The organism is Mycobacterium sp. Root135 (assembly GCF_001426545.1).
Classification (GTDB): Bacteria; Actinomycetota; Actinomycetes; order Mycobacteriales; family Mycobacteriaceae; genus Mycobacterium.
Genome location: NZ_LMEZ01000006.1, coordinates 1 through 56,819, shown reverse-complemented (window position 1 = coordinate 56,819; position 56,819 = coordinate 1). Strand labels below are relative to the sequence as shown.

The following is a 56,819-nucleotide window of genomic DNA, read 5'->3' as shown; positions in this document are numbered from 1 at the left end:
ACGAGATCGCACTCGACGTCGGCCGCGAGGATCAACTGGCGCGCGACGTCGCCAGCTGCGGTGCGGACGCCGTCGTCCTGGACCCGGTGTCGCTGCGGGAGAACGTCGTCGAGCGGCTTCGCGCCAGTGCGGGGGTGGGGGCATGAGTAGCGTCTCGACGCGGCTGGTTCGGCTGCTGAACATGGTCCCGTACTTCCAGGCCAACCCGAGGATCACGCGGTCCGAGGCGGCCGCCGAACTCGGGGTCACCGAATCGCAGCTGACGCAGGACCTCGACCAGCTGTGGATGTGTGGCCTTCCCGGTTACGGCCCTGGCGATCTCATCGACTTCGAGTTCTCGGGTGACACGATCGACGTCACGTTCTCGGCGGGGATGGATCACCCGCTGCGGCTGACTTCGCCCGAGGCGACCGGCATCCTGGTGGCGCTGCGCGCTCTGCTCGAGGTGCCCGGCATCGTCGACCCGGAGGCTGCGCGCAGCGCGATCGCGAAGATCGAGTCCGCGGCCGGGACCGCCACCGGTGCCCGTGAGGGAGCCGCGGTCGACGAGCCCGCCCCCATCGAGAGTGGGATCGCAGCGGCAGTGCGCGGTGCGGTGCGGGACGGCCGTGCCCTGTCGATCGACTACTACTCGGCAAGCCACGACGCGCTGTCGAGCCGTGTCGTCGACCCGATTCGCGTGGTGCTGGTCGCCGACCACACCTACCTCGAGGCGTGGTGCCGCACCGCCGAAGGCGTCCGGCTCTTCCGGTTCGACCGCATCGTCGACGCACGGGTGCTCGACGAGAAGTCCGCTCCACCGGAGCCCGCCGTGGCCGCCCGCCCCGACACCTCGCTCTTCGACGCGGATCCGTCTCTGCCTGCGGCAACGCTGCTGATCGACCGGTCGGCCGCCTGGATGTTCGACTACTACCCGCTGCGGGTGGTGCGGGAGCACGCCGACGGAGCGGCGGAAGCGGCGATGACGTACGCCTCCGAGGGATGGATGGTGCGCTTCGTCCTCGGCTTCGGCTCGGCGGTGCGCATACTGGAACCGCAGGCGTTGGCCGACCGCGTTCGCGAAGCCGCCGTCGCCGCACTCGAGGCCTACGGATCCGTGGGCGTCGCAGAGGACGGGTAGACTCGTCCACAACACTTGGAGGTGTCCAAATTGGGTGGTCTACAGCCGTGGCACTGGTTGATCGTCATCGCGGTGTTCGTCTTGCTGTTCGGAGCCAAGAAGCTTCCCGACGCTGCCCGCTCGCTGGGCAAGTCGATGCGAATCTTCAAGTCCGAGATCAAGGAAATGCAGTCCGACGGGAAGGACGAGACGCCGCATCCGGCGCCGTCGCCCATCACCTCGGAGCGGGTCCAGCCGGAGCAGGCACCCGTGCAGTCTCCCGAGCAACGACCGGCCTGATCGCAACCTTCCCACCAGCGCGCCGTGAGGCTGCGCGGCTGATTGGCGTCTAGACAACCCGTGCGCATCCCTGAAATCTTCAAGCGGCTCGATCCGCGACGTCGGCGATCGCAGGCCAATCCCGACGGCACCATGTCGCTGGTCGACCATCTGCACGAGCTTCGCAACCGCGTCCTCATCGCGGTGGCGGCGATTCTGCTGACGACGATCTTCGGCTTCGTCTGGTACAGCCACGGCTTCTTCGGGTTGCCGAGTCTCGGTGACTGGCTCCGCGCGCCCTACTGCTCACTCCCGGCGTCGTCGCGGGCCGACATCGCCCCCGACGGGGAGTGCCGGTTGCTCGCCACCGCGCCCTTCGACCAGTTCATGCTGCGCTTCAAGGTCGCGCTGACCGCGGGCGTCGTCTTGGCGTGTCCGGTGTGGCTCCAACAGTTGTGGGCCTTCATCACCCCTGGGCTGTACCAGAAGGAACGCCGGTTCGCCTCGGTGTTCGTCGGGTTTGGGGCGCTGCTGTTCATCGGCGGCGCGGTGCTCGCCTACGTGGTCCTGTCCCAGGCGTTGAGCTTCCTGTTGACCGTCGGCAGCGACGTGCAGATCACCGCCCTCTCGGGTGACCAGTACTTCAGTTTCCTGATCAACCTGCTGTTGGTGTTCGGCATCAGCTTCGAATTCCCCCTGCTGATCATCATGCTGAACCTGGTCGGGATGCTGCCCTACGAGCGGCTGAAGGCCTGGCGCCGCGGGCTGATCTTCGGCATGTTCGTCTTCGCCGCGTTCGCGACGCCGGGCTCGGATCCGTTCTCGATGCTGGCGTTGGCCTGCGCGCTGTCGCTGCTGCTCGAAGTGGCCATCCAGGTGGCCCGCTTCAACGACGGCCGCAAGGCTCGCCGGGCGGCGCTCGAGGACGTCCCCGACGACCAGGCGGCTCCGATCGGCAGCGTCGAACCCGTCGAGGTTCCCAGCGCCGTGCCGACCCCGTCCCGGCTGGGCATCGATGACCAAGCCACCTGAGCTGTCCCAGCTCGACGACTTCACCGCGGGGCTGCCGTTCACCCTCGACGACTTCCAGATCCGCGCGTGCAAGGCCCTAGAGAACGGCCACGGCGTCCTGGTGTGCGCACCGACCGGCGCCGGCAAGACCGTGGTCGGTGAGTTCGCGGTGCACCTTGCGCTCGCCGCGGGCCGAAAGTGCTTCTACACCACCCCGATCAAGGCGCTGAGCAACCAGAAGCACAACGATTTGGTGCAGCGTTACGGCGCCGAGCGCATCGGGCTGCTGACCGGTGACCAGAACCTCAACGGGGACGCCCCGGTGGTCGTCATGACCACCGAAGTCCTTCGGAACATGCTGTACGCGAACTCCGATGCGCTGCACGGTCTTTCCCACGTCGTGATGGACGAGGTGCACTTTCTGGCCGACCGGATGCGCGGCGCCGTCTGGGAGGAGGTCATCCTGCACCTCTCCGAGGACGTGCGGCTGGTCAGCCTTTCGGCGACGGTGAGCAACGCCGAGGAGTTCGGCGGCTGGATCCAGACCGTCCGCGGCGACACCACCGTCGTCGTCGACGAGCACCGCCCCGTTCCGCTGTGGCAGCACATGATGGTCGGCAAACGGGTGTTCGACCTGTTCGAGGGCTCCGAGGCCACCGGCGATCGAAGCCTGGTAGACCCCGAATTGATCCGCCACATCTCGCACCGGCGCGAGGCCGACCGGTTGTCGGATTGGCAACCGCGCGGCCGAGGCCGACCGGGGAACCGGGGCGGCCGCCCCACCATCTATCGGCCGCCGTCGCGGCCCGACGTGATCGGCGTCCTCGACCAAGAGGGCCTGCTGCCCGCCATCACGTTCGTGTTCTCCCGGGCCGGCTGCGACGCCGCGGTGAAGCAGTGTCTGCGGTCGTCGCTGCGGCTGACCGACGAGAAGGAACGGGCCCGCATCGCCGAGGTGATCGACCGACGATGCGCCGATCTGGACGACGCCGACCTGGTGGTGCTCGGCTACTACGAATGGCGTGAGGGCCTGCTGCGCGGCATCGCCGCCCACCACGCCGGGCTGCTGCCGGTCTTCCGCCATACGGTCGAGGAGCTGTTCACCGCCGGGCTGGTGAAGGCCGTCTTCGCCACCGAGACATTGGCTTTGGGGATCAACATGCCCGCGCGGACCGTCGTGCTCGAGCGGCTGGTCAAGTTCAACGGCGAGCAGCACGCGCCGTTGACGCCGGGGGAGTACACCCAGCTGACGGGCCGAGCCGGGCGCCGAGGCATCGACGTCGAGGGTCACGCGGTGGTGCTGTGGCATCCCGACGTCGAACCCGCCGACGTCGCGGGACTCGCGTCGACTCGTACGTTCCCCCTTCGCAGTTCGTTCGCGCCGTCGTACAACATGACGATCAACCTGACCAACCAGATGGGCCCCGAACAGGCGCATCAACTGCTGGAGCGATCGTTCGCGCAATTCCAAGCCGACCGCTCCGTCGTCGGTCTGGTCCGCGGGGTGACCCGCGGCGAGAAGATGATGGACGAGATCGCCTCGGAGTTCGGCGGTCGGGACGCACCGATTCTCGACTACGCGCGGTTGCGCGCGACGATCGCCGAACGCGAACGCACGCAGTCTCGGGCGTCCCGGTTACAGCGCAGGCAGGCGGCCAACGACGCGCTGGTCGCGCTGCGCCGCGGTGACATCATCACCATCGGGCAGGGCCGGCGAGGCGGGCTCGCGGTGGTCCTCGAGCCGGCAGGGGACAGTGACGATCCCAGGCCGCTGGTGCTCACCGAAGATCGTTGGGCAGGCCGCATTTCGTCGACGGACTTCTCCGGGTCGTCGCTGCGGGTGGGATCGATGACACTGCCCAAACGGGTGGAACACCGGCAACCGCGGGTCCGCCGTGACGTCGCGTCGGCGTTGCGGTCGGCGGCTGCCGGTCTGAAGGTGCCTGCCGGGCGGCCCAAACGTGGTCAGCCGGGCCAGGATCGGGAGCACGACGTGGATCCCGAACTCGCGGGTCTGCGCGATCAGATGCGAGCCCATCCCGCGCACCACCTCGCCGACCGCGACGAGCGCGTCAGGCAAGCCGAACGCTTTCTGCGCATCGAGAGGGACAACGCCGACATCCAGAAGAAGGTCAACGCCGCGACCAATTCGTTGGCCCGCACCTTCGATCGAATCGTGTTGCTGCTCACCGGCCGTGGCTTCGTCGAGAAGACGGCGGACGGCGATCTGGTGGTGACCGACGACGGGCGTCTGTTGGCGCGCATCTACAGCGAGAGCGATCTGCTGGTCGCCGAGTGCCTGCGCAGCGGCACCTGGAACGGTCTCGACGCCGCCGAGTTGGCCGGGGTGGTGTCGGCGGTGTTGTTCGAGTCGAGGGGCGACACACCTGGTTCGTCGTCGGTCGTGGAGGGCGCGACGCCCGGTATGCGCCGGGCGCTGTCGCAGACCCGGCGGTCGTGGGCGGAGATTCACGCCGAGGAGCAGCAGCACCGGCTCCCGGCGAGTCGCGAGCCGGACGTCGGTTTCGTGGCCGCGATCCACCGCTGGGCGACCACGGGCGACCTGTCGGCGTCCCTGGCCGCATCCGATGCCTCGGGCAACGGATCCCCTTTGTCGGCAGGCGATTTCGTGCGGTGGTGTCGGCAGGTCCTCGATCTGCTCGACCAGGTGCGAAATGCCGCCCCCACGCCGGCGTTGCGGACGTCTGCGAAACGCGCAATCGACGCGATTCGGCGCGGCGTCGTGGCTGTTGATGCGGGGTAGGGTGTGGCCAACGTTTCGATTTTGACGGTAGACGGAACCAAGGAGAGACGATGAGCGGACCGCAGGGATCCGATCCCACCCAGCCGTGGGCGGGTCAGCAGCCGGCCGATCCCGCGTGGCAGCCGCAGGCTCCAGAGCAGCCGCAGCCGGAGCAATCGCCTTGGGGGCAGCAACCTCCCGCGTACGGCCAGCAGCCGCCGGCATACGGCGGGCAGCCGCAGTATCAGCAGCCCCCCTATGGGCAGCCGCAGTATCAGCAGCCCGATCAGTACGGACAGCAGCCCACCGCGTACGGCCCGTCGTCCTACCCGCAGCAGCCGCAGTACGGGCAGCCGCCCCAGTACGGCCAGCCGCAGCAGCCCCAGTACGGTCAGCCGCCGCAGTACGGGCAGTACGGCCAGCAGCCGGGACAGTTCGATCCCAATCAGCAGTTCTCGCCGTACTCGTCGACCGACGAGGGCTCCAAGAAGTCGCGGGGCCTCATCCTCGGTGTGGTCGGTGGGCTGGTGGCCGTGATCGTCGTCGTGATGGGCATCCTCGGCTTTTGGAAGCCGGGTTTCTTCATGACGACCAACCTCGACGTGAAGGCCGCCCAGTCGGGTGTGCAGCAGATCCTCAGTGACGGGACGAACGGCTATGGCGCTAAGAACGTCCAGGATGTGACGTGCAACGACGGGGCCAACCCGAAGGTCGTCAAGGGCGGGACCTTCGACTGTGAGGTCAGCATCGACGGCACCAAGCGCCAGGTGACCGTGACGTTCCAGGACAACAGCGGAACCTACGAAGTCGGCAGGCCCCGGTAGCTAGCTGGAGGGAAGTCCGTCGAGCGCCTTCTGCAGGCGTCCGACGGACGAGGTGACGCCGAACTCGCCGGCGAGCTCCGCCACCCGGCGTGGATCGCGCGCGGTTAGGGGCAACAGGTCCGATTCCGGCGAGAGGCTGACTCCGGCGTCCGTCGCGACGCGGACCACCTTCTCCGCCGCCGGCACGTAGTCGACCGCAGCGGTCAGCTTCTTGCGTTGTGCGGCAGGCATTTTCGACGATGGGTCGCCGGCGGCCGCCATGATCCGCTCCAGTGAGCCGTACTGGGCGAGCAGGGCGGACGCCGTCTTGTCGCCGATGCCCCCGACGCCGGGCAGACCGTCGGACGGGTCGCCGCGCAACAGTGCCAGTTCCGCGTAGGCGGTGCCTGCCCGTTCCAGTGGCACCCCGTACTGCTCGGCGACTTCACCGGGGCCAAACAGCGTCGCCTTGGCCAAGCCGCGCCCGATGTAGAGCACCCTGACCTGAACGGGGTCGTCGGCGACGAGTTGGAGCAGGTCCCGATCACCGCTGACGACGACGACGGGGTCGACGCGCTCTCGGGCCGCCAGCGTGCCGAGTACGTCGTCGGCTTCGTATCCGGGTGCGCCGGCGGTGGCGATGCCGAACGCGTCGAGCATCGCCATGATCATGTCGACCTGTGGTGTGAGGTCGTCGGGCACCTGCTCGACGTCGGGCTCGCCGGGGGCGCGTTCCTCCTCCACCCGATGCGCCTTGTACGACGGGATCAGGTCGACCCGCCACTGCGGGCGCCAGTCGAGGTCGAGGCACACGACCAACCGCGAGGGCTGGTGGTTGGTGACCAGCGTTGCGACGGCGTCGAGGAAGCCGCGGAGCGCGTTCACCGGGCGGCCGTCGGGCGCGGTGATGGACGACGGGATCCCGAAGAACGAGCGGAACCACATGCTGGCGCCGTCGAGGAGCAGGACGGGTGCGGTCATCGACTGACAGTAGCGTGCGGTATTGATGGAGCCATGGGCTTGTCCGTGGACCGCATCGATCACGTCGTCGTCAACACAGTCGACGCCGACCGCACCGTCGACTGGTACGTCCGGGTGCTCGGGATGGCGCGGGAAGTCTTCGGCGACGGCCGTATCGCGCTGCGGTTCGGCGACCAGAAGCTCAACGTCCGACCCACCGGCGCGCCGAACTGGGTCACCGCGGCCGTCGATGCTCCCGGCACCCTGGACCTGTGCTTCGTCGTCGATGCGGAGGCCGACGCCGTCGGGGAGCATCTGCAGTCCTGTGGCGTGGAGATCACCGAGGGGCCGGTTGCCAAGACGGGTGCGCTCGGTCCGATGACGTCGCACTACTGCCGCGACCCCGACGGCAACCTGATCGAGGTCGCCACCTATCGGCGGGCCGATTAGCCTCGACGGCATGGACAACGGCAGATTCGGCACCGACGTGTACGCGGGACGCTTGCGGGCGGCGACGGCTGCGGCCGCAGATGCCGGGCTGGCGGGTTTGGTCATCACGCCCGGGTACGACCTGCGCTACCTCGTCGGGTCCCGCGCCCAGACCTTCGAGCGGCTGACGGCGTTGGTGCTGCCAGTCGACGGTGAGCCGACCGTGGTGGTTCCGCGGATGGAGTTGGCGGCGCTGAAGGACTCTGCGGTGGTGGAACTGGGCCTGCGCGTGCGGGATTGGGTGGACGGTGACGACCCGTACGCCCTCGTCGCCGATGTGTTCGGAGGTGGCCCGGTCGCCAGCGCAGTCACCGACGCGATGCCTGCGCTGCACCTGCTTCCCCTGGCCACGGTGCTCGGGACGGTGCCGGTGCTGGCCACCGACGTGTTGCGCCGGCTGCGGATGATCAAGGACGACGCGGAGGTCGACGCGCTCCGCAAGGCGGGAGCCGCAATAGACCGGGTGCACGCGCGCGTTCCCGAGTTCCTGGTGCCCGGCCGCACCGAGGCCGACGTGGCTGCCGACATCGCCGAAGCGATTGTCGCCGAGGGGCATTCGGAGGTGGCCTTCATCATCGTCGGGTCGGGGCCCAACGGCGCCGATCCCCATCACGAGTGCTCCGACCGCGTGCTGCAGGAGGGCGACGTGGTCGTCGTCGACATCGGCGGGCCGTACGAGCCCGGGTACAACTCGGATTCGACGCGGACGTACAGCATCGGGCAGCCTGCCGACGACGTGGCGGCCCGGTACTCGGTTCTTCAGCGGGCGCAGGAGGCGGCCGTGGCGGCGGTTCGGCCTGGCGTCACCGCCGAGCAGATCGACGCCGCAGCACGCGACGTGCTGGCCGCTGAGGGCTTGGCGGAGGCATTTGTGCACCGCACCGGACATGGGATAGGCCTCTCCGTGCACGAGGAGCCCTACATCGTGGCCGGCAACGATCTGCCGCTCGAGGAGGGAATGGCCTTCAGCATCGAGCCGGGTATCTACTTTCCCGGCGCGTGGGGTGCCCGCATCGAGGACATCGTGATCGTCACCAGTGACGGCGCCCAGTCGGTCAACGATCAGCCCCGCGACCTCGTGGTGGTTCCCGTTTAGTCGGGTGGCCCGTGTGGTTTCTCGAGCCCGTTGAGTTCGCGTTCCCGTTGGACGCGTCTGGCGCGGTCTTGGGCGCGGGTGGTCTTGCGCCGCGGCATGGTCAGCCCTGCGGTGTGCGCCCTTGGGACTTTCGAGGCGACCACTGTTGCGGTGCGCTCGCTGAGTTCGGGGAACAGCAGGCGGCTGCCCGGTGTGGTGATGTATTGCCGGCCGTCGGGTGCGGTCCACACGACGGTGCCGTCGTCGAGTTGCTCTTCGTGCCAACCACTTTGGCCGCCCCAGAACGTTTTCAGCAAGTGATGTCTTCGGCATAGGCATTTCAGGTTGGATGCGGCCGTGGGTCCGTAGGGCCACGGGATCGTGTGGTCGACGTCGGTATGGGTGGCGGGTACTTTGCAGCCGGGGAAGCGGCAGGTCATGTCGCGGCAACGGACGAAGTCGGCCAGCTTCTTGGAGGGTCGGTAGCGGGGTTCGGGCGGTGCTTGTCCGGGGTGCACGATCGCGGTGATGGTGGCCCCGATGGTGGCGCGGCAGGCGATCGCGCCGGGGAGGAACTGTCCACCCATCAGGGCGGCGGGCCGCAGCTGGGCGAGGCGTCCCGGGGTGGGGGTGAGGGCTTCGGTGAGGGTCAGTTCGCGCAGCGGCTTGGTGAACATGGCTGGGGGTCCGCCGTCGAGGGCGGTGCGCTCGTTGGCGGGGTCGGTGTGGATGTCCTCGCGCGACTCAGCTTGTGGCGCAGCGTCACTCGGGCGGTCGGCGCTGCCCGGCACGACTNAGGGCGGTGCGCTCGTTGGCGGGGTCGGTGTGGATGTCCTCGCGCGACTCAGCTTGTGGCGCAGCGTCACTCGGGCGGTCGGCGCTGCCCGGCACGACGTCTTCTGCGCCTTCGGGAGCATCGTCAGGCCCTTGACTGGCTGGCCCACCAGGCGGCGGCGGTTGGGCGGGTGCTTCGGGTTCGCGGACGGTGTCCGCGCTCGCGATCACGTAGACCACCACCCCGGTGGAGTGCGGGTTCTCGCCGGCCGGGCAGTCGTCCGTGTCGCAGAGGCAGGCCAGGCGGTCGTTGCCGTGGGACATGGCTCCGATGGCGTCGGCGCGACGTTGGTCCTTGGTCCGGGGATCGGCCGGGCACGCGGTGTCGGCGACCGCACTCAACCGGGCGTCGAAGGCCTTGGCATCNTCCGATGGCGTCGGCGCGACGTTGGTCCTTGGTCCGGGGATCGGCCGGGCACGCGGTGTCGGCGACCGCACTCAACCGGGCGTCGAAGGCCTTGGCATCGGTGGCGAACAAGGTCGCGTAGACGGTGGCCATCCCGCTGCCGTCGTCCTCCCCGACGTCGACGCTGCGGCCACGCGCGCGGGTTTCTGTCCGGTGCACAGCCTGCGGGTCGACCTGGGCGACGAACGCGTCCACTGTCTTCTCAAGAGTGCCCACCGACATTGGCTCCCGGGTGCTCAGCGCCTCGGCCAGCATTCGGTCGAGTTCGTGCAGGGCTGAGGGGTCGACGACCAGGGCGCCGCGCTGCACGACCGTCCGGACCAGTTGGTAGGTGATCAGCCCTTCGGCGAACACCGCGGCCACCAGCGGGAACCGTTCGTGCAGCGCAACGGCGATGAGCAGCTGATTGGACGCGGCGCCATGGGTGATGCGCTGGGCGGCGCCGATGTGGGCGGCGACGGCGTCCCAGGTGTCGGTGCACCACAGGTCCCGCTCATCGGATCCGTTTACCGCGCGGGCCGCCTCGAACATGGCGGCCATCGCCGCGACGCGGCGAGCGCAGGCAGCGGACTCCACCCGCTGCCACGACTCCACCGCACTGGCACCCGAGGTACCGGCCGTGGAAGCCACCAATGAGTCGAAACGAGAGCGGCAGAAACTAGCCGACCACCTCAAGAATGTGGATGAACTGCCGACTGTGCACTACGTCCGACCATGGGCACCGAAATGTCAGTGCCGCATGCTTATCCGCGAGGATCAGCCGTCTTGGCTGCGATCCAGGAGGTCCGACGACCCGAGCACTCGCTCGATCCGCACTTCGATCACCACGCGCCGGGGATTGACCCTCGGCGTGCGGTAGCGCTGGGCGTATCGCAGTTCGGCGTCCCGAACGGCCTCGGGTTCGGCGCTGACCGTCGAACTGCCCTCCAGCGACAGCCACCGCGCGCCGTCCACCTGGCTGAGCACGGCGACCCCGCGCTGGTCGGCGTTCACGGCCTTTTGCGAGCCGCCGGTGGTGATCACTCGAGCGACGTGTGTCTTGGGGTCGAACGTGAATCCGACGGCGACCACGTGCGGCGAATTGTCCCCTCGCAGTGTGGTCAGCATGGCGAGGTGTCGTTCGGTGAGGAACGCCAACGCGTCGTTGGTCAGCCGTGTAGTTGCCTTCGCCATCGGTGTCCAACCTAGCGCAGGACATAATCGCAACCATGGAAGACACGGCGGACAACCGCCTGGTAGTCGTTTTTGGTGGACGCAGCGAGATCGGGATCGAACTCGCGACGCGGTTGGCCGACGGTGCGACGGTTGTGCTGGCGGCACGCAACGCCGATCGGCTGACCGACGAAGTCGCGGCCGTTACGGCGGCGGGAGCCGCCGCGGTCCACGTCAGGGAGTTCGACGCCGATGAACTCGCCTCGCACGCGCCGCTGGTCGACTCGATCGTCGCCGACTTCGGACCCATCGCCACCGCTGTCGTGGCATTCGGGATTCTCGGTGACCAAGCCCGCGCCGAAGCGGACCCCGCCCACGCCGCCGCGATCGTGCACACCGACTACACCGCCCAGGTGAGCCTGTTGACGGTGCTGGCGACGACCATGCGGACGGCGGGTAGCGGTGCGCTCGTGGTCTTCTCGTCGGTCGCAGGGGCCCGCCCCCGGCGTGCCAACTACGTCTACGGCTCCGCCAAGTCGGGCCTCGACGCGTTCGCCCGCGGACTCACCGACGCTCTGCACGGCTCGGGCGTTCGGCTGTTGCTCGTCCGGCCCGGCTTCGTCATCGGCCGCATGACCGAGGGCATGTCGCCCGCCCCGCTTTCCAGCACCCCGACGCAGGTGGCCGACGCGGTGGCGGGCGCGCTCGCCAAGGGGCGCACCGAGATTTGGGTGCCGCGGTCGCTGGGGGTTCTGGTCCTCGCCCTGAAGCTGATGCCACGGGCGATGTGGCGTAGGTTGCCCCGATGATCGTCGTCGTGGGTATCGGGGCGGACGGGATGTCGGGGTTGCCCACCGCGTCCAGGGTTGAATTGACAAGAGCAACAATTGTTTACGGCTCACCGAGGCAGTTGGATCTGCTCGACGACACCGTGTCGGCGCTGCGGCGGGCATGGCCGTCTCCGCTGCTGCCCGCGCTGCGTGCCCTCGTCGACGACCAAGAAGTGCACGACATCCATGTCATCGCCAGTGGGGACCCGCTGCTGCACGGGATCGGCAACACGCTGATCAAGATGTTCGGGCCGGACCGGGTCGCCGTCCTGCCGCACGTGTCCTCGGTGACGCTGGCATGCGCCAGGGTCGGCTGGGCCGTGCAGGACACCGAGATCATCAGCCTCGTCACCGCGCAGGTGCATACCGCCGTGCGCCGCGGCGGTCAGGCGGTGGTGTTGTCGCGCGACGCCGACAGCCCGGCGACGCTGGCTCGACTGCTCGCCGAAACCGGTCGCGGCGACTCCGAACTGACCATTCTCGAGCAGCTCGGCGGTCCTCTGGAACGCCGCCGGTCGGCCACCGCGCGGGAGTGGGCGGGCCGCCCGCCGCACGACGTCGACAAGCTCAACGTGATGGCGGTGCGGTATCTGCCCGACGAGCGGGTTGCCCATGCGCTGCCCGACCACGTCTTCGCCCACGACGGTCAGATGACCAAGCAGTCGGTCCGGGCGGTCACGCTCGCTGCGCTCGGCCCGCGTCCCGGCGAGTTGCTGTGGGACGTCGGGTCCGGTTCCGGGAGCATTGCCGTCGAGTGGTGCCGCAGCGCATCCGGTTGTACCGCAGTGGCATTCGAACGCGACGCCGTCCGACGGGCCAGGATCGAGACCAACGCGATCGCGTTCGGTGCCGCCGTGGACGTCCGTGGGCCGGCTCCTGAGCACTTCGACGGGGCACCTGAGCCCGCAGCCGTCTTCGTCGGCGGCGGCATCACCCAGCCCGGCGTGCTCGAGGGCTGCTTCGACCACCTCCCCGTCGGCGGCCGGCTGGTCGCCAACGTTGTCACGATAGAGTCCGAAGCCATTGTCGCCCAGTGGTACTCGCGAATGGGCGGCACGTTGCGGCGGTATCAGCACTATCACGGTGAGCCCGTCGGCGGCTTCACCGGATGGCGCGGCGCGATGCCCGTCACCCAGTGGATGGTGACCAAGCGATGACCGTCTACTTCATCGGCGCCGGGCCTGGCGCGGCCGACCTGATCACCGTCCGCGGGGAACGCCTGCTGAAGCGGTGCCCGGTGTGCCTGTACGCGGGCTCGATCATGCCCGACGATCTCTTGGCGCTGTGCCCGCCGGACGCCAGGGTCGTCGACACCGGACCGCTGACGCTCGACCAGATCGTCGGCGAGCTCACCGACGCGCACGCCGCCGGATTGGACGTCGCGCGCCTGCACTCCGGCGACCCGTCCATCTACAGCGCGCTGGCCGAGCAGTGCCGCAGGCTGGATGCGGCTGGCGTCGACTACGAGGTCGTGCCAGGGGTGCCTGCCTTCGCCGCTGCGGCCGCCGCGTTGGGTCGCGAGCTGACCGTGCCTGGCGTCGCGCAGACCGTGACGCTGACCCGGGTCGCAACCCTGTCGACGGCGATGCCGCCGGGGGAGGACCTGCGGACGCTGTCGCAACCCGGTGCCACGTTGGTCCTGCACCTGGCGGCTGCGCAGGTCGACGCCATCGTCCCCGAGCTGATCGCCGGTGGGTATACCGACGAAACCCCATGTGCGGTGGTCGCATTCGCGTCGTGGCCGCAGGAAACGGTGCTGCGGTGCAGCCTGGGCGAGCTGGCCGAACGGGTCCATGCCGCCGGCGTCACGCGTACCGCCGTCATCGTGGTCGGCGACGTGCTGGCGGCGGACGGCTTCTCCGACAGCTACCTCTACTCGTCGGGGCGGCGCCGCGGAAGTCGACACTGATGCGTCTGCTGCTTCTCGGTGGGACGAGCGAGGCGCGGGCGCTGGCCGCCGAGTTGAATTCCGAACTGACGGTGATCAGTTCGCTCGCCGGCCGCGTGCCAGACCCCGCCTTGCCGGTCGGCGAGGTCCGCATCGGTGGGTTCGGGGGAGTCGACGGGTTGCGCCGCTGGTTGCGCGACGAACACGTCGACGCCGTCGTCGACGCCACTCACCCGTTCGCCGCCCGCATCACCGCCAACGCGGCTCGGGCATGTCGCGAGGAACGCGTGCCGCACGTCGTCCTGGCCCGCCCCGCGTGGCCACCCGGTGACGCCATCGTCGTCGGCTCGGACGTCGAGGCCGCAAACGTCGTCGCCCGCAACCACTATCAGCGGGTCTTTCTCACCACGGGCCGTTCTGGCAGTGCCGCATTCGCCGGCGTCGACGCGTGGTTCCTCATTCGGGCGGTCACCGCCCCGGACGACGTGGAGTTGCCGCCGCGCCACCACCTGCTGCTCTCCCGTGGTCCGTACCGCTACGCCGCCGAGCGAAAGCTTTTGGAGGAGCACCGGATCGACGCGTTGGTGACGAAGAACAGCGGTGGTGACATGACTCGCGACAAGGTCACCGCCGCCGACGATCTCGGCATCCCCGTGATCATGGTGCAGCGGCCGGGATTGCCCGACGACGTGACGGCGGTGCCCACCGTGGCCGACGCCGCGGCGTGGGTCAGAGCCCTCTGACCAAATCCAGACTGCCGAGATCGCGAATCGCCTGGCAGCCGCGTTCCATCATGACCAGCATCATGTCGTCGCCGCGCTCGGTCGAGATCGAGAACGCGCAGCCGAGCACGGACAGGAACGGCACCTGCAGCATGCCGACGCGGTAGTCGCGCCAGCAGGTGTCGAAGTCGTAATCGGCCATCCCGTAAGCGGACAACTCTTTGAAGTACGCCGCGACGAGGTCCCGGTCGACGGCCGAACGGGTCTGGGGCGTCAGGCTGGTGCCGGTGAAGTAGGCCAGGTCGCGGGCGGGTAGTCCGACTCCCAACGTCTGCCAGTCGACGACGGTGACGTGACTGCGGTCGGGTGTGAACAGCAGGTTGTCGAGGCGGTAGTCGCCGTGCATCAGGGCGAAGCGATCACGGTCTGCCATCAGCCACGGCGTCACGACCGACATGGCCTCGGTGATCAGGTCGCGATCCTCGGCCGTCATCCGCGAACCCAGTCGCTCGAGGCTCATCTGGGAGGCCATCACGGCGACGTCGCCGAGGCCCTTCATGGCGTCCTCGGTGGCCGTTGACATGACCAGGCCCTGAAACTCGGACCACTTGGGGTCACACCACGTGGGGCCGTGCAGGCCTGCCAGCGCGCGGACGGCCAGCTCCGCCTCCTCAGCCGTGCAGCCGGCGATCTGGTCGCCCTGGACCGCGGGTGCCATGTCGGCCAGCAGGAGCACGAAATCCCCGCCGTCGTCGGAGATTTCGCAGTGAAAGTGCCGGGGGATGGGCACCCGCACCACGTCGGCGACGTCGGCGTAGAAGGCGTGTTCGGAGCGGTAGCCGAGGGCCACCCGCTCGCGCACGGCGTCGTCTTGGGAGGAGAGCTTGAGCGCGAATGTGGCTGGCAATCCCGACTGGTCAGCCGCGTACTCCACCGCAAGGCGGTAGGTGGCGCCGGTCTGGCCGGTCCCGATGGGTGTGACCTCTACCGATCGGACCTCGGTCGCGAGCACGGATTCGACCCACTGTGGCGTCACGTCCGTCGGTCCGCGCGGGATCGAGGAGGCCGGCGGGTAGCGCACAGTCATGGGGCCGGACCCTAATCGGCCCGCTGGACACTTGTCTACTCTCGCTCCGTCGCGACGGCGTTGACTGCCGCCGCGGCCATTGCGCTGCCGCCTCGCCGCCCGGTGACGACGAGGTAGTCCATCCCGCGGGGCCGGTCGATCAGCTCGTCCTTGGACTGTGCCGACCCGACAAAGCCGACGGGACCACCGAGCACAGCGGCGGGCACGGGCGCGCCCTCGTCGATCAGTTCGAGCAGGCGGAACAACGCGGTGGGCGCGTTGCCGATGGCCACCACCGCGCCGCCGAGCCGGTCGGCCCACAGGTCGACGCCCGCTGCGGAGCGCGTGTTGCCCATCGTCGCGGCCAGTCCTGCCGCTCGTGGATCGGCGACCAACGAGACGACCTCGTTGTCGGCGGGCAATCGGGATCGGGTGATGCCTGCGGCCACCATCGAGGAGTCGCACAGCACCGGCGCTCCCGCCGCCAGGGCCCGATGTGCGGCGTCGGCGACGCCCGGCGTGAAGGCCACGTGTTCGGCGACGTCGACCTGACCGCAGGTGTGGATCAGCCGGACCACCACGCGTGAGACGTCGTCGGGGAACCGTGTCAGATCAGCTTCGTCGCGGATCATCGCGAACGATTGGCGGTAGATGTCGGCGGCGTCGCGGGTGTAGTCCAGCACCCGATCACCCTACGGGTGGCGTGGCTCGTACCCACCCGCGGTGGCGACGAGAACCTCCCCGGTCGGGGGGCTGCCACAGGCGCGTTCGCACCCCACGAAGTGCCGGTGCGACCCGCTGGCGCCGTCGTGCACGGCCGCCGCGGCGTCGCGACGGACGTCGGCCGCGGAGTGCGCACAGCCCGGGCTCCCGGTGCACGCGCTGACGTCGAGCCATGGTGACGCGTCGTCGAAGACGAGCCCCAGCGGGGGGAGGACGCGCAGGGCGGTGTCGGCGATCTCCTCGTCGAGGTCGAAGACGAGCACCGACCGCCAGGGTGTGATCACCATCGGGGACCCGACCGCCGCCAGGTACTCGGCGACCCTGGTCTTCAGCACCCCGAGGGGAACGGCGGCGCCGAGCGTGACCAGTCCGTCGTCCTGCGGAATCCAGCCGACCGTCGGACGGGCGACCGGCGGCCACACCGCCCCGGGTTCCGCGGTCGGCGTCAGCCCCTCGAGAAGTGGCGCCGCGTCGTCGAGTTCGGTTGTGCGCCAGGCGGTCCCGCGGATGTCCGTGAACCGTTCGGCCACCTGAAGAAGCAGTGCGACGCCGTCGCCGGTGCGCACTCCGGTGTCGACGCCCGCCACCAGCAGCGCGGCGGTGTCCTCGTCGAGGAAGTGCAGGCCGACGTCTGCTCCGAGCCCGGACACGTCGCCGCGGCCGTCGTCGACGGCGAACATGAACCGACCGGGCAGGCGCGCCAGTCGAGGGTTGGCCTGGATCGCGGCGTCGAGACCACGGACCAGACCGCGGACGTCGGCGTTGCCGCCCACTCGGCCCGTCAGCGGAGAGGCGAGGACGTTGCGGACGCGTTCGTGGGTCGGCGAGGGCAACAGGCCCGCGTCGGCGATCGCGTCGGCCAGTGCGTCGGCGTCGGTGATGCCGCGGATCTGCAGGTTGCCCCGGGAGGTCAGTTCCATTGCCGGGGAGCCGAACCGGGCGGCGGCCAGCGCCAGCGCCTCGAGTTGGGGCGCCTCGATCATGCCGCCGGGCAGGCGAACCCTGGCCAGTGCGCCGTCGGCCGCTTGATGCACGGCAAGCGCGCCCGGGCACGCGTCGTCGTCGCGGGTTCTGGCCATCCTCCTACGGTACGGCGACCAGACGTGCCGGCGCCACGACGTCCGAGTAGTGCGACGCGTCGCCGGCGACGACGCGACTCGGCGTGCCGTGCACGTCGACCGGGACGTCGCCGGCCAGGGTGACCCGGCTGAGGCGACGGTATTGGTCGTCGTAGTCGGACACCGCGTAGTGCTGGGTCGCCCGGTTGTCCCAGATGGCCAGGTCGCCGGGGCTCCAGTTCCACCGAATGGTGTTCTCCAGCCTGGTCACCCGGGCCTGGAACAGCTGCAGCAGCGTGGTCGACTCGACCGTGCCGAGGCCGACGAACCTCTTGACGAAGTGGCCGAGCAGCAGCACCCGACGTCCCGTCTCGGGGTGGACGCGGACCACCGGGTGTTCGGTCTCGAAGTGCTCGGAGACGAACTCGTCGCGGTACTGCCGGACGGTGTCGCGGTGGGCCTCGTCCGCGGCGAAGTCCTCCGCGACGTCCTTGACGTAGTCGTAGTCGTTGGTGTGGCTCGCCCACAGGTTCTCGGCGAGGGCGGCCAGAGGTGCGGGCAGCTGGTCGTAGGCGGCCTCGGTGGACGCCCACGAGGTGGTGCCGCCGTACTCCGGCAGGGCGATCGCCCGCAGCAGCGACGCCTTCGGAATGCGGTCGACGAAGGTGACGTCGGTGTGCCAGGAGTTCGCTTTGTCGTACCGGGAGTCGATGGGCAGCACGTCGGCGCCTCGCGACGTCACCGTGGGGTGCGCGATGGTGGGCGTACCGAGGGTCCTGGCGAAGTCGAGCTGGCTTTCGTCGTCGAGGTGCTGCTGATCGCGAAAGAAGATCACCTTGTGCTCGAGGAGTGCGTCGTTGATCGCGTCGACGGTCGACGCCGGGAGATCACCGCCGAGCCGCACGCCGGCGATCCGGGCGCCGATGTTCGCGCCGAGTTTCACGATCACGGGAGAATTCGCCATGAGTCCATTGCCGCACGGCGCGTCGGTGCTGCCCAGCGTTAGGCCGTCGACGATTCGAATTGCCACCATGAGTGATCCCCGTCACGTTCGCGCGCGCCCTGTTCCGTCCCGCACCAAACCCACTTAACCGGTACCGCCGGTACTAACTTCAACTCAACTGATCGGCACGACGCAGGAGGAACGGCAATGGTGGGACTCGTCGCATTCGGGGCATTGGTGCTCGTATTGCTGGTGTTACTAGGCCTTCCCTACAACCAATCGTGGTACGGCCGTTGGGGCAACTCCGACCGGTAACCCCGATGCGGTACGAATGGTAGGTGCACCAGCCCACCGTTCTCCTGCTGTCCACGTCGGATACCGACCTGATGACGGCTCGCGCCAGCGGTGCGCGGTACCGGTGGATGAACCCCAGCCGCCTCGTCGACGACGAGCTCGACTCGCTCCTCGATGGCGTCGACGTCGCGGTCGTACGAATCCTGGGTGGCTACCGCAGCTGGCAGGACGGCATCGACGCCGTCGTCGCCAAGGGCATTCCCACGGTCGTCATCAGTGGTGAGCAGGCGCCCGACGCCGACCTGATGAGCCATTCCACGGTGCCCGCGGGCGTCGCCCTGCAGACCCACGTTTACCTGGCCCAGGGTGGCGTCGCGAATCTCGAACAGCTGCACGCCTTCTTGAGTGACACGCTGCTGATGACGGGCTTCGGATTCTCGCCCCCGGAGGCCACCCCGACCTGGGGCGTGCTGGAGTGCCCCGCGGGCAACGTCACCACCAACGACGGACCGCGTGTTGCGGTCCTCTTCTATCGAGCCCAGCACCTGGCTGGCAATACGGCCTACGTCGGCGCGCTGTGCCACGCGATCGACGCCGCGGGCGGGCAACCCGTGCCGATCTACGCCGCGTCGCTGCGGACGCCGGAACCCGACCTGCTGGAACTCCTCGGCACCGTCGACGCGTTGGTGACGACGGTGCTGGCCGCGGGCGGCGCCGTACCGGCCACGGTGACCGCCGGCGGGGCCGACGACACCTGGAACGTGGCGCACCTGGCCGCGCTGAACATCCCCATCCTGCAAGGTCTGTGCCTGACGTCGTCGCGGAAGCAGTGGAGCGAGAACGACGACGGCATGAGCCCGCTCGACGTGGCGACTCAGGTGGCGGTGCCCGAATTCGACGGTCGCATCATCACGGTTCCGTTCTCGTTCAAGGAGATCGACGACGAGGGACTGATCTCCTACGTCGCCGACCCCGAGCGCTGCGCGCGGGTTGCGGGTCTTGCGGTGCGTCAAGCGCGGCTTCGACGCATCGCGCCTGCCGACAAGCGGGTGGCGCTGGTGTTCTCCGCCTACCCGACCAAGCACGCGCGCATCGGCAACGCCGTGGGTCTCGACACCCCGGCGAGCGCCGTCGGACTGCTCCACGCGATGCGCGACGCCGGCTATCAGATCGGGGAGATACCCGGCGTCGAGGCCAACGACGGCGACGCGCTGATCCACGCGCTGATCGAACGCGGTGGCCAGGATCCCGACTGGCTGACCGAAGAACAGTTGGCGCGCAACCCGATCCGAGTGTCGGCCAAGGACTACCGGGCGTGGTTCGCCACCCTGCCAAGCGGGCTGGCCGACGCCGTCGTCGAACACTGGGGACCGCCGCCCGGCGACCTGTTCGTCGACCGAACGCATGACCCCGATGGTGAAATCGTCATTGCCGCAATGCAATCCGACAACATCGTGATCATGGTGCAGCCGCCCCGCGGGTTCGGTGCCAACCCGGTCGCGATCTATCACGACCCCGACCTGCCGCCGAGTCACCACTACCTGGCCGCCTACCGGTGGCTCGACGCGGAGTTCGACAACGGGTTTCGGGCCGACGCCGTCGTCCACCTCGGCAAGCACGGCAACCTGGAATGGTTGCCCGGCAAGACACTTGGCATGTCGTCGACGTGTGGCACCGACGCGGCGCTCGGCGACCTTCCGCTGATCTACCCGTTCCTGGTCAACGATCCGGGCGAGGGCACCCAGGCCAAGCGCCGAGCCCACGCCGTCCTGGTCGACCACCTGATCCCGCCCATGGCGCGTGCGGAGAGCTACGGCGACATCGCCCGGCTCGAGCAGTTGCTCGACGAACACTCCAACATTGCGACGCTCGACCCCGGCAAGCTGCCCGCCATCCGTCAGCAGATCTGGACGCTGATGCGGGCGGCCAAGATGGACCACGACCTTGGGCTCGAGGACCGTCCCGACGAGGACGTCTTCGACGACATGCTGCTGCACGTCGACGGTTGGCTGTGCGAGATCAAGGACGTCCAGATTCGCGACGGACTGCACATCCTCGGCCAGGCTCCCGTCGGGGAGGCCGAGCTGGACCTGGTGCTCGCCATCCTGCGGGCGCGGCAACTCTTTGGCGGCGAACACACCGTGCCGGGCCTTCGGCAGGCGCTCGGCCTTGCCGAGGACGGTACCGACGTCAGAGGGGCGGTCGACGCCGCGGAGGAACGCGCGCGTGAGCTGGTCGCCGCACTGGCCGCCACCGACTGGGACGTCGCCGCGGTCGACGGGATCACCGACAACCCGGAGGTGGCCAGCGTCTTGCGCTTCGCTGCCACCGAGGTGGTGCCGCGGCTGCGCGAGACCGACAACGAGGTCGCCCAGATCCTGCGTGCGCTCGACGGGGGCTTCATCTCGGCGGGCCCGTCGGGTTCGCCGCTGCGCGGTCTCGTCAACGTGCTGCCGACGGGCCGCAACTTCTACTCGGTCGACCCGAAGGCCGTGCCGTCTCGACTGGCGTGGGAAACCGGTGTCGCCCTTGCCGATTCGCTGCTGGAGCGCTATCACGCCGACCACGGTGAGTGGCCCAGATCGGTCGGCCTCTCGGTGTGGGGCACCTCGGCCATGCGCACCTCGGGTGACGACATCGCCGAAGTGCTCGCCCTGATAGGCGTCCAGCCGATTTGGGACGACGCGTCACGCCGGGTCGTCGACCTGGAGCCCATCGACCTGGCCGAGCTCGGGCGCCCGCGCATCGACGTCACCGTCCGGATCTCGGGCTTCTTCCGCGACGCCTTCCCTCACGTGGTGACCATGATCGACGACGCGGTCAGCATGGTCGCCGAACTCGACGAGACCGACGAGCAGAACTACGTCAGGGCCCACGCCAGGGTCGACTTCGCCGACCACGGCGATCAACGCCGCTCCACGACGCGAATCTTCGGGTCGAAGCCGGGGACCTACGGGGCCGGTCTGCTGCAGCTGATGGACAGCAAGAACTGGCGTGACGACGCCGACCTCGCGGAGGTCTACACCGCGTGGGGCGGCTTCGCGTACGGCCGCGGCCTCGACGGCGCCGCCGCCAGCGACGACATGAACAGGCAGTACCGCCGAATCGCGGTCGCCGCGAAGAACATCGACACCCGCGAACACGACATCGCCGACTCCGACGACTACTTCCAGTACCACGGCGGGATGGTCGCGACCGTGCGCGCGCTGACGGGCAAGGACCCCGAGGCCTACATCGGAGACAACACCCGGCCGGAGGCGGTGCGCACCCGCACGCTGTCCGAGGAGACCACGCGGGTGTTCCGCGCGCGGGTGGTCAACCCGCGCTGGATGTCGGCGATGCGCAGGCACGGCTACAAGGGCGCCTTCGAAATGGCCGCCACCGTCGACTACCTGTTCGGGTACGACGCGACGGCGGGCGTGATGGCCGACTGGATGTACGAGCGGCTGGCGGGGGAGTACGTCCTCGACGAGGAGAACCGCAAGTTCATGAACGAGTCCAACCCGTGGGCGCTGCACGGGATGGCCGAGCGGCTGTTGGAGGCCGCGGGACGGGGCATGTGGGCCGAGCCGGAGTCGGACACCCTCGCCGGGCTGCGGCAGGTGCTGCTCGAGACCGAAGGCGACCTGGAGGGTTAGATTCAGCACATGGCTCCCACGTTCGCCGAGGTCGCGAAGTCCGAGTACGTGCTGTTGACGACGTTCACAAAGGACGGCGGTCCCAAGCCGACCGCCATCTGGGTGGCACCGGACGGCAACCGCGTGGTGGCGATCACCCAGGAGAAGTCCTGGAAGGTCAAGCGGATTCGCAACACGCCCCGGGTGACCATCGCCGAGTGCGACCGCGGCGGCAAGCCGAAGGGTGAGGCGGTCGAGGCGGTGGCGGTAATCCTGGACAAGTCGCAGACGCAGGCCGTGTACGACGCGATCAGCAAGCGCTACGGCATCATCGGCAAGTTGTTCAACCTCTTCAGCAAGCTCAAGGGCGGCATGAAGAACAACGTCGGCATCGAGCTGAAGGCTTCTAGCTAGTGCCCAACTTCGAGGACGTCTACCGCGAGAAGTACCTGTTGCTGACGACGTTCACCAAGGACGGCAGGCCCAAGCCGACGCCGATCTGGGGCGTCCCCGACGGCGACAAGCTGGTGATCAGCACCGACAAGGGGTCGTGGAAGACCAAGCGCATCAACAACACTCCGCGCGTGACGATCCAGAAGTGCGGCGTGCTCGGCAAGGTGAAGGGCGAGCCGGTGGAAGCCGTCGCGCGGATGCTGCCCGAATCCGACACCCGGCGCGTGTTCGACATGGCGACCAAGCGCTTCTGGTATCACGCCTGGTGGTGGATTCCTCAGGCGCTCATCCGCGGTGGCGTCGACGAGGTGCACGCCGCGATCGAGATCCGCGCGGTCGACGCACCCGCGGCGGGTTAGGAACCCCGGCGGCCTGCGGAACGTTGTCACGGTATGGCAATGCGGCTCTTCCTGGTCTACGTCCTCGTCGAATTGGCGGTCGTGGTCGCCCTGGTGTCCACGATCGGTTTCGGGTGGACGTTCCTCCTGGTGGTCGGCACCTTCGCGCTGGGCCTCGTGCTGGCCGGCTCGCAGGTGAAGCGCCAGGTGCAACGGCTGCGGACCGGTTTGGCCTCCCCGCAGGGCGCGGTGTCCGACGGAGCGTTGGTGGCTCTCGGTGGTGTGCTCACCGTCGTGCCCGGCCTCGTCACCTCGGTGCTGGGTGTCCTACTCCTGCTGCCTCCCACCCGCGCCGCCGCCCGCCCGGTGGTGGCCGCCATCGCCGCCCGTAGCCTCGGTCGAATGCCAGTCATCGTCACCACCGCCGGTGGTGCGCCGTTCCGCGCCACCCGCAGCACCGAATACGTCGACGGCGAAGTCGTCGACGTAACCGACGTCGAGCAGCCTCGGCTGCCCCGACATCCCGACGTCGCTTGACGACGCTTCTGCTCGGCGGCCGCGTCTACAGCGCGGCCATGCCGGACGCGACGGCGATCGCCATCAGCGACGGGCCGGACGGCGTCGTCTCGTGGTTGGGCACCGACGACGTCGGCCGCAGGCAGTTTCCCGACGCCCGCGTCGTCGACCTCGACGGTGGCTTCGTGACGCCCGCGTTCGTCGACGGTCACGTCCACGTCACCGCCACCGGGCTCGCACTGGTGGGCCTCGACCTTCGGCCCGCGACGTCGCACGATGACGTGCTGCGGCGCGTCGGCGACTACGCCCGCCGCCATCCCGACGGGCCCATCTGGGGTCACGGGTGGGACGAATCGGGGTGGCAGGACCGGGCCGCTCCCACCACCGCCGACCTCGACGGCCTGCTCGGCGACCGGCCGGCGTACCTGGCGCGGGTGGACGTGCACTCCGCGGCGGCGTCGACCGCGCTGCGCTCGACCGTGCCCGGGCTGACGGCCGCTGCCGGGTACCACGACCAGTTGCCGCTGACGGCGCACGCCCATCACCTGGTGCGCGCCGCGGCCAGAGCGTCGCTGACCCCCGACCAACGCCGCGAGGCCCGGGTCGCGGCCCTCGACCTCGCGGCCCGGTCCGGAATTGCGGCCGTGCACGAGTGCGCCGGACCCGACATCGGGGGACTCGACGACTGGCGCGAGCTTCGCGCGCTGCAACACGGCGTCGAGGTGGTCGGCTACTGGGGCGAGGCGGTCACGACGGCCGCCCAGGCCCGAGACCTGGTGGACGACCTCGGAGTCAACGGATTGGCCGGTGACCTCTTCGTCGACGGCGCGCTCGGCTCCCACACGGCGGCGCTGCTCGAGGCCTACGCCGACGCGCCGGGCTGCTTCGGCAACACCTACCTCGACGGCGCGGCCGTCGAGGCGCATCTGGACGCGTGCACCGAGGCGAGGATCGCCGCGGGCTTTCACGTCATCGGCGACGCGGCCGTCACCGCGGTGGTGGACGCCCTGGCGCGCGTGGTGGACCGTCACGGCGCCCCCGCCGTCGCCCGCTGCGGGCACCGGCTCGAGCACCTCGAGATGGTGTCCGAGCAGCAGGCGGCCCTGTTGGGAAGCTGGGGTGTGATCGCCAGCATGCAACCGAACTTCGACGCCCTGTGGGGCGGTCCCGACGGCATGTACGCCCGGCGATTGGGGCCGGAGCGGGCCGGTCGGCTCAACCCGTTGGCGCTGTTAGCATCCCAAGGCGTGCCACTCTGCTTCGGTTCCGATACGCCGGTCACCGGCATGAATCCGTGGGAGACGGTGCGGGCCGCGACCGCCCATCACACCCCGGGCAGCGCGTTGTCGGCGCGTGCCGCGTTCGCCGCCGCCACCCGTGGGGCGTGGCGAGCCGGCGGCATCCGCGACGGCGTCGCGGGCACGCTGGCCCCCGGTGCACCGGCGACCTACGCGGTGTGGGACGTGCCCGATGGCCTCGAGGCGCTTGAAGTGGCCACCCCCGCCGACACCGTCGCCCGGTGGTCCACCGATCCGCGATCGCGAATCCCCGCCTTGCCCCGGCTCACTCCGGGCGCACCCCTGCCGGTCTGTCGTCAGACGGTGCACCGGGGTGTCACCATTCATGGCTGACCGCCCGTTCGTGGCGCGGCTGCGGGGCGCCCTACTGCCGCGCGCCGTCCGCATCGCCGCCTCGATCGCGGCAGGCATCCTGGTCTGCGTCAGCTTCCCGCCGTTCGGTTGGTGGTTCGCCAGCTTCGTCGCCTTCGGCCTCCTGGCGTGGGTCCTGAGCCATCCGTCGACTACGAAGGCGGGCGGGTCCGGGTACGGCTTCCTGTTCGGGCTGGCGTTCTACGTTCCATTGCTGCCGTGGATCAGCGGATTCGTCGGAGCCATGCCCTGGTTGGCGCTCTCGGCGATGGAGGCACTCTTCCCCGCCGTCTTCGGCCTCCTCGCCGTCGTGGTGCGGAAGCTGCCCGGCTGGCCGGTGTGGTTCGCCTGTCTGTGGGTGCTGTCCGAGTGGCTGAAGTCGACCGTCCCGTTCGGCGGATTCCCATGGGGCGTCGTCGGATACGGGCAGGACGACGGTCCGCTGCTGGTCGTCGCGCACTTCGGTGGCGTCCCGCTGGTGTCGTTCGCGGTCGCACTGGTCGGATTCGGCCTCGGCGGGATCGCCATTGAGGTGGCGAGGTGGTGGCGCACCGACCACCACACCGGGCGACTGGACCTCCCCGCGATCCTCGTGCCCGGTGCGAGCGTGGCGCTGGTGCTCGTCATCGTCGCCGGCGGCACGCCGTTCGTCAGGCGGTCCGGCGTTGGCGCGGGGGACGACCCGACCACGACCGTGGCGGCGGTACAGGGCAACGTGCCGCGCCTGGGTCTCGACTTCAACTCCCAGCGGCGGGCGGTGCTCGACAACCACGTCGCCGAGACGTTGCGCCTCGCCGAGGACGTCCGCGCCGGTCACTCACCGCAGCCCGACGTCGTCATCTGGCCAGAGAACTCGTCGGACATCGATCCGATCGTCAACAAGGACGCCGCCGACCAGATCGGCGCCGCCGCCGACGCCATCGACGCTCCCATTCTCGTCGGAGCCGTCGTGGCGGCGCCGGGCTACACCCCGGAGGACCCGCAGGCGACCAACACGGTGATCGTGTGGGACGGGGCCAACGGACCCGGCGAACGCCACGACAAGAAGATCGTCCAGCCGTTCGGCGAGTACCTGCCGTGGCGGAGCTTCTTCCGTAAGTTGTCGTCTTTCGCCGACCGCGCGGGGTACTTCGTGCCCGGCGACGGCAACGGTGTCGTCCACGCCGCAGGCATCCCGATCGGGGTGACGACGTGCTGGGAGGTCATCTTCGACCGCGCCGCCCGAGAATCGGTGCTCAACGGGGCGCAGTTCCTCGCCGTACCCACCAACAACGCGACGTTCGACGAGTCGATGAGCGCCCAGCTGCTCTCCTTCGCGAGGCTGCGGGCCGTCGAACACGACCGGTTCGTCGTCGTCGCGGGAACCGTCGGAATCAGCGCCGTGATCGGGCCGGACGGGCAGGAACTGTCCCGCACCGGGTTCTTCGAGCCCGCCTACCTGGACGCCCAGATCCGGCTCAAGACCAGCCTGACGCCCGCCACGCGCTGGGGCCCGGCCATCCAGGGGTTGATCGTGATCGCTGGTGTTGCGGCTCTCGCATGGGCGATGCTGCACAATGGATCGCTGGCGGATAAGTTCGCGCGTCGCCGCCGCAAGGTGGCGACCGCGGAGAAGTCCAAGACGAAGGAGTGACATGACCGACGAGCGTGATCGCGCATGATTCAGGGTGGCGACCGCCCCAGTCAGCGCACGCTGGTCATCATTCCGACCTACAACGAGCGGGAAAACCTGCCGTTGATCGTCGGGCGGGTGCACGCGGCGCGACCGGACGTGCACGTCCTCGTGGTCGACGACGGTAGCCCCGACGGCACCGGCGAGCTGGCCAACGAGCTGTCGTTGGCCGACCCCGACCGGATCCACGTGATGCACCGCACCGCGAAGGCCGGTCTCGGCGCCGCGTACCTGGCGGGCTTCGCGTGGGGGCTCGGCAGGGCCTACACGGTGCTGGTGGAGATGGACGCCGACGGCTCGCACGCGCCGGAGGAGCTGTACCGACTGCTCGACGCGGTCGACGCCGGCGCCGACTTGGCGATCGGATCGCGATACGTCGACGGCGGCACGGTGCGCAATTGGCCGCGGCGGCGAATGGTGTTGTCGCGCACGGCAAACGGATACTCCCGCATATCGCTGGGAGTGGACGTCAACGACATCACCGCGGGCTACCGCGCCTACCGTCGCGAAGTGCTCGAGAAGATCGACCTCGCGGCCGTCGACTCAAAGGGATATTGCTTCCAGGTGGACCTGACGTGGCGCACCATCAGCGCGGGATTCGTCGTCAAGGAGGTGCCCATCACCTTCACCGAACGCGAACTGGGCAAGTCCAAGATGAGCGGGTCGAACATCCGCGAAGCGATCTTCAAGATCGCCGAGTGGGGCATCCGCGGGCGCTTGGATCGCGCCCGCGGAGTCGTGCGCTAGCTGCTGCTTCCGCGGCGGCGGGTCTTGATGATGTCGAGCCGCTCCTTGAGCAGCTCGTCGAGCTCCTCCACCGAACGGCGCTCCAGCAGCATGTCCCAGTGGGTACGCGGGGGCTTCACCTTCTTGGGCTCGGGCACGTCACCGTCGATCAGCGTGCCCTCGAGGCCGTTGCGGCACGGCCATGTGCCCGGGATCTCAGCCTCGTCGGCGAAGGGGACTTCGAACTCCTCGCCGTTGTCGGTCCGGTACTTGGCCATCTGACGCGGCGCCAGGTCATGGTTTCGATCGGTCTCGTAGCTCACGGCTCCGAGTCGACTACCTCTCAGGACACGATCAGCCATAGTCACTACTCCTCATCAGACAAACGTTCCGCGGGTAACAACGCTGCCGTGTGGCATGAAGTTCCCGACGCGACTGTCCATGATACCGGGATGGACGGGGTGAGCCGTTTACAGTCGAGTGCCGTGGCCCCTGAAACCCGACGGCGAACGAAAATCCAACCGTGCCGTTGGTGTGGTCGCGAGGTTCCCGACGCCGGGATGGGCCGACGTCGGCAGTACTGCAGGCAGTCCTGCCGCCAACGTGCGTACGAGCAGCGCGCCATGGTCAAGGGCACGTCGGTGGCCCCCGATTCGGTGGTGCTGTCCGCCGAGGAGGCAGCGCAGCTCTCCGATCGCGTGTACCAGGTGAGGTGCGCCGCCGAGGACATGGCGACGGCCATCGACGAAGGTGCCGACGGTTCGGAGCTCCGCGACCTGTGCGACGCCCTGATGCGTGCCGCCAAGGCGGCCGACGGCTGGCGATAAGGCCTGGTAGACGACGCGGAGAAATTTCTTTCGAACCGACTGAACCATTCCGCGGGGTCGCCCGTCGTTCCTCCTGACAGCGCCTCAAGGGGGCGCAACGCCAGAAGGGAAACACCGTGACCGTGCTATCGCCGCTTCCATGGGCCGCCTCCGATCTCGAGCCCGCTTCCGATCTCGAGCCCGCCGTGTGGTTCTTCGGTGACTTCGTCCTTGACCTTCCGCGCTACGAGCTGCGGCGGAACGGGGTTTCCGTCCCGGTCGAGCCCCAGGTGTTCGACGTTCTGATCCAACTCGTGAAGCACCACCACAGGGTCGTCACGAAGATCGAGCTGTTCGACGCCGTGTGGGGCGGCCGGTTCGTGGGGGAGGCCGCACTGTCCAGCCGGATCAAGGCGGTGCGGCGCGCGCTCGGTGACGACGGAGTGTCGCAGCATGTCATTCGCACCGTTCGCGGACGGGGATACCAGTTCGTCGGAGCACTGCGCACCACCGACGAACCCACCGACGACGGGGCCGATCTCGACGAGGTGGGCACCGAAGTCGTGCTGAACGTCCGGCGCCCGCATGCTCGGCGCGTGCGGACGCACGGCAACCGCTACCGCGTCGCACCGTCGACGCGCCGCCGGGAGTTCCACGGTCCGCCCAGGTGAAGCGCGCGCCGCGGGACTTGTCGTCGAACCGGGAATGAATCGGAGGATTGGGTATGTTTCAAGTTCGGGCGTCACCGCGATGTGCAGTGCTAGCCGTCAGCCGCGTCAACCACGGACCGATGAAGGAACTAGCGCACGATGCCGGACGATCCAGCGAACGCCGAGCTGTTGCGGGTCATCCACGACGAGCACGGGCCTTCGTTGAATCGCTTCGTCCTGCGTCTGACGCGGGGCGACCGGGAATTCGCCGAGGACGTCGTCCAGGAGTCGCTTCTGCGGCTGTGGCAGAACGGCACCATCCTCACCACCTACTCCGAGGACTCGACGCGGGCGTGGCTCTACACGGTGGCCAGGAACTTGGTCATCGACGACCGGCGCAGTTCCCGCTACAAACGCGAGTTCCAGACCGACACCGTCCCCGAGCGGAGTTCACCGGACCTGTTCGGGCCGGCGGTCGACAAGTTCGTCGTCTCCGAAGCCCTTCGATCCCTGAGTCCTGAGCACCGGACCGTGTTGGTACGAGCGCACTATCTTGGACAAACCGCCGTTGAGATCGCGCGGCACGAGGGTATCCCTCCGGGAACCGTCAAATCGCGGCTGCACTACGCACTACGCGCGCTCCGCGTGGCCTTGGAGGAAAGGGGGGTCGTCCAATGACCTCCGAACGCGACATGGCCGAGTGGGACGCCGCCTATCTCCTCGGCGCCCTCTCTGCGGACGAGGCCGCCGATTACGAGCGGTACCTGGCCGACTCGCCTGAGTCCGCCGACCCATGGGACCCGACCGACCTACCCGCCATCCTGGACGTGCTGTCTCCCGAGGAGGCACTGGCCCTGCTCGACGACGGACCGGCGACCGAGAAGCTGGAGGACGTCGGCTCTGCGCCTGCGCCTGCGTCGTTCGCCGCGGCGGCAGAACGGCGACGGACCCGCTCCCGCGGTGCTCGGGTGGCGACGGCGCTCGCGTCGGCCGCGGCCTTCCTGCTCATAGGTGGTCTCGTCGGATATGCCGTCATCCCACACCAATCGTCGACCGGGGTGTCGCTGCAGGCGATGGCTCCCGGTGAGCGACAGGGCGTCACGGCGTCGCTGGCGCTCTCCGACGAACCGTGGGGAACCCGCCTGGATTGGGAATGCCAGTACACCAAGGACTGGGCGGTGAAGGCCACCGGCTACGACATGGTCGTCACGACCAAGAACGGCGCCGAGACCACCGTCGCTTCGTGGCGCCCGTCGGGCACCGAGAAGCAGGCGTCGAATCTTGCTGCGGCAACGGTGATTCCGAAGTCGGATATCCGTACCGTCACCATCCGGGAGTCCGGATCCGCCACGCCGCTTGCGGTCACCGCCCTGGCCTGAGGGCGGCGGTGACTGGGGATCTCCATGCGATCTCCTGACAATCTCCATGTAACGACGTTCGGCCGGGAGAAGCATGGCCGACATGAAAACTCTCCTTCGCACACTGCTCGTCATGGTGGCCGGACTCGTGGTCCTTGGCGCCCTGTCCGCTTGCTCCGGCGGGTCGCCGGGGCCCTCGTCGAGTGCCGCCGCCCCCGCTCCGCCGCCGAAAGCCGCCACCTACGTGGCGGACATGGAGGCCGACGGGAAGAAGATGACCATCGGCATCTCGGTCGACGGTGACCGGATCGCCGCGTACGCCTGCAACGGCGTCGACGACGAGGCGTGGTTCTTCGGCACCCGGACCGACGGCAAGGTCGACGTCACCAACAAGTTCCGCGACACCCTCGCGGCGTCCTTCGTCGGCTCCGATCTGACGGGCTCCGATCTGACGGGCAACGTCGTCATGAACGGCACGAACTACACGTTCACCGCCGCCGCGGTGGCCGACCCCGCCGGGGTGTACACGGTGGACCTGGACGGGATTCGGTCCTCCTGGATCGTGCGCCCCGACGGTTCGGTGACCGGCGTTCAGTTCAACGGCGGCATCACCGGACGCGACTTCGAACAGGCCGAGTTGCAACAGCTCAACACCGCGCAGTTCCAGGCGCAGGTGCGCAACAAACGGGTTCTGCAGCAGGCGGATCAGGCGGTCAGCCTTCAGAACCGCACCCTCAGCTCGAAGATCAACGGTCGCAGCGTGACTGCACGGACCGTCACCGGCAGCACGCGGTTCGGCTAGCGCGCCTTTGCGTCAGGGCGAGTCGAAACCTTCCCAGGTTTCGGCTCGCTCCGTAGCGTCGGCTCATCGTGACTACCTCCGTCGTGCCTCCCTCCGTGACCACGGTGGGTTCGGCGACCGCGAAAGGCCTTTTGCGCCAGCGCAAGTGGGGGCTGATCCGGCTGGCTTCGCCGATCGTCCTGCTGGCGCTGTGGCAACTGGGGAGCGCGCTCGGCCTCATCCCCCAGGACGTCCTGCCCGCACCGTCGTTGATCCTCGAGGCGGGTGTCGACCTGATCAAGAGCGGTGAACTGGCCGACGCGCTCGGCGTGTCGGGGGTACGCGTCGTCGAGGGCTTGCTCCTCGGCGGCATGATCGGCGTCGCGCTCGGTACCGCCGTCGGTCTCTCGCCGTGGTTCGAGGCAACCGTCGACCCACCGATGCAGATGCTCCGGGCGCTACCGCATCTCGGTCTGATCCCGCTCTTCATCCTGTGGTTCGGCATCGGCGAGCTGCCGAAGGTGCTCCTGGTCGCGCTCGGCGTCAGCTTCCCGCTCTACCTCAACACGTTCTCCGCGATCAGGCAGGTCGATCCCAAGCTCTTCGAAACCGCTCAGGTGCTTGGCTTCTCGTTCTGGCAGCGATTCCGCACCATCATCGTGCCGAGCGCGGCGCCGCAGGTGCTCGTCGGCTTGCGCCAGTCCCTGGCGATAGCGTGGCTCACACTCATCGTGGCCGAGCAGATCAACGCCGACAAGGGAATTGGATACCTGATCAACAACGCCCGTGACTTCCTGCGCATCGACGTCATCATCTTCGGCCTGATCGTCTACGCGATGCTCGGCATCGGCACCGACGCAATCGTGCGGGTCGCCGAGCGACGCGCCCTGAGGTACCGCTCATGACCGTTACCTCCGATCGGCGGACCGGAGTCGCCGGCCAGCTCAGCCACGTTGACAAGTGGTACGGCGAGCACCACGTCCTCGACGACGTGTCCGTGCAGATCGGCAACGGCGAGATCGTCGCGCTGATCGGTCGCAGCGGATCGGGTAAGTCGACGGTGCTCCGCGTGCTGGCAGGTCTGTCGACCGAACACACCGGCGAGCGCGTGGTCGCCGGTGCGCCCGCCTTGGCGTTCCAGGAGCCGCGGCTGTTCCCGTGGCGCGACGTGCGCACCAACGTCGGCTACGGGCTGACCCGAATCCGACTGTCCAAGGCCGAGATCGCGACCCGCGCCGACAGTGCGCTGGCCGACGTCGAACTCACCGATCGCGCGGACGCCTGGCCGCTGACGTTGTCCGGCGGTCAGGCCCAACGGGTGTCGCTGGCCAGGGCGCTGGTGGGCGAGCCGGAACTGCTGCTGCTCGACGAACCGTTCGGAGCCCTCGACGCGTTGACCCGGTTGTCGATGCGCGCCTTGCTGCTCGACCTGTGGCGCGAGCACCACTTCGGCGTGCTCCTGGTGACCCACGACGTCGACGAAGCCGTGGCCCTGGCCGACCGGGTGCTGGTCCTCGACGAGGGACGCGTGATCCACGAACTCGCGATCGACGACGCGCGGCGCTCGCCGTCTGACCCGTCGGCCAACACCGAGCGTTACCGCGCCGAGCTGCTCGACCAGCTCGGCGTCGCGCTCTGACAACACACCATCGATTCTCAGGGGGAACAGTCATGCCCACATTCAGACGAGGGATGGCCGTCCGCGTCGCAGTAGTGCTGACGCTGGCCGGAGTGCTTGCCGGCTGCGTGTCGCGAGAGGAGAGCGCGGGAACGCAACAGGCACCGGCCACGGTGCCGTTGTCCGAGCTGTCCGACGTGACCCTGCAGGTCGGCGACCAGAAGGGCGGCACCGAGTCACTGCTGAATGCCGCGGGTGTCCTGAACGATCTGCCGTACAAGGTCGAGTTCTCGACCTTCACCTCGGGACCACCGCAGATCGAGGCGGCGACCGCGGGCAAGATCGACTTCGCCGTCACCGGCAACACCCCGCCGATTTTCGGCGCCGCCTCAGGGGCGAAGGTGAAGGTGGTGACGGCCTACGAGAACGGGGGCGACGGCGATCGTATCCTGGTGCGGGCGGACTCGCCGATCAAGACGGTTGCCGACCTGCGTGGCAAGAGCGTGGCGGTCGGCAAGGGCAGCTCCGCCCACGGGCACATCCTGGCCCAGCTGCAGAAGGCCGGGTTGTCGCCCGCGGACGTGAAGTTGGTGTTCCTGCAACCCGCTGACGCGTTGACCGCCTTCACCAGCGGGCAGGCCGACGCGTGGGCGATCTGGGACCCCTACACTGCGCAGGTCGAGCAGCAGGCTGTGCGCAGCATCGCCGAGGCGACCGGCGTCACCAACGGTGCGGGGTTCGGCATCGCCTCCGACGCCGCGCTGGCCGACCCGAAGCGCAACTCCGCGCTGAGTGACCTCCTGGTGCGCTACGCCAAGGCGACCCGCTGGGCGCAGGACCATCCCGCCGAATGGGCTGCCAAGTACTCGGCGGCGGTCGGCCTGGCACTGCCGGTCGGGACCGTCGCGCAGGGCCGGAGCCTGCGGTCGTCGGTGGCGCTGTCGGACCAGCTGATCGCCTCCGAGCAGAAGCTGGCCGACCTGTTCGCCGAGACCAAGCAGATCTCGGCGGCGCCCACGTTCGCCGACTGGGTCGACCACCGCTTCGACGAAGCCCTCAAACCCTATGTCACTAAAGGAAATTAGGAGTTTCATGTCTACGGCGAAATTCTTCTGGTTCCTCCCCACCAGCGGCGACAGCCGCTCCATCGTCGCGTCGTCGCACGCCTCGGCGAACCAAGTCCTGCCGCCGAACTACCGCCACCCGACCCGGGGCTATCTCGCCGAGGTGGCGCGCGCTGCCGACCGGCTCGGCTTCGAAGGCGTCCTCACGCCGACCGGAACATGGTGTGAGGACGCCTGGTTGACGACGGCCGCCCTGCTGGCAGAGACGGAGAGGTTGAAGTTCCTCGTCGCGTTCCGTCCTGGGCTGGTACCTCCGACGCTGGCCGCGCAGCAAGCGGCGACGCTGCAACGCTTCTCCGGGGGTCGGGTGCTACTCAACATCGTGACCGGCGGTGACGACCTCGAGCAGCGGCGCTTCGGGGACTGGCTGGATCATGACGAACGCTATGCCCGCACTGGAGAATTCCTGCACATCGTCGACTCGATTTGGCGAAACGGCCCGCTGGACTTCGAGGGGAAGTACTACCACGTCGAGAACGCGATGGTGTCCTCCCCGCCAGACCCGTTGCCGCAGTTCTACTTCGGTGGTTCGTCGCCGGCCGCCATGCCCATCGCGGCCCAACACGTCGACGTGTACCTGACGTGGGGTGAGCCGCCTCGAGCGGCGGCCGCCAAGATCGCGAAGGTGCGCGAGCTTGCCGCTGCTCGCGGCCGCACCATGCGGTTCGGCATTCGGCTGCACACCATCAGCCGGGACACCTCGGCGGCCGCATGGGCGGTCGCCGACGAGCTGGTCGCCGGGCTCAGCGAAGATCAGATCGCCAAGCAGACTGCGCTACACGCCAGTTCGCAGTCGGAGGGTCAGCGGCGGATGACGGCGCTGCACGGCGGCCGGCTCGACGGCCTGGAGATCTACCCCAACCTGTGGGCGGGGGTAGGCCTGGTGCGCGGGGGAGCGGGCACTGCCCTGGTGGGCAGTCACCAAGAAGTCGCCAACCTGATCATCGAATATCACTCGCTGGGCTTCGACGAGTTCATCCTCTCGGGCTACCCGCACCTCGAGGAGGCGCACTGGTTCGCCGAGGGAGTGCTCCCGCTGCTCAAGCAGAAGGGTGTCGCCTAGTGGTGGGTCACAGCCCGCTCCTGGCTATGATCGCCGGGTGGTAAATCAGCCGGACTCGTCGGGACTTTCGCAGGAAGCGCTGGTCAATGCCGTCAGTGCGGCCCACCAGGCCTTCGAGCAGGCGGCCGACCTGGATGCGCTGGCGCGGGCCAAGACCGAACACCTCGGCGACAAGTCGCCCATCGCGCTGGCACGTCAGGCGCTTGGCGCGCTGGACAAGGCCGAGCGGGCCGACGCCGGTCGCCGCGTCAACGTGGCCCGCACCGAGGCTCAGGCCGCCTTCGACGCGCGTATCGAGGTGCTCCGCGCCGAGCGTGACGCCGCCGCCCTGGTTGCCGAACGCATCGACGTCACCTTGCCGTCGACCCGTGAGCCGATCGGCGCCCGCCACCCCATCACCATCCTGACCGACCACGTTGCCGACGTCTTCGTCGCGATGGGCTGGGAACTGGCCGAGGGCCCCGAGGTCGAGACCGAGCAGTTCAACTTCGACGCACTGAACTTTCCGCCCGACCATCCGGCGCGCAGCGAGCAGGACACCTTCCAGATCGCGCCCGACGGGTCACGGCAGGTGCTGCGCACCCACACGTCTCCGGTGCAGATTCGGGCGCTGCTGGCACGTGAGTTGCCCGTCTACATCGTCTCCATCGGCCGGACGTTCCGCACCGACGAGCTCGACGCGACCCATACTCCGGTCTTCCATCAGGTCGAGGGCATGGCCGTCGACCGCGGGCTGACGATGGCCAACCTACGCGGCACGCTCGACGCCTTCGCGCGTGCCGAGTTCGGGCCGGAGGGTCGCACGCGCCTGCGTCCCCACTTCTTTCCCTTCACCGAACCCTCGGCCGAGGTCGACATCTGGTTCGAGGACAAGAAGGGCGGCCCTGGCTGGGTGGAGTGGGGCGGTTGCGGGATGATGAACCCCAACGTCCTTCGCGCCTGCGGCATCGACCCGGACGAGTACTCCGGGTTCGCGTTCGGCATGGGCCTGGAGCGAACTCTTCAGTTCCGCAACGGCATTCCCGACATGCGCGACATGGTCGAGGGTGACGTGCGGTTCTCGCTTCCGTTCGGGGTGGGTGCCTGATGCGCGTTGCCTACAGCTGGCTGCGCGACGTCGTGCGGGCCGGCGCTCCCGGCTGGGACGTCTCACCCGCCGAGCTCGAGCGTGCCCTGATCGACATCGGCCACGAGGTCGAGGAGATCATTCCCGTCGGCCCGGTGTCCGGACCGCTGACGATCGGCCGCGTCGTCGAGATCGAGGAGCTCACCGAGTTCAAGAAGCCCATCCGGGCGTGCAAGGTCGACGTCGGCTCCCAGAACGTCGACGGTGAACCGCGCGACATCGTCTGCGGCGCAACCAATTTCGCCGTCGGCGACCTCGTCGTCGTGGCGCTGCCCGGTACCACCCTCCCCGGTGACTTCACCATCGCCAAGCGCAAGACCTACGGCCGTACGTCCGACGGGATGATCTGCTCGTCCTCCGAGCTCAACCTCGGCAGCGACCACGCCGGAATCATGGTGCTGCCCCCCGGCACCGCCGAGCCAGGAGACTCCGCGGTCGACGTGGTCGGACTCGACGACGTCGTCTTCGATCTTGCGATAACCCCCGACCGCGGCTACTGCCTGTCGATTCGCGGGATGGCCCGCGAGCTGGCCTGCGCCTACGACCTCGACTTCGTCGACCCGGCCGACGTCGAACCACTGCCTGCCACCGACGAGGCGTGGCCGCTGACCGTCCAACCCGGTACGGGCGTCCAACGATTCGGCCTTCGCCCGGTCGTCGGCATCGACCCGACCGCGGTCTCGCCGTGGTGGATGCAACGCCGACTTCTGCTGAGCGGCATCAGGGCCATCTCGCCCGCGGTCGACGTGACCAACTACGTGATGCTCGAACTCGGGCACCCGCTGCACGCGCACGACCGCAGCCTGATCAACGGCGGGTTCGACGTCCGCTTCGCCACGCCGGGGGAGACCGTCGTCACCCTCGACGACGTGAAGCGCACCCTCGACCCGGGTGACGTGCTGATCGTCGACGACGTGGCGACCGCAGCCCTCGGTGGCGTGATGGGCGCAGGCACGACAGAGGTTCGCGACAGCACCACCGACGTCCTCCTCGAGGCGGCGGTGTGGGATCCGGCGACGGTGTCGCGCACACAGCGGCGTCTGCGTCTGGTCAGTGAGGCCAGCCGCCGCTACGAGCGCACCGTCGACCCCGCGATCTCCATTGCCGCCCTTGACCGCAGTGCTGCCCTGCTTGCCGAGATCGCCAGCGGCACCGTAGAGCCGAAGCTCACCGACTGGCGCGGTGATCCGCCTCGCGACGACTGGTCGCCTGCCGCGGTCAGCATGCCGTCGGACCTGCCCGACCGGCTGGCCGGCGTGGCCTACCCGGTGGGCGCGACCGTGCGACGGCTGACCCAGATCGGGTGCCGCGTGACGGAGGCGGACGGGATCGTCACCGCCGTGCCGCCGAGTTGGCGGCCCGACCTCAAGCAGCCCGCCGACCTCGTCGAGGAGGTGCTGCGGCTGGAGGGGCTCGAGAAGATCCCGTCGATCCTGCCGACCGCTCCCGCGGGCCGTGGCCTGACCCCGACCCAGAAGCGTCGGCGTGCCGTCGGAAAGTCGTTGGCGCTCAACGGTTACGTCGAGGTGCTCCCGACGCCGTTCCTGCCGGCGGGCGTCTTCGACGTCTGGGGACTGCCGGTCGACGATCCCCGGCGCGCCACCATGTCCGTGCTCAACCCCCTCGAGGCCGACCGGCCACGGCTGGCGTCGACGCTTCTGCCCGGCCTGTTGGAGGCGTTGACGCGCAACGTGTCCCGTGGTGCCACCGACGACGCGCTCTTCGGCATCCAGCAGGTGGTGTTGGCGACGCCTCAGACCAAGACGGTCGAGCGGCTCCCCGTCGACCGTCGGCCCACCGCGGCCGAGATGGCGCTCATCGACGGCGCCCTGCCACGGCAACCCCTGCACGTCGCGGCCGTCCTGACCGGCATGCGCCAGCCCGCGGGCCCGTGGGGGCCCGGCCGTCGCGTCGACGCGATGGACGCGTTCGAGGCGGTGCGCATCGTCGGGCGGGCCTGCCACGTCGAGTTCGAGTTCCGAGCCGCGCAACAGTTGCCGTGGCACCCGGGTCGGTGCGCCGAGATCGTCCTCGACGGCGCCGTTGTCGGGTACGCCGGGGAATTGCATCCCGCCGTGATCGAGCGGTCCGGCCTGCCGAAGGGCGTCTGCGCCGTCGAACTGAACCTCAGCGCCGTGCCGGTGGTCGAACCGCTGCCTGCCCCGTCGGTGTCACCGTTCCCGGCGGTGTTCCAGGACGTGAGCCTGATCGTCGCCGACAGCGTCGCCGCGCAATCGGTGGTCGACGCGGTGCGCGACGGGGCGGGTGAACTCCTCGAGGACGTCCGGATCTTCGACGTGTACCGCGGCCCACAGGTCGGCGAGGGCAACACCTCGCTGGCCTTGGCGCTGCGGTTCCGCGCACCCGATCGGACCCTGACCGAAGACGAGGCCAGCGCGGCGCGGGATGCGGCCGTCGAGGTGGCGGTCGCCCGTGTCGGTGCAGTTCAGCGCCGCTGATCAATGAATTTGCACTCAACCGCATAAACATGCAGAATCGCTGCATGACCTCAGTGGCGGTGGCCGGCGCAAGCGGCTATGCGGGTGGCGAGATCCTTCGGCTTCTTCTCGGTCACCCTGCGCTGGCCGACGGTCGCCTCTCCATCGGTGCGCTGACCGCCGCGGCAAGTGCAGGCACCTCGGTGACCGAGCATCATCCGCACCTGCTTCCGTTGGCCGACAGGATCCTCGAGCCCACCGAGGTCGACGTGCTGGCCGGCCACGACGTCGTGTTCCTGGCCCTGCCGCACGGTCACTCCGCGGCGCTCGCCGAGCAACTCGGCCCCGACACCCTGATCGTCGACTGCGGCGCCGACTTCCGGCTCACCGATCCAGCGGCGTGGGAGCGGTTCTACGGCTCGGCCCATGCGGGTAGCTGGCCCTATGGCCTGCCCGAGCTGCCCGGCGGCAGGGAAGCCCTGCGGAGCACCAAGCGCGTCGCCGTTCCCGGCTGCTACCCGACCGCGGCCCTGCTCGCCCTGCTGCCCGCGCTCGCCGAGGATCTCGTCGAGCCCGCCGTGACGGTCGTCGCGGTCAGCGGCACGTCGGGTGCCGGCCGCGCGGCCAAGGTCGACCTCCTCGGCTCCGAGGTCATCGGCTCGGCACGGGCGTACAACATCGGCGGCGCGCACCGGCACACCCCCGAGATCGCCCAGGGCCTGCGGACCGTCACTGACAAGGACGTCACCGTGTCCTTCACACCGGTGTTGATCCCGACGTCCCGAGGCATCCTCGCGACGTGCACGGCCAAGACCGAGGCCTCGCTGTCAGAGATCCGCGCGGCGTACGAGAAGGCCTACGGCAGTGAGCCGTTCGTGCATCTGCTCCCCGAGGGGCGCCTGCCGACGACGGGTTCGGTGATCGGCAGCAACGCGGCTCAGGTCGCCGTCGCGGTCGACGCGGACGCCGGTGTGCTGGTGGCGCTGTGCGCGATCGACAACCTCGTCAAGGGAACCGGAGGGGCGGCTGTGCAGTCGATGAACCTGGCGCTGGGCTGGGCGGAAACGGAAGGACTTTCGATCGTGGGTATTGCGCCGTGAAATTGGTTCGCAATCAAGGCGTCACCGCCCCGTCGGGCTTCCGTGCCACGGGCATCTCGGCGGGCATCAAGGTCTCCGGCAAGCCCGACCTCGCGCTGGTCGTCAACGAGGGTCCCGATCTGGCCGCCGCCGCGGTGTTCACCCGCAACAAGGTGAAGGCCGCTCCGGTGCTGTGGACGCAGCAGGTGATCACCACCAAGAGTCTGCGCGCCGTCATCCTGAACTCCGGTGGCGCCAACGCCTGCACGGGTCCGCTCGGCTTCCAGGACGCGCACGCGACGGCAGAGGCCGTCGCAAACGCACTGTCGGACTGGGGTACCGAGACGGGCGCCATCGAGGTCGCGGTCTGCTCGACGGGTCTGATCGGTGACCGGCTCCCCATGGACAAGGTGCTCGGCGGCGTCAAGGACATCGTGCACGAGATGGCCGGCGGGCTGACCGGCGGCGCCGAAGCCGCCCAGGCCATCATGACCACTGACACCGTCCCCAAACAGGTTGCGCTGCACCACGAAGCCAACTGGACGATCGGCGCGATGGTGAAGGGTGCCGGCATGATGGCGCCGTCGCTGGCGACCATGCTGTGCGTCATCACCACCGACGCCGTCGCCGACGCGGACGCTCTCGACCGGGCGCTGCGCGCTGCCGCGGGCCGCACCTTCGACCGGCTCGACATCGACGGCAGCTGCTCGACCAACGACACCGTGCTGCTGCTGGCCTCGGGCGCCAGCGAGATCGCCCCCACCCAAGACGAACTCGACGCCGCCGTGCTGGCGGTCTGCGACGACCTCTGCGCTCAGCTGCAGGCCGACGCGGAGGGTGTCACGAAGCGGGTGGCCGTCACGGTCACCGGAGCGGCGACCGAGGCCGACGCGGTCGTCGCCGCCCGGGTCATCGCCCGCGACAGCCTGGTCAAGACGGCGCTGTTCGGCTCCGACGCCAACTGGGGCCGGGTGCTCGCCGCGGTGGGGATGGCGCCGGTCGACATGGCGGCCGACCGAATCAGCGTGTCGTTCAACGGCACTCCGGTGTGCGTCGACGGCGCGGGCGCCCCGGGTGCCCGGGACGTCGACCTCTCCGGGGTCGACATCTCGGTGGTCGTCGACCTGGCCGTCGGCACGGGCGAGGGCACGGTCCGCACCACCGATCTGTCGCATGCGTACGTCGAAGAGAACTCGGCGTACAGCTCGTGACATCCCCAGCGCAGGTTCTCGCCGAGGCGCTGCCGTGGCTGAAACAACTCCACGGCAAGATCGTCGTCGTGAAGTACGGCGGCAACGCCATGACCGACGAGGCCCTCAAGACGGCGTTCGCCGCGGACATGGTGTTCCTGCGCAACTGCGGCATTCATCCGGTCGTCGTGCACGGTGGTGGCCCGCAGATCAGCGCCATGCTGAAGAAGCTCGGGATCGCCGGTGACTTCAAGGGCGGGTTTCGCGTCACCACGCCGGAGGTGCTCGACGTCGCCAGGATGGTGCTCTTCGGTCAGGTCGGACGCGAGCTCGTCGGCCTGATCAACGCGCACGGCCCGTATGCGGTCGGCATCACCGGCGAGGACGCCCAGCTGTTCACCGCGGTGCGGCGCAGCGTGCTCGTCGACGGGGTGGCCACCGACATCGGCCTGGTCGGCGACGTCGCCAAGGTCGACATCAGGGCGGTCATGGATCTCATTGCCGCCGGGCGCATTCCGGTGATCTCGACGATCGCGCCCGACGTGGCCGGGGTGGTGCACAACGTCAACGCCGACACCGCGGCGGCGGCTCTGGCCGAAGCGCTGTCCGCCGAGAAGCTACTGATGCTCACCGACGTCGAGGGGCTCTACACCAGCTGGCCCGACCGCTCCTCGCTCGTCAGCGAGATCGACGTCGCGACGCTGACGGGACTGCTGCCGTCACTGGAGTCGGGCATGGTGCCCAAGATCGAGGCCTGTCTGCGCGCCGTCGCAGGCGGTGTGCCAAGCGCACACGTGATCGACGGTCGGGTGGAGCACTGCGTGCTGGTCGAACTGTTCACGAACGAAGGTTCCGGAACGAAGATCCAGGGCGAGCGAAGCGACGGGGGAGGCGGGGGCGCATGACGAATACCGAAGAGCTCCAGGCACGTTGGCGGGCCGTCATGATGGACAACTACGGCACGCCCGCGGTCGCCCTGGTCAGCGGTGACGGGGCGGTCGTCACCGACGCCGACGGCAAGTCCTACGTCGACCTGCTCGGCGGCATCGCGGTCAACGTGCTCGGACACCGGCATCCCGCCGTCATCGAGGCCGTGACCACCCAGCTCAACACGCTCGGTCACACCTCGAACTTCTACGCCACCGAGCCGGGCATCGCCCTGGCCGAGGCACTCGTCGGCCAGCTCGGCGCCGACGCGCACGCCCGGGTGTTCTTCTGCAACTCCGGCACCGAGGCCAACGAGATCGCGTTCAAGATCTCGCGCTTGACCGGCCGCACCAACGTGGTGGCCGCCGAGAACGGCTTCCACGGCCGCACGATGGGTGCTCTGGCGCTGACCGGACAGCCGGCGAAGCGGGAGCCGTTCGAGCCGTTGCCCGGCAACGTGACTCACGTGCCGTACGGGGACGCTGACGCCCTCGAGCGCGTCGTCGACTCCAACACCGCCGCGGTGTTCCTCGAGCCGATCATGGGGGAGGGCGGTGTCGTCACGCCCCCGCCGGGCTACCTGGTCGCGGCTCGCGAGATCACCGCCAAGCACGGTGCGCTCCTGATCCTCGACGAGGTGCAGACCGGCGTCGGCCGCACCGGAACCTTCTACGCCCATCAGCACGACGGCATCACCCCCGACGTCGTCACGCTTGCCAAGGGTCTCGGGGGCGGCCTCCCGATCGGCGCCTGTCTCGCGATCGGCGACACGGCCGAGCTGTTGACACCGGGCATGCACGGCAGCACCTTTGGCGGCAACCCGGTGTGCACGGCCGCCGCGCTCGCCGTCCTGCGGACGCTCGCCGAGGACGACCTGGTGGCCCGTGCCGACGTCCTCGGCAAGGTCATCAGCCACGGCGTCGAGGCCATCGGCCACCCGCTCGTCGACCACGTCAGGGGCCGGGGTCTGCTGCGGGGCATCGTGCTGACCGCACCGAAGGCCAAGGCGGTCGAAGCGGCCGCTCGCGACGCCGGTTTCCTGGTCAACGCCGCGACGCCGGACGTCATCCGGTTGGCGCCACCGCTGGTCGTCACCGACGCCCAGATCGACGCGTTCCTCACCGCACTGCCCGCAGTCCTCGACACCGCCTCGCGGGAAATTGGAGTGACCTCGTGACCGTTCGGAACTTCCTGCGCGACGACGACCTCTCGCCGAGCGAACAGGCCGAAGTCCTAGCTCTCGCAGCCGAACTCAAGAAGGCGCCGTTCAGCGCGCGACCGCTCGAGGGGCCCCGTGGGGTCGCCGTCATCTTCGAGAAGAACTCGACGAGGACGCGGTTCTCGTTCGAGATGGGCATCGCCCAGCTCGGCGGCCACGCCGTCGTGGTTGACGGCCGCAGCACCCAACTGGGTCGCGAGGAAACGCTCGAGGACACCGGTGCGGTGCTGTCGCGCTACGTGGACGCCATCGTGTGGCGGACGTTCGCCCAGGAACGGTTGGCCGCCATGGCAACCGGGGCAACCGTGCCGATCGTCAACGCGCTCTCCGACGAGTTCCACCCGTGTCAGGTGCTCGCCGACCTTCAGACGCTGGCCGAGCGCAAGGGCGAGCTGAAGGGTCTGCGAATGACCTACTTCGGTGACGGTGCGAACAACATGGCGCACTCGCTGATGCTCGGCGGTGTGACCGCAGGCGTTCACGTGACGATTGCCGCGCCAACGGGTTTCGAGCCGGCCAGGCAGTTCGTGGCCGCCGCCGAACGCCGCGCCGCCGAGACCGGAGCCACCGTGACGATCACGGCTGACGCGAAGGCAGGCGCCAGGGGAGCCGACGTCCTGGTCACCGACACGTGGACCTCGATGGGCCAGGAAAACGACGGCCTCGACCGGGTCCGGCCGTTCCGGTCGTTTCAGGTCAACGGCGGTCTACTCGACCTGGCCGACTCCGAAGCCGTCGTGCTGCACTGTCTTCCAGCGCACCGCGGACACGAGATCACCGACGACGTCATCGACGGACCGCAGAGCGCCGTGTGGGACGAGGCCGAGAACCGCCTGCACGCGCAAAAGGCGTTGCTGGTCTGGTTGCTGGACAAATCGTGACCACCTCGACACGGGCGGGCAGGCAGGCACGGATCGTGACCCTGCTGTCGTCCAATGCGGTGCGCAGCCAGAGCGAGCTCGCCGCAATGTTGGCCGCCGAGGGCATCGACGTCACGCAGGCAACGCTGTCCCGTGACCTCGAGGAGCTTGGAGCGGTGAAGCTCCGTGGCGTCGACGGCGGCACCGGGGTGTACGTCGTCCCCGAGGACGGCAGCCCCGTCCGCGGGGTCTCCGGCGGCACGGAACGGGTGACCAAGCTGCTCGCCGAGCTGCTGGTGTCCACCGACGCCAGCGGCAACCTCGCCATCCTGCGCACCCCTCCCGGCGGGGCGCACTACCTGGCCAGTGCCATCGACCGCTCGTCGCTGCCCTACGTCGTCGGCACGATCGCCGGGGATGACACCATTCTGGTCGTGGCGCGCGAACCCATGACGGGGGCTGAACTAGCCAGCACCCTCGAACGACTTCAATAGCCAGCCCCCGAGAACTATCTAAGGAGATCGATTACATGTCCGAACGCGTCATCCTGGCGTACTCCGGCGGTCTAGACACGTCCGTCGCGATCAGCTGGATCGGCAAGGAGACCGGGCGCGAGGTGGTGGCCGTCGCCATCGACCTCGGCCAGGGTGGAGAGGACATGGAGGTGGTGCGGCAGCGCGCGATCGACTGTGGCGCCGTCGAGGCGGTCGTGGTCGACGCCCGTGACGAGTTCGCCGAGGAGTATTGCCTGCCGACCATCCAGAGCAACGCCCTCTACATGGACCGCTATCCGCTGGTGTCGGCGATCAGCCGCCCGCTGATCGTCAAGCACCTCGTCGATGCTGCCCGCGAGCACGGTGGCGGCATCGTGGCGCACGGCTGCACCGGCAAGGGCAACGACCAGGTGCGCTTCGAGGTCGGCTTTGCCTCGCTTGCACCCGATCTCGAGGTGCTGGCGCCCGTCCGCGACTACGCGTGGACCAGGGAGAAGGCCATCGCCTTCGCCGAGGAGAACGCCATCCCGATCAACGTCACGAAGCGTTCGCCCTTCTCGGTCGACCAGAACGTGTGGGGCCGCGCCGTGGAAACCGGCTTCCTGGAGCATCTTTGGAACGCGCCGACCAAGGACGTCTACGACTACACCGAGGACCCCACGGTCAACTGGAGTTCGCCGGACGAGGTCATCGTCGGCTTCGAGAAGGGCAAGCCGGTCTCCATCGACGGCAGGCCGGTGACGGTGCTCCAGGCGATCGAAGAGCTGAACCGGCGGGCGGGTGCCCAAGGTGTCGGCAGGCTCGACGTCGTCGAGGATCGGCTCGTCGGCATCAAGAGCCGCGAGATCTACGAGGCCCCGGGTGCGATGGTGCTGATCACCGCGCACACCGAGCTCGAGCACGTCACGCTGGAGCGCGAGCTGGCCCGGTTCAAGCGGACCACCGATCAGCGCTGGGGCGAGCTGGTCTACGACGGACTGTGGTTCTCGCCGCTGAAGAGGGCGCTCGAATCGTTCGTCGCGGACACCCAGCAGCACGTCACCGGTGAGATCCGGCTGGTGTTGCACGGCGGGCACATCGCCGTCAACGGCAGGCGCAGCTCGGAGTCGCTGTACGACTTCAACCTCGCCACCTACGACGAGGGCGACACCTTCGACCAGTCCAGCGCCAAGGGGTTCGTCCACGTGCACGGTCTGTCGTCGAAGATCGCCGCGCAGCGGGACCTCGCCGGCAAGTGAGCACCAACGAGGGTTCGCTGTGGGGCGGCCGGTTCGCCGACGGACCGTCGGATGCGCTTGCCGCACTGAGCAAGTCGACCCACTTCGACTGGGTGTTGGCGCCGTATGACGTGCGGGCGTCCAAGGCGCATGCCATGGTCCTGTTCCGCGCCGGACTGCTGACCGAGGAACAGCGCGACGGGTTGCTCGCCGGGTTGGACAGTCTCGGCCAGGACGTCGACGACGGCAGCTTCGGGCCGTTGCCGTCCGACGAGGACGTGCACGGCGCCCTCGAACGAGGTCTGATCGACCGGGCCGGCGTCGACCTCGGCGGACGACTCCGTGCGGGGCGGTCGCGAAACGACCAGGTGGCCACGCTGTTTCGGATGTGGCTGCGGGACGCCATGCGGGTCGTCGGCGCCGGGGTGCTCGAGGTCGTCGGGGCGTTGGCCACGCAGGCCGCGTCCCATCCCACCGAGATCATGCCCGGCAAGACGCATCTGCAGTCGGCACAGCCGATCCTGCTGGCGCATCATCTGCTGGCACACGCCCACCCGCTGCTGCGCGACGTCGACCGGATCGTCGACTTCGACGACCGCGCTGCGGTGTCGCCGTACGGATCCGGCGCGTTGGCCGGGTCGTCGCTCGGCCTGGATCCCGACGCCATCGCCGCCGACTTGGGTTTCACCGCGGCAGCCGACAACTCGATCGACGCGACGGCGTCACGCGACTTCGCGGCCGAGGCCGCGTTCGTGCTGGCGATGATCGCCGTTGACCTGTCCCGGCTGGCCGAGGACATAATCCTCTGGAGCACAACCGAATTCGGGTACGTCAAGCTGCATGACTCCTGGTCGACCGGTAGTTCCATCATGCCGCAGAAGAAGAACCCCGACATCGCCGAACTGGCGCGCGGCAAGTCGGGCCGCCTGATCGGCAACCTGGCCGGCCTGCTGGCCACGCTGAAGGCCCAACCGCTGGCGTACAACCGCGATCTGCAGGAGGACAAGGAGCCGGTCTTCGACTCCGTGGCGCAACTGCAGATGCTGCTGCCCGCCATGGCGGGGCTCGTCGCGACGCTCACCTTCGACGCCGACCGGATGGCCGAGTTGGCTCCCCAGGGGTACACGTTGGCCACCGACGTCGCGGAATGGCTGGTCCGTAGGGGAGTGCCGTTCCGAGTCGCTCACGAGGCGGCTGGCGCAGCGGTGAAGGCCGCCGAGTCGCGCGGTGTCGGGCTCGAGGAGCTCACCGACGACGAGCTGGCGGGCATCCACCCGGAGTTGACGGCCGAGGTGCGCGAGGTGCTGACGGTCGAGGGTTCGGTGAGCTCTCGCGACGCGAGAGGTGGCACGGCACCGGTCCAGGTCGCCAAGCAGCTTCAGGTGGTGCGTGACACCGCCGATCGGCTGTCGCTTGGCCTGCGCCCCTGATCAGTCGTCGGCCAGCGACAGCCACTCCTCCTCGAGTGACTCCTTGCGCTCCGTCAGCTCGTTGAGCTCGGAGTTCAACTCGCCGAGCCGGACGTGGTCGGAGACCGCGTCGGCCATGGTGAGGTGCAGCTTGGAGATCCGCTCGTCGAGCTTCTTGAGCTGACTCTCGATGCGGGACAACTGCTTTCCCGCCTTGCGCTCCCGCGCCGAGGCCGTCTCGTTGCGATCGGCCGGGCGGGTCGCGGAGGTGCCGTTGGCGGTCGGACGTTCGGCGAGGTACTGCTCGATCCCGCCGGGCAGCATGACGCAGCGGCCAGCGCCTGGCAGCGCATAGGTCACGTCGCTGACGCGTTCGAGGAAGTAACGATCGTGGGTGACCACGATCAGCGTGCCCGGCCAGCCGTCGAGGTAGTCCTCGATGACGTTGAGGGTGTCGATGTCGAGATCGTTGGTGGGCTCGTCGAGCAGCAACACGTTGGGCTCGTCGAGGAGCAGACGGAGGAACTGGAAGCGGCGGCGCTCGCCGCCCGAGAGTTCCGAGATCCGCGTGGTCAGCTTGTCGCCGGTGAAGCCGAAGTCCTCGAGCAGGGTGGCGGTGCTGACCTCCTTGCCGCCGGCGAGCTCGGTGATCCGCTTGGCGTTCTCGACCGCGTCGAGGACGCGTTCGTTGCCGTCGATCTCCACCAATGCCTGGCTGAGATAGCCGATGCGCAGGGTCTTCCCGCGTTTGACGGTGCCCGACGTCGGCTGGATCTCCCCGATCAGCAGCTTGAGCAGCGTGGACTTTCCGGTGCCGTTGACGCCGACGAGGCCGATGCGCACGCCCGGTCCGATCGACCAGTCGAGCTTGTCGAGAAGGAGCTTGTCACCCAACTCGAGCGTCACCGCGTGCATGTCGAAGACGTCCTTGCCAAGGCGCGCCGTGGCAAAGCGTTGCAGCGCAAGAGAATCCCGCGGTTCGGGCTCGTTGGCGATCAAGTCGTTGGCGGCCTGGATGCGGAACTTCGGCTTCGACGTCCGCGCGGGCGCTCCCCTTCGCAGCCATGCCAGTTCCTTGCGCATCAGGTTCCGACGACGCGCCTCGGTGCCCACGGCGATCCTCGACCGTTCCGCCCTTGCCAGGACGTAGGCCGCGTAGCCGCCCTCGTAGGCGTCGATGGTGCCGCCGTGGACCTCCCAGATGCGGGTGCAGACCGCGTCGAGGAACCACCGGTCGTGGCTCACCACGATCATCGTCTTGGCGGTCTGCTTGGAGAGGTGGCCGGCGAGCCAGCCGATGACCTCGACGTCGAGGTGGTTGGTCGGCTCGTCGAGGACCAGGACGTCGTGACCCGCGAGCAGCAGCGCCGCCAGCGCGACGCGGCGTCGCTCACCACCGCTGAGGTTGTTCACCTCGCGGTCCAGAGCGACCTCGGTCAGCAGGTTCTCCACCACCGACCTGGTCTCCGCGTCGGCCGCCCAGATGTGGTCGGCCTGACCGTGGACGATGACGTCGCGCACCGTCGCGTCGGGGTGGAAGTCGTCGGACTGGTGGAGGTAGCCGACGGACAGTCCGGAGGTGTGGGTGACGCGCCCGGAGTCGGGCGGCCTGGTCGCGGTGAGGATCTTCAACAAGGTCGACTTGCCGTCGCCGTTGCGGCCGACGACGCCGATCGCGTCGCCTTCGTCTACGCCGAGGCTCACGCCGTCGAGCAGGGTGCGCGTGCCGTAACCAACGGTTGCACGTTCGAGGTTGATCAGGTTCGCCATCAGGCGCCGATCATAAGGGCTGACGCCGGGGTGCCCCACGCCCGCTATGCCATGATGTCGTCGGATCGGGGGATTCGCGCGGCGCTTGGAAGGGGACGGTCGTGGTGGACCTTTCGCCAATCACGAAGCCCATGGCACGGTTGATGGCGACCGCGCAGAACGGTTTGGAAGTGCTGCGCTACGGCGGTCTGGAGACCGGCGCGGTGCCGTCGCCGTTCCAGGTCGTGGAGAGCGTGCCGATGTACCGGCTCCGGCGCTACTTTCCGCCCGACAGCAGGCCGGGGGCCAAGCCGGCCGGTCCGCCGGTGCTCATGGTGCACCCGATGATGATGTCCGCCGACATGTGGGACGTCACCCGCAACGAGGGCGCCGTCGGCATCTTGCACGCGGCAGGCATCGACCCCTGGGTCATCGACTTCGGCTCGCCCGACCAGGTCGAGGGCGGGATGCAGCGCAACCTCGCCGACCACGTCGTGGCGCTGAGCGAAGCCATCGACACTGTGAAGAAGGTCACCGACCGCGACGTTCATCTGGCCGGCTACTCCCAAGGTGGCATGTTCGCCTACCAGACCGCGGCGTACCGACGGTCCAAGGACCTGGCGAGCATCATCGGATTCGGATCGCCGGTCGACACCCTGGCGGCGCTTCCGATGAATCTCCCCGCCGGGCTCGCGGTCGGGGCCGCCGACTTCATGGCCGACCACGTGTTCAGCCGCCTCGACGTCCCCGGTTGGCTGGCCCGCACCGGATTCCAGATGCTCGACCCCATCAAGACGGCCCAGTCGCGCCTGGACTTCCTGCGCCAGCTGCACGACCGCGAGGCGCTTCTGCCGCGGGAGCAGCAGCGGCGCTTCCTGGCCAGCGACGGTTGGATCGCCTGGTCGGGTCCGGCGATCGCCGAGCTGCTCAAGCAGTTCATCGCGCACAACCGGATGATGAGCGGCGGGTTCGCCATCCGCGGCGACCTCGTCACCCTCGCCGACATCGACTGCCCCGTGCTTGCGGTCGTCGGTGAGGTCGACGACATCGGCCAGCCCGCGTCGGTACGCGGCATCAAGCGCGCGTCCCCGCAGGCCGACGTCTACGAATACCTCATTCGCACAGGGCATTTCGGCCTCGTCGTCGGTTCGAAGGCGGCCACCAACACGTGGCCGACGGTTGCGGCATGGGTGCGGTGGATCGCCGGTGACGGTGAGATGCCGCAGGACGTCGTCCCGATGGCGCTGCAGCCCGACCAGGTCAACGACGCCGGCGTGCCGCTGGCCTCGCGCATTGCGCACGGGGCGGGTGCTGCCGCGGAGATGACGTTCAGCGTGGCCCGTTCGGCGGCAGGCGCTTTCGTCGCGGCCAACAAGTCGGCCCGTGCGCTGGTCGCCGAGACCGCCCGCACGCTGCCGAGGCTCGCCCGGCTTGGCCAGATCAACGACCACACCCGCATCTCGCTCGGTCGCATCATGTCCGAGCAGGCCCGCGCGACGCCGGACGGCGAATTCCTCTTGTTCGACGGGCGGGTGCACACCTACGAGGCGGTGGACCGACGCGTCAACAACGTGGTCCGCGGCCTCATCGACGTCGGTGTCCGCCAGGGCGCGCACGTCGGCGTGCTGATGGAGACCCGACCTAGCGCGTTGGTCGCGATTGCGGCGTTGTCCCGGCTCGGGGCGGTCGCGGTGCTGATGCCCCCGGACGCCGATCTGCTCGAGGCCGCCCGGCTCGGCGCCGTGTCCGACGTCATCGCCGACCCCGTCCACCTCGCCGCGGCGACGGCGCTGCCGTTGCGGGTGTTGGTGCTCGGCGGCGGCGAGGCCCGCGATCTGGATCTAGCCGGCGACGCCGACGTCGTCGACATGGAGAAGATCGACCCCGACGTCGTGGCGCTCCCCGGCTGGTACCGTCCCGACCCCGGATACGCGAAGGACCTGGCCTACATCGCCTTCGCGACCGTGGGCGGCGAGCTCGTCGCCCGACAGATCACCAACTTCCGGTGGGCCCTGTCGGCCATCGGCACCGCCTCTGCGGCCAACCTCGGCACCGGTGACACCGTGTACTGCCTGACCCCGTTGCACCACCAGTCCGGGCTGCTCGTCAGCCTTGGTGGGGCGGTAGTCGGCGGCACCAGGATCGCGCTGTCGCGCGGCCTTCGCCCAGACCGCTTCGTGCACGAACTGCGGCAGTACGGCGTGACGGTGGTGTCCTACACCTGGGCGATGCTGCGGGAAGTGATCGACGATCCGGCGTTCGTGCTCAACGGCAACCATCCCGTCCGCCTCTTCATCGGCTCTGGCATGCCGACGGGATTGTGGAGACGCGTCGAGGAGGAGTTCGCGCCCGCGCACGTCGTCGAGTTCTTCGCGACGACGGACGGGCAGGCGGTGTTCGCCAACGTCGCAGGCGCGAAGGTCGGCAGCGAAGGCAGGCCGCTGCCAGGCGGTGGCCACATCGAGCTGGCGGCCTACGACCCCGAGGACGACCTGATCCTCGAGGACGACCGCGGTTTCGTCGCGTTGGCGGCTACCAACGAGGTCGGCGTGCTGCTGGCGCACCCGCGCGGTCCCGTCGACCCGACGGCGTCGGTCAAGCGTGGCGTGTTCGCCCCCGCCGACCTGTGGGTGTCGACCGAGTACCTGTTCCGTCGTGATGCGGACGGCGACTTCTGGCTCGTCGCCAATCGTGGGTCGGTGATCCGAACCGACCGGGGTCCGGTGTTCACCGACGCGGTCAACGACACGCTTGGCCGGGTCGGCGCCGTCGACTTGGCGGTCACGTACCGCGTGCAGGTGGGCGATCGCGAGCTTGCGGTGTCGGCACTGTTGCTGCGTCCGGGTGGCAGCGTCCCAACGGCCGATCTGAACGAGGCCATCGCCGGTCTGCCGGTCGGTGCGGCGCCTGACGTCGTCCACGTAGCGGCCGACATGAAGCTCAGTGCCACCTACCGTCCGCTGCTGGGACCCCTGCGGGCAGCGGGAGTCCCCAAGCAATCGCGGCACGCCTGGTACCGCGACGACGACGGGACCTACAAGCGGCTGACCGCCGCGGTGCGCGCCGAACTCACCGAGTCGGCCGACGGCGAGTGATGGAAGTGAAGCGAGTGACATGCTGCCGCGCTCGCCGCGCTTTGTTACGCTCCGCTCGGCTGTACGTGGCCACCCGGGTCGGGCCGGAAACTCATGGACGCTCGACGATGGAGGATTGATGGCCGAACAGACCAGCACGAACGGCTGGCGTCGCGCGCTCTTGGGCGCCGTGACCAGTGGCGCCCTGGCAGCAGGGTTGCTCACCGGCGTGAGCGCCACGGCCGCAGCGGACCCGGCCACCGACGCCGTGTCGAGTGACGCCGCTCCCGTGATGAGCGCGGACGAGGCTCTCGCGACCATCGCCACGGAGTACGACACCGGCGCCGGCGGCGGCCAGATCTCCACCCTGATCCACAAGGTCATGCAGCTGCGCGCAAAGGGGTTCAGGCCGTCGACCTCCAACGGGGAAGCACTCGTGGCGGCGCTGGACAAGCGACCGAACCAGGGACCGTTGGTCGAGGCCCTGGAGTCGACCCTGTCCTTCCAGGTGCGGCAAGCGTCCCGACAGACCGGCGGTGGCCCGGTGCTGAACCCGCCGACCATCGGCATCGGTGGCAACGGTGGCGGAGCGCCGAACCCCAACAATGGTGGCGGCATCAACATCCCGCTCGCCTGACGCCATGATCGATCAACGCCTCCGCAGCCTGCTGGTGTGTCCAGAGGATCGTGGCCCGCTGCTCTTGGTCGGCGACGAGTTTCTCTACAACCCACGGCTCCGCCGGGCCTATCGGATAGACGATGGCGTACCGGTGCTGCTGATCTCCGAAGCGGTCACCGTCACCGACGACGCCGAACACCAAGCTCTGCTGGAGCGGGCCGAGCCCTGATCAGCCCAGCCCGGGCAGCTCTCCGGTGAGGTAGTGCTGCAGGTTCGGGGCGATGGTCTCGGCGATTTGCTCGACCGGTAGGGACGCGAACGGCTCCAATTCGAGGATGTAGCGCGCCATCACGACGCCGACGAGTTGGGATGCGACGAACTGGACGCGGATCCGGCCCGAACCCGGTGGCTCGTCGACGCGCGAGCCGATCTCGACGGCGATCACGTCCTGCAGGAAGGACCGGATCAGGCCGACGCCGTCCCCCGCGAGCAGCGAGCGCAGCGTGGCGAGGAACGCCGAACCCATCTCCGAATCCCACAGCGGCAACAGCAGCGACGGCAGTGTCAGTCCGAGTTCGTCGATCGGTGCCTCGCGCATCGGGCCGATGACCAGCATCGGGTCGATCGGAATGTGAACCGCCGCGGCGAACAGCTGCTCCTTGGTGCCGAAGTAGTGGTGCACCAGTGCCGAGTCGACGCCGGCGGCCGCCGCGATCGAGCGTATCGACGTCTTCCCAATGCCGTTGCGGGCGAACATTTCCCGAGCGTTGGTCAGGATGCGGTCGCGAGTGTCGGAGGTGCCGGACGGACGGCCGGGGCGTTTGCGGTGCGACGTGCTCACGGGGTCCTGCGACGCAGGGTGGCCGCGGCCAGACCCATTGCCACCGCGGCGAAGGCGACGACGATCGCGATGTCGCGCGCGGCGGTGGCGGTCAGGTCGGCGTGTGCGCCGACCTCTCGCAACGCCTCCAGCGCATAGCTGGCCGGCAGCGCGTTGCTGATCCACTGCAACCAGTCGGGCAGGGCGTCGCGCGGCACGATGATGCCGCACAGCAGCAGCTGCGGCACGATCACCACGGGCATGAACTGCACGGCCTGGAACTCGGTGCGCGCGAAGGCACTACACAGCAGACCCAGTCCGACGCCGAGTACCGCGTTGACGATGGCGATGGCGAACACCAGGGCGGGACTGCCCGCGGTGTCCAGGCCGAGCAGCCAGAAGGAGATCACGCACGCCAGTGTCGCCTGAGCGGCCGCGGCAATGGAGAAGGCCGTGCCGTAGGCGGCCAACAGGTCCAGTCGGCGCAGGGGAGTGGTGAGGATTCGCTCCAGCGTCCCGGACGCGCGTTCGCGCTGCATGGTGATCGACGTGATCAGGAACATCACGACGAGCGGGAACACCCCAAGCATGATCAGGCACGCGTTGTCGAAGGGTGACGGTGTCCCTGGCCGATGCGGCACGTCGGAGAACATGAAGTACATCAGCGTGATGACCAGGCTCGGGACGACGAGGATCATCGCGAGGCTGCGGTGGTCGCCGGCGAGCTGCCGCAGGATGCGGACGGTGGTCGCCAAATAGGCCTGCGGGCTTAGCCGAGCGCGGGTGCGGTGCTGCGCCGGATGACGGACAGAAACGCTTCCTCCAGGGACTGACATCCCGTGTCCTCTCGAAGCTGGGTCGGTGTGGTGTTGGCGAGCAGGCGGCCCTCCCGCAGGAGCAGCAGCTCCCCGCAATGGTCGGCTTCGTCCATCACGTGGCTCGACACCAGCAGGGTGGTGCCGCGGCGGGCCAGGTGGCGGAATTGCTCCCACAGGTCCACCCGAAGGACGGGGTCGAGTCCCACGGTGGGTTCGTCGAGCACCAAGACCTCGGGGTGGGCCACCAGTGCGCATGCCAGCGAGACTCGGGTGCGTTGACCTCCGGAGAGGTTGCCGCACAACGCCGTTCGGTGGTCGACGAGCCCGACGTTGGCGATCGCCTCGTCCGCGGCGGCCGAGCCGGTGCCGTACAGCGAGGCGAAGTAGCGCACGTTGTCGACCACGCGAAGATCCTGGTAGACGGTGGCGTCCTGGGTGACGTAGCCGACGCGGTGCCGCAACTCGGCCGACCCCGCGGGTCGGCCGAGCACGGTGACGGTGCCCTCGGCGATGACCTGGGTTCCGACGATGCTGCGGATCAACGTGGTCTTGCCGCATCCGGATGGGCCGAGCACGCCGGTGATGGTCCCGGTGGCGATGTGCACCGTGACGTCGTCCAGTGCGGTGCGCTTGCCGCGCACGACGGTCAGATGCTCGACCGAAACGGCCGGTTGGGGACCATTTCGGTGTAATTCATCAGGCGATGAAGTCATCATGTGATGAATATCCTCCCCGCAGGTGGCGACGTCAAGACCGCCGGGCACAATCGATTTGGTGAGCGTGCAACGGTTGGCCACCGACCCGGTGTCGGCCGCCCGACTCCTGGTCGGCGCCGAGCTGATCTGTCGGGGAGTGACCGCCACGGTGGTCGAAGTCGAGGCGTACGGCGGTCCCGCCGACGGGCCGTGGCCGGACGCCGCCGCCCATTCCTTCCGCGGGCGCGGCGGTCGCAACGAGGTGATGTTCGGCCCGCCGGGGCGGATGTACACCTATCGCAGCCACGGTATCCACGTGTGCGCGAACGTGGTGTGCGGTGACGACGGCGTGGCCGCCGCGGTTCTGCTGCGTGCCGCAGTCGTGACCGACGGCTTCGGTGTCGCCCACGCCAGCCGCGGTCCGGTGACCACGGCCGCGTTGGCCCGCGGCCCGGGGAACCTCTGCTCCGCGCTGGGAATCACCATGCAGGACAACGGAATCGACCTGTTCGACGCGGACAGCCCGGTTCGGTTGACGCTCGGCGCCAGCGTGCCGGTGATCAGCGGCCCGCGCGTGGGGGTGAGCAAGGCCGCCGACCGACCGTGGCGGTTCTGGCTCGCCGACCATCCCGAGGTCTCCGCCTACCGCCGCAGCCCACGGGCACCCGCACCGGGTGACAGCGATTGATGGGAGAGGATTGACGGCGTGACTTCTCCAGACGCTGGAATCCTCGACGAACTGGACTGGCGCGGCTTGATCGCGCAGTCCACCGACCGTGAGGCGTTGGCCGCCGCAACCGCATCGGGACCGCTCACCCTCTATGCCGGGTTCGACCCGACGGCACCGAGCCTGCACGCCGGACACCTGATTCCGCTGCTGACCCTGCAACGCTTCCAACGTGCGGGGCACCGGCCGATCGTTCTGGCCGGCGGCGCGACGGGAATGATCGGGGACCCGCGCGATACCGCCGAACGCACGCTGAACACCGCCGACACCGTCGCCGAGTGGTCCGAGCGCATCCGCGGACAGTTGGAGCGGTTCGTCGCCTTCGACGAGTCGCCGACGGGCGCGATCGTCGAGAACAACCTGTCCTGGACGTCGCAACTCTCGGCGATCGAGTTCCTGCGAGACCTTGGCAAGTACTTCTCGGTGAACGTCATGCTCGACCGCGACACCATCAAGCGACGCCTCGAGGGCGAGGGCATCTCCTACACCGAGTTCAGCTATATGTTGTTGCAGGCCAACGACTTTGTGGAACTACACCGCAAACACGGCTGCTCGTTGCAGATCGGCGGCTCCGACCAGTGGGGCAACATCATCGCCGGCGTTCGCCTGGTCCGACAGAAGCTGGGGGCCAGCGCACACGCGCTCACGGTGCCGCTGGTGACTTCGGCCGACGGCAAGAAGTTCGGCAAGTCCACCGGGGGTGGCAACGTCTGGCTCGACCCGGAGTTGACCTCGCCCTATGCCTGGTACCAGTACTTCGTCAACACCGCCGACGCCGACGTGATCCGCTACCTGAGGTGGTTCACGTTCCTGTCGGCCGACGAGCTCGGCGACCTGGAGATCGCGACCACCGAACGGGCGCACGAGCGGGCCGCCCAGCGGCGCTTGGCCCAGGAACTCACCACGTTGGTCCACGGTCAGCAGGCCACGGAGTCGGTCGAGCTGGCCAGTCAGGCCCTGTTCGGGCGGGGTGAACTGGCCGGACTCGACGAATCCACGCTGGCAGCTGCCTTGCGCGAGACTTCCGTCGCCGAGCTCCGACCAGGGGTTTCTGACGGAATCGGCGATCTTCTGGTGGCCACGGGTCTGTCGAAGAGCAAGGGCGACGCGCGTCGGACGCTGTCCGAAGGCGGCGTCTACGTGAACAACGTCCGCGTCGAGGGCGACGACTGGGTTCCGGCGTCAGGGGACTTCCTGCACGGCCGATGGCTGGTGTTGCGACGGGGTAAGCGCAATGTCGCGGGCGTCGAAAGGATCGAATGACGCCGGATGGAGTCCGGACGACCGTTTGAGCACCCGCTCGGGGCCTGAACTTCTGATTGTCACGCCTCTGACCAGGCGATTTGACTCTGCGTTATCCGGCCCGTAACTTAATCCAAGTCGTCAGCGACGCGGTCCAGATCGCAGAGCGCGACGACATCCCAGAGGGAAGTCACTTCGGTGGTTTCACTCTACTGTCCGCAAGAGGCTAGCGGCTTTACGCCGCGGGGCTGTCATGCGAACAGGTGGGGCGTGTTGTTTGAGAACTCAATAGTGTGTTTGGTGGTTTTTGTTTGTTGTTTTTGGCCATCTTGGTGGGGGACTTCCCGTCTTCCTACTGCTTAGGGATGGT

At 68.7% G+C, this 56,819-nt stretch carries 55 protein-coding genes and 1 pseudogene (1 of these 56 running past the window's edge); 43 read left to right on the top strand and 13 right to left on the bottom strand.

The features are described 5' to 3' along the window. The 6 genes in view from ASD37_RS16930 to ASD37_RS16905 are tightly spaced (at most 60 nt apart) and all read left to right on the top strand, a layout consistent with a single transcriptional unit that may run on beyond the window. Nucleotides 1-146, top strand: the 3' portion of a protein-coding gene (locus ASD37_RS16930) for a YafY family protein (protein ID WP_156720938.1). Its footprint begins 847 nt before the window's first position; the window shows 146 of its 993 coding nt (coding positions 848-993); its start codon lies off the left edge, out of view; the stop codon is at nt 144-146. Beyond that, nucleotides 143-1,120 carry a YafY family protein gene (locus tag ASD37_RS16925; protein WP_056553673.1) on the top strand — a complete coding sequence of 326 codons (978 nt, stop codon included), beginning with the start codon at nt 143-145 and terminating at the stop codon, nt 1,118-1,120. Before ASD37_RS16930 ends, ASD37_RS16925 begins: the two co-directional genes overlap by 4 nt. A gap of 30 nt (nt 1,121-1,150) precedes the next feature. Continuing rightward, complete coding sequence (gene tatA, locus ASD37_RS16920) at nt 1,151-1,399, top strand: Sec-independent protein translocase subunit TatA (protein WP_056555257.1); 249 nt, start codon at nt 1,151-1,153, stop codon at nt 1,397-1,399. Between the two features lie 60 nt (nt 1,400-1,459). Beyond that, entirely contained in the window at nt 1,460-2,410 is a 951-nt protein-coding gene (gene tatC, locus ASD37_RS16915) for a twin-arginine translocase subunit TatC (protein WP_056553670.1), read from the top strand. Continuing rightward, nucleotides 2,394-5,153, top strand: a complete 2,760-nt coding sequence (locus ASD37_RS16910) for an RNA helicase (RefSeq protein ID WP_056553667.1) — start codon at nt 2,394-2,396, stop codon at nt 5,151-5,153. The genes tatC and ASD37_RS16910 overlap by 17 nt, the downstream gene beginning before the upstream one ends. Before the next feature lie 50 nt (nt 5,154-5,203). Beyond that, entirely contained in the window at nt 5,204-5,956 is a 753-nt protein-coding gene (locus ASD37_RS16905) for a DUF4333 domain-containing protein (protein ID WP_056553664.1), read from the top strand. On the opposite strand, the gene ASD37_RS16900 is transcribed toward ASD37_RS16905, so the two are convergent. After that, on the bottom strand, nt 5,957-6,916 hold the full coding sequence (locus ASD37_RS16900) for a 5'-3' exonuclease (protein WP_056555254.1): 960 nt from the start codon (nt 6,914-6,916) through the stop codon (nt 5,957-5,959). It lies immediately after the preceding gene. 33 nt (nt 6,917-6,949) lie between these two features. Here ASD37_RS16900 and ASD37_RS16895 point away from each other — a divergent pair, with 33 nt between their 5' ends. Further along, nucleotides 6,950-7,345 carry a VOC family protein gene (locus ASD37_RS16895; protein WP_056553661.1) on the top strand — a complete coding sequence of 132 codons (396 nt, stop codon included), beginning with the start codon at nt 6,950-6,952 and terminating at the stop codon, nt 7,343-7,345. A 10-nt stretch (nt 7,346-7,355) separates the two neighbouring features. Then, nucleotides 7,356-8,480: a Xaa-Pro peptidase family protein gene (locus ASD37_RS16890; RefSeq protein ID WP_056553658.1), complete on the top strand. Its 1,125-nt coding sequence runs from the start codon at nt 7,356-7,358 to the stop codon at nt 8,478-8,480. A 775-nt stretch (nt 8,481-9,255) separates the two neighbouring features. On the opposite strand, the gene ASD37_RS32715 is transcribed toward ASD37_RS16890, so the two are convergent. The 3 genes from ASD37_RS32715 to ASD37_RS16875 form a co-directional block, all read right to left on the bottom strand. Beyond that, a partial coding sequence (locus tag ASD37_RS32715) for a DUF222 domain-containing protein (protein WP_370073070.1) occupies nt 9,256-9,635 on the bottom strand: 380 nt, incomplete at its 3' end. Nucleotides 9,636-9,660: 25 nt separating this feature from the next. Next, the coding region (locus ASD37_RS16880) for a DUF222 domain-containing protein (RefSeq protein WP_235568443.1) at nt 9,661-10,329 on the bottom strand (669 nt) is incomplete at its 3' end. A 126-nt stretch (nt 10,330-10,455) separates the two neighbouring features. Beyond that, complete coding sequence (locus ASD37_RS16875) at nt 10,456-10,872, bottom strand: F420-dependent biliverdin reductase (protein ID WP_056553646.1); 417 nt, start codon at nt 10,870-10,872, stop codon at nt 10,456-10,458. 35 nt (nt 10,873-10,907) lie between these two features. Between ASD37_RS16875 and ASD37_RS16870 the strand changes: the two genes are divergently transcribed. Genes ASD37_RS16870 through ASD37_RS16855 form a run of 4 tightly spaced genes read left to right on the top strand, consistent with a single transcriptional unit; the run spans nt 10,908 to nt 14,312 of the window. Further along, complete coding sequence (locus ASD37_RS16870) at nt 10,908-11,660, top strand: SDR family NAD(P)-dependent oxidoreductase (RefSeq protein ID WP_056553643.1); 753 nt, start codon at nt 10,908-10,910, stop codon at nt 11,658-11,660. Further along, nucleotides 11,657-12,838 (top strand): bifunctional cobalt-precorrin-7 (C(5))-methyltransferase/cobalt-precorrin-6B (C(15))-methyltransferase, encoded by a 1,182-nt coding sequence (locus ASD37_RS16865; protein ID WP_056553640.1) that lies wholly within the window; start codon nt 11,657-11,659, stop codon nt 12,836-12,838. The genes ASD37_RS16870 and ASD37_RS16865 overlap by 4 nt, the downstream gene beginning before the upstream one ends. Then, nucleotides 12,835-13,590, top strand: coding sequence for a precorrin-4 C(11)-methyltransferase (cobM, locus tag ASD37_RS16860; protein ID WP_056553637.1), 756 nt, complete (start codon nt 12,835-12,837; stop codon nt 13,588-13,590). Before ASD37_RS16865 ends, cobM begins: the two co-directional genes overlap by 4 nt. Beyond that, nucleotides 13,590-14,312 carry a cobalt-precorrin-6A reductase gene (locus ASD37_RS16855; protein ID WP_056553634.1) on the top strand — a complete coding sequence of 241 codons (723 nt, stop codon included), beginning with the start codon at nt 13,590-13,592 and terminating at the stop codon, nt 14,310-14,312. Before cobM ends, ASD37_RS16855 begins: the two co-directional genes overlap by 1 nt. Here ASD37_RS16855 and ASD37_RS16850 read toward each other — a convergent pair. From ASD37_RS16850 to ASD37_RS16835, 4 genes are read right to left on the bottom strand one after another with little or no spacing between them, the layout of a single operon-like run. Next, nucleotides 14,299-15,378 (bottom strand): phosphotransferase family protein, encoded by a 1,080-nt coding sequence (locus ASD37_RS16850; protein ID WP_056553631.1) that lies wholly within the window; start codon nt 15,376-15,378, stop codon nt 14,299-14,301. The genes ASD37_RS16855 and ASD37_RS16850 overlap by 14 nt on opposite strands. Before the next feature lie 35 nt (nt 15,379-15,413). Beyond that, the gene (locus ASD37_RS16845) at nt 15,414-16,040 is read right to left on the bottom strand and encodes a precorrin-8X methylmutase (RefSeq protein ID WP_056553628.1); all 627 of its coding nucleotides are present in this window, start codon (nt 16,038-16,040) and stop codon (nt 15,414-15,416) included. A gap of 9 nt (nt 16,041-16,049) precedes the next feature. Further along, entirely contained in the window at nt 16,050-17,159 is a 1,110-nt protein-coding gene (gene cobG, locus ASD37_RS16840; protein WP_056553626.1) for a precorrin-3B synthase, read from the bottom strand. 4 nt (nt 17,160-17,163) lie between these two features. Next, a complete protein-coding gene (locus ASD37_RS16835) occupies nt 17,164-18,102 on the bottom strand; it encodes a TauD/TfdA family dioxygenase (RefSeq protein ID WP_056555251.1) in 939 nt (312 codons plus the stop codon). A gap of 317 nt (nt 18,103-18,419) precedes the next feature. Between ASD37_RS16835 and cobN the strand changes: the two genes are divergently transcribed. Genes cobN through ASD37_RS16800 form a run of 7 tightly spaced genes read left to right on the top strand, consistent with a single transcriptional unit; the run spans nt 18,420 to nt 27,367 of the window. Next, the gene (gene cobN, locus ASD37_RS16830; protein ID WP_162253275.1) at nt 18,420-22,013 is read left to right on the top strand and encodes a cobaltochelatase subunit CobN; all 3,594 of its coding nucleotides are present in this window, start codon (nt 18,420-18,422) and stop codon (nt 22,011-22,013) included. A gap of 9 nt (nt 22,014-22,022) precedes the next feature. After that, complete coding sequence (locus ASD37_RS16825; RefSeq protein WP_056553623.1) at nt 22,023-22,406, top strand: PPOX class F420-dependent oxidoreductase; 384 nt, start codon at nt 22,023-22,025, stop codon at nt 22,404-22,406. Beyond that, the gene (locus ASD37_RS16820) at nt 22,406-22,804 is read left to right on the top strand and encodes a PPOX class F420-dependent oxidoreductase (RefSeq protein WP_056553620.1); all 399 of its coding nucleotides are present in this window, start codon (nt 22,406-22,408) and stop codon (nt 22,802-22,804) included. Before ASD37_RS16825 ends, ASD37_RS16820 begins: the two co-directional genes overlap by 1 nt. A gap of 33 nt (nt 22,805-22,837) precedes the next feature. Beyond that, nucleotides 22,838-23,320 carry an FxsA family protein gene (locus ASD37_RS16815; protein WP_082570214.1) on the top strand — a complete coding sequence of 161 codons (483 nt, stop codon included), beginning with the start codon at nt 22,838-22,840 and terminating at the stop codon, nt 23,318-23,320. Then, nucleotides 23,317-24,930 carry an amidohydrolase gene (locus ASD37_RS16810; protein WP_056553614.1) on the top strand — a complete coding sequence of 538 codons (1,614 nt, stop codon included), beginning with the start codon at nt 23,317-23,319 and terminating at the stop codon, nt 24,928-24,930. Before ASD37_RS16815 ends, ASD37_RS16810 begins: the two co-directional genes overlap by 4 nt. After that, nucleotides 24,923-26,581, top strand: coding sequence for an apolipoprotein N-acyltransferase (gene lnt, locus ASD37_RS16805; protein ID WP_056553611.1), 1,659 nt, complete (start codon nt 24,923-24,925; stop codon nt 26,579-26,581). Before ASD37_RS16810 ends, lnt begins: the two co-directional genes overlap by 8 nt. A gap of 24 nt (nt 26,582-26,605) precedes the next feature. Next, nucleotides 26,606-27,367, top strand: coding sequence for a polyprenol monophosphomannose synthase (locus ASD37_RS16800; RefSeq protein ID WP_056553608.1), 762 nt, complete (start codon nt 26,606-26,608; stop codon nt 27,365-27,367). Here ASD37_RS16800 and ASD37_RS16795 read toward each other — a convergent pair. Beyond that, nucleotides 27,364-27,708: an RNA polymerase-binding protein RbpA gene (locus tag ASD37_RS16795; RefSeq protein ID WP_056553605.1), complete on the bottom strand. Its 345-nt coding sequence runs from the start codon at nt 27,706-27,708 to the stop codon at nt 27,364-27,366. The genes ASD37_RS16800 and ASD37_RS16795 overlap by 4 nt on opposite strands. Nucleotides 27,709-27,798: 90 nt before the next feature. Here ASD37_RS16795 and ASD37_RS32000 point away from each other — a divergent pair, with 90 nt between their 5' ends. The 19 genes and pseudogenes from ASD37_RS32000 to argH all read left to right on the top strand — a co-directional run bounded on the left by ASD37_RS32000 (nt 27,799) and on the right by argH (nt 46,726). Further along, on the top strand, nt 27,799-28,173 hold the full coding sequence (locus ASD37_RS32000; protein WP_056553603.1) for a hypothetical protein: 375 nt from the start codon (nt 27,799-27,801) through the stop codon (nt 28,171-28,173). A 185-nt stretch (nt 28,174-28,358) separates the two neighbouring features. Then, nucleotides 28,359-28,673: pseudogene (locus ASD37_RS31520) on the top strand (transcriptional regulator); the annotation flags it as partial. A gap of 288 nt (nt 28,674-28,961) precedes the next feature. Continuing rightward, on the top strand, nt 28,962-29,480 hold the full coding sequence (locus ASD37_RS16780; protein ID WP_056553596.1) for a sigma-70 family RNA polymerase sigma factor: 519 nt from the start codon (nt 28,962-28,964) through the stop codon (nt 29,478-29,480). Then, the gene (locus tag ASD37_RS16775) at nt 29,477-30,181 is read left to right on the top strand and encodes a hypothetical protein (RefSeq protein WP_056553593.1); all 705 of its coding nucleotides are present in this window, start codon (nt 29,477-29,479) and stop codon (nt 30,179-30,181) included. The genes ASD37_RS16780 and ASD37_RS16775 overlap by 4 nt, the downstream gene beginning before the upstream one ends. A gap of 82 nt (nt 30,182-30,263) precedes the next feature. After that, nucleotides 30,264-30,962: a hypothetical protein gene (locus ASD37_RS16770; RefSeq protein WP_056555245.1), complete on the top strand. Its 699-nt coding sequence runs from the start codon at nt 30,264-30,266 to the stop codon at nt 30,960-30,962. A gap of 131 nt (nt 30,963-31,093) precedes the next feature. After that, nucleotides 31,094-31,846: an ABC transporter permease gene (locus tag ASD37_RS16765; RefSeq protein ID WP_370073069.1), complete on the top strand. Its 753-nt coding sequence runs from the start codon at nt 31,094-31,096 to the stop codon at nt 31,844-31,846. Next, entirely contained in the window at nt 31,843-32,580 is a 738-nt protein-coding gene (locus ASD37_RS16760; RefSeq protein WP_056553589.1) for an ABC transporter ATP-binding protein, read from the top strand. Before ASD37_RS16765 ends, ASD37_RS16760 begins: the two co-directional genes overlap by 4 nt. 32 nt (nt 32,581-32,612) lie before the next feature. Next, on the top strand, nt 32,613-33,644 hold the full coding sequence (locus ASD37_RS16755; protein ID WP_235568442.1) for an ABC transporter substrate-binding protein: 1,032 nt from the start codon (nt 32,613-32,615) through the stop codon (nt 33,642-33,644). Nucleotides 33,645-33,651: 7 nt separating this feature from the next. Beyond that, on the top strand, nt 33,652-34,746 hold the full coding sequence (locus tag ASD37_RS16750) for an LLM class flavin-dependent oxidoreductase (RefSeq protein ID WP_056553583.1): 1,095 nt from the start codon (nt 33,652-33,654) through the stop codon (nt 34,744-34,746). Between the two features lie 37 nt (nt 34,747-34,783). Beyond that, on the top strand, nt 34,784-35,833 hold the full coding sequence (gene pheS, locus ASD37_RS16745) for a phenylalanine--tRNA ligase subunit alpha (RefSeq protein WP_056553581.1): 1,050 nt from the start codon (nt 34,784-34,786) through the stop codon (nt 35,831-35,833). Beyond that, the gene (pheT, locus tag ASD37_RS16740) at nt 35,833-38,331 is read left to right on the top strand and encodes a phenylalanine--tRNA ligase subunit beta (protein WP_056553578.1); all 2,499 of its coding nucleotides are present in this window, start codon (nt 35,833-35,835) and stop codon (nt 38,329-38,331) included. The genes pheS and pheT overlap by 1 nt, the downstream gene beginning before the upstream one ends. Before the next feature lie 29 nt (nt 38,332-38,360). Continuing rightward, nucleotides 38,361-39,410: an N-acetyl-gamma-glutamyl-phosphate reductase gene (argC, locus tag ASD37_RS16735; protein WP_056553576.1), complete on the top strand. Its 1,050-nt coding sequence runs from the start codon at nt 38,361-38,363 to the stop codon at nt 39,408-39,410. Continuing rightward, nucleotides 39,407-40,600: a bifunctional glutamate N-acetyltransferase/amino-acid acetyltransferase ArgJ gene (gene argJ, locus ASD37_RS16730; RefSeq protein WP_056553573.1), complete on the top strand. Its 1,194-nt coding sequence runs from the start codon at nt 39,407-39,409 to the stop codon at nt 40,598-40,600. Before argC ends, argJ begins: the two co-directional genes overlap by 4 nt. Beyond that, complete coding sequence (argB, locus tag ASD37_RS16725; RefSeq protein ID WP_056553570.1) at nt 40,597-41,484, top strand: acetylglutamate kinase; 888 nt, start codon at nt 40,597-40,599, stop codon at nt 41,482-41,484. Before argJ ends, argB begins: the two co-directional genes overlap by 4 nt. Beyond that, a complete protein-coding gene (locus tag ASD37_RS16720) occupies nt 41,481-42,683 on the top strand; it encodes an acetylornithine transaminase (RefSeq protein WP_056553566.1) in 1,203 nt (400 codons plus the stop codon). Before argB ends, ASD37_RS16720 begins: the two co-directional genes overlap by 4 nt. Further along, nucleotides 42,680-43,606: an ornithine carbamoyltransferase gene (gene argF / locus ASD37_RS16715; RefSeq protein ID WP_056553563.1), complete on the top strand. Its 927-nt coding sequence runs from the start codon at nt 42,680-42,682 to the stop codon at nt 43,604-43,606. Before ASD37_RS16720 ends, argF begins: the two co-directional genes overlap by 4 nt. Beyond that, a complete protein-coding gene (locus ASD37_RS16710; protein ID WP_200959919.1) occupies nt 43,537-44,079 on the top strand; it encodes an arginine repressor in 543 nt (180 codons plus the stop codon). Before argF ends, ASD37_RS16710 begins: the two co-directional genes overlap by 70 nt. A gap of 35 nt (nt 44,080-44,114) precedes the next feature. Continuing rightward, a complete protein-coding gene (locus tag ASD37_RS16705) occupies nt 44,115-45,317 on the top strand; it encodes an argininosuccinate synthase (RefSeq protein WP_056553558.1) in 1,203 nt (400 codons plus the stop codon). Further along, nucleotides 45,314-46,726, top strand: a complete 1,413-nt coding sequence (argH, locus tag ASD37_RS16700; RefSeq protein WP_056553555.1) for an argininosuccinate lyase — start codon at nt 45,314-45,316, stop codon at nt 46,724-46,726. The genes ASD37_RS16705 and argH overlap by 4 nt, the downstream gene beginning before the upstream one ends. Here argH and ASD37_RS16695 read toward each other — a convergent pair whose 3' ends face one another. Further along, nucleotides 46,727-48,475 (bottom strand): ABC-F family ATP-binding cassette domain-containing protein, encoded by a 1,749-nt coding sequence (locus ASD37_RS16695; RefSeq protein WP_056553552.1) that lies wholly within the window; start codon nt 48,473-48,475, stop codon nt 46,727-46,729. A gap of 101 nt (nt 48,476-48,576) precedes the next feature. Here ASD37_RS16695 and ASD37_RS16690 point away from each other — a divergent pair, with 101 nt between their 5' ends. The 3 genes from ASD37_RS16690 (at nt 48,577) to ASD37_RS16680 (ending at nt 52,376) form a co-directional block, all read left to right on the top strand. Beyond that, nucleotides 48,577-51,549, top strand: a complete 2,973-nt coding sequence (locus tag ASD37_RS16690; RefSeq protein ID WP_370073062.1) for an acyl-CoA synthetase — start codon at nt 48,577-48,579, stop codon at nt 51,547-51,549. Between the two features lie 118 nt (nt 51,550-51,667). After that, nucleotides 51,668-52,165 carry a hypothetical protein gene (locus ASD37_RS16685; protein WP_056553549.1) on the top strand — a complete coding sequence of 166 codons (498 nt, stop codon included), beginning with the start codon at nt 51,668-51,670 and terminating at the stop codon, nt 52,163-52,165. Nucleotides 52,166-52,169: 4 nt separating this feature from the next. Further along, nucleotides 52,170-52,376 carry a Trm112 family protein gene (locus tag ASD37_RS16680; protein ID WP_056553547.1) on the top strand — a complete coding sequence of 69 codons (207 nt, stop codon included), beginning with the start codon at nt 52,170-52,172 and terminating at the stop codon, nt 52,374-52,376. On the opposite strand, the gene ASD37_RS16675 is transcribed toward ASD37_RS16680, so the two are convergent. The 3 genes from ASD37_RS16675 to ASD37_RS16665 are packed head-to-tail and all read right to left on the bottom strand — an operon-like array spanning nt 52,377 to nt 54,501. Then, the gene (locus tag ASD37_RS16675; protein WP_056553544.1) at nt 52,377-52,988 is read right to left on the bottom strand and encodes a TetR/AcrR family transcriptional regulator; all 612 of its coding nucleotides are present in this window, start codon (nt 52,986-52,988) and stop codon (nt 52,377-52,379) included. After that, on the bottom strand, nt 52,985-53,803 hold the full coding sequence (locus ASD37_RS16670) for an ABC transporter permease (protein ID WP_082570212.1): 819 nt from the start codon (nt 53,801-53,803) through the stop codon (nt 52,985-52,987). Before ASD37_RS16670 ends, ASD37_RS16675 begins: the two co-directional genes overlap by 4 nt. Continuing rightward, the gene (locus tag ASD37_RS16665) at nt 53,737-54,501 is read right to left on the bottom strand and encodes an ABC transporter ATP-binding protein (protein WP_056553541.1); all 765 of its coding nucleotides are present in this window, start codon (nt 54,499-54,501) and stop codon (nt 53,737-53,739) included. Before ASD37_RS16665 ends, ASD37_RS16670 begins: the two co-directional genes overlap by 67 nt. 55 nt (nt 54,502-54,556) lie before the next feature. Here ASD37_RS16665 and ASD37_RS16660 point away from each other — a divergent pair, with 55 nt between their 5' ends. Together ASD37_RS16660 and tyrS are read left to right on the top strand one after the other, a co-directional pair. After that, the gene (locus ASD37_RS16660; RefSeq protein ID WP_200959934.1) at nt 54,557-55,168 is read left to right on the top strand and encodes a DNA-3-methyladenine glycosylase; all 612 of its coding nucleotides are present in this window, start codon (nt 54,557-54,559) and stop codon (nt 55,166-55,168) included. Nucleotides 55,169-55,186: 18 nt separating this feature from the next. Then, nucleotides 55,187-56,470 carry a tyrosine--tRNA ligase gene (gene tyrS / locus ASD37_RS16655; protein WP_056553535.1) on the top strand — a complete coding sequence of 428 codons (1,284 nt, stop codon included), beginning with the start codon at nt 55,187-55,189 and terminating at the stop codon, nt 56,468-56,470. Nucleotides 56,471-56,819 lie beyond the last annotated feature (349 nt).

Excerpts from the sequence above, each read along its gene's own strand:
- ASD37_RS16925 (WP_056553673.1), top strand. The coding sequence starts at position 143 with ATGAGTAGCGTCTCGACGCGGCTGGTTCGGCTGCTGAACATGGTCCCG.
- ASD37_RS16910 (WP_056553667.1), top strand. The coding sequence starts at position 2,394 with ATGACCAAGCCACCTGAGCTGTCCCAGCTCGACGACTTCACCGCGGGG.
- ASD37_RS16905 (WP_056553664.1), top strand. The coding sequence starts at position 5,204 with ATGAGCGGACCGCAGGGATCCGATCCCACCCAGCCGTGGGCGGGTCAG.
- ASD37_RS16900 (WP_056555254.1), bottom strand. The coding sequence starts at position 6,916 with ATGACCGCACCCGTCCTGCTCCTCGACGGCGCCAGCATGTGGTTCCGC.
- ASD37_RS16895 (WP_056553661.1), top strand. The coding sequence starts at position 6,950 with ATGGGCTTGTCCGTGGACCGCATCGATCACGTCGTCGTCAACACAGTC.
- ASD37_RS16890 (WP_056553658.1), top strand. The coding sequence starts at position 7,356 with ATGGACAACGGCAGATTCGGCACCGACGTGTACGCGGGACGCTTGCGG.
- ASD37_RS16875 (WP_056553646.1), bottom strand. The coding sequence starts at position 10,872 with ATGGCGAAGGCAACTACACGGCTGACCAACGACGCGTTGGCGTTCCTC.
- ASD37_RS16870 (WP_056553643.1), top strand. The coding sequence starts at position 10,908 with ATGGAAGACACGGCGGACAACCGCCTGGTAGTCGTTTTTGGTGGACGC.
- ASD37_RS16865 (WP_056553640.1), top strand. The coding sequence starts at position 11,657 with ATGATCGTCGTCGTGGGTATCGGGGCGGACGGGATGTCGGGGTTGCCC.
- cobM (WP_056553637.1), top strand. The coding sequence starts at position 12,835 with ATGACCGTCTACTTCATCGGCGCCGGGCCTGGCGCGGCCGACCTGATC.
- ASD37_RS16855 (WP_056553634.1), top strand. The coding sequence starts at position 13,590 with ATGCGTCTGCTGCTTCTCGGTGGGACGAGCGAGGCGCGGGCGCTGGCC.
- ASD37_RS16850 (WP_056553631.1), bottom strand. The coding sequence starts at position 15,378 with ATGACTGTGCGCTACCCGCCGGCCTCCTCGATCCCGCGCGGACCGACG.
- cobG (WP_056553626.1), bottom strand. The coding sequence starts at position 17,159 with ATGGCCAGAACCCGCGACGACGACGCGTGCCCGGGCGCGCTTGCCGTG.
- ASD37_RS16835 (WP_056555251.1), bottom strand. The coding sequence starts at position 18,102 with ATGGCGAATTCTCCCGTGATCGTGAAACTCGGCGCGAACATCGGCGCC.
- ASD37_RS16825 (WP_056553623.1), top strand. The coding sequence starts at position 22,023 with ATGGCTCCCACGTTCGCCGAGGTCGCGAAGTCCGAGTACGTGCTGTTG.
- ASD37_RS16815 (WP_082570214.1), top strand. The coding sequence starts at position 22,838 with ATGGCAATGCGGCTCTTCCTGGTCTACGTCCTCGTCGAATTGGCGGTC.
- lnt (WP_056553611.1), top strand. The coding sequence starts at position 24,923 with ATGGCTGACCGCCCGTTCGTGGCGCGGCTGCGGGGCGCCCTACTGCCG.
- ASD37_RS16800 (WP_056553608.1), top strand. The coding sequence starts at position 26,606 with ATGATTCAGGGTGGCGACCGCCCCAGTCAGCGCACGCTGGTCATCATT.
- ASD37_RS16795 (WP_056553605.1), bottom strand. The coding sequence starts at position 27,708 with ATGGCTGATCGTGTCCTGAGAGGTAGTCGACTCGGAGCCGTGAGCTAC.
- ASD37_RS32000 (WP_056553603.1), top strand. The coding sequence starts at position 27,799 with ATGGACGGGGTGAGCCGTTTACAGTCGAGTGCCGTGGCCCCTGAAACC.
- ASD37_RS16780 (WP_056553596.1), top strand. The coding sequence starts at position 28,962 with ATGCCGGACGATCCAGCGAACGCCGAGCTGTTGCGGGTCATCCACGAC.
- ASD37_RS16775 (WP_056553593.1), top strand. The coding sequence starts at position 29,477 with ATGACCTCCGAACGCGACATGGCCGAGTGGGACGCCGCCTATCTCCTC.
- ASD37_RS16770 (WP_056555245.1), top strand. The coding sequence starts at position 30,264 with ATGAAAACTCTCCTTCGCACACTGCTCGTCATGGTGGCCGGACTCGTG.
- ASD37_RS16760 (WP_056553589.1), top strand. The coding sequence starts at position 31,843 with ATGACCGTTACCTCCGATCGGCGGACCGGAGTCGCCGGCCAGCTCAGC.
- ASD37_RS16755 (WP_235568442.1), top strand. The coding sequence starts at position 32,613 with ATGCCCACATTCAGACGAGGGATGGCCGTCCGCGTCGCAGTAGTGCTG.
- ASD37_RS16750 (WP_056553583.1), top strand. The coding sequence starts at position 33,652 with ATGTCTACGGCGAAATTCTTCTGGTTCCTCCCCACCAGCGGCGACAGC.
- pheT (WP_056553578.1), top strand. The coding sequence starts at position 35,833 with ATGCGCGTTGCCTACAGCTGGCTGCGCGACGTCGTGCGGGCCGGCGCT.
- argC (WP_056553576.1), top strand. The coding sequence starts at position 38,361 with ATGCAGAATCGCTGCATGACCTCAGTGGCGGTGGCCGGCGCAAGCGGC.
- ASD37_RS16720 (WP_056553566.1), top strand. The coding sequence starts at position 41,481 with ATGACGAATACCGAAGAGCTCCAGGCACGTTGGCGGGCCGTCATGATG.
- ASD37_RS16705 (WP_056553558.1), top strand. The coding sequence starts at position 44,115 with ATGTCCGAACGCGTCATCCTGGCGTACTCCGGCGGTCTAGACACGTCC.
- ASD37_RS16695 (WP_056553552.1), bottom strand. The coding sequence starts at position 48,475 with ATGGCGAACCTGATCAACCTCGAACGTGCAACCGTTGGTTACGGCACG.
- ASD37_RS16685 (WP_056553549.1), top strand. The coding sequence starts at position 51,668 with ATGGCCGAACAGACCAGCACGAACGGCTGGCGTCGCGCGCTCTTGGGC.
- ASD37_RS16680 (WP_056553547.1), top strand. The coding sequence starts at position 52,170 with ATGATCGATCAACGCCTCCGCAGCCTGCTGGTGTGTCCAGAGGATCGT.
- ASD37_RS16670 (WP_082570212.1), bottom strand. The coding sequence starts at position 53,803 with ATGTCAGTCCCTGGAGGAAGCGTTTCTGTCCGTCATCCGGCGCAGCAC.
- ASD37_RS16665 (WP_056553541.1), bottom strand. The coding sequence starts at position 54,501 with ATGATGACTTCATCGCCTGATGAATTACACCGAAATGGTCCCCAACCG.